This window comes from Nocardia sp. NPDC004604 (assembly GCF_040609795.1).
Taxonomy (GTDB): Bacteria; Actinomycetota; Actinomycetes; order Mycobacteriales; family Mycobacteriaceae; genus Nocardia.
Genome location: NZ_JBEXLC010000006.1, coordinates 57315 through 114985, shown reverse-complemented (window position 1 = coordinate 114985; position 57671 = coordinate 57315). Strand labels below are relative to the sequence as shown.

Annotated in this window: 49 protein-coding genes and 1 pseudogene (2 of these 50 cut by a window edge); 25 read left to right on the top strand and 25 right to left on the bottom strand. The window is 66.3% G+C overall.

Translation table 11 applies throughout. The features are described from left to right. Window positions 1–148 carry the beginning of an MFS transporter gene (locus ABZW16_RS04930; RefSeq protein ID WP_354952280.1) on the bottom strand. 1136 nt of this gene lie to the left of the window's left edge, so the window shows 148 of its 1284 coding nt (coding positions 1–148); the start codon lies at window positions 146–148; its stop codon lies beyond the left edge, outside the window. A gap of 280 nt (window positions 149–428) precedes the next feature. Here ABZW16_RS04930 and ABZW16_RS04925 point away from each other — a divergent pair, with 280 nt between their 5' ends. The 4 genes from ABZW16_RS04925 to ABZW16_RS04910 all read left to right on the top strand — a co-directional run bounded on the left by ABZW16_RS04925 (window position 429) and on the right by ABZW16_RS04910 (window position 5480). Further along, window positions 429–1169, top strand: coding sequence for a VOC family protein (locus ABZW16_RS04925; protein WP_354952278.1), 741 nt, complete (start codon window positions 429–431; stop codon window positions 1167–1169). Window positions 1170–1529: 360 nt separating this feature from the next. Next, a complete protein-coding gene (locus ABZW16_RS04920; protein ID WP_354952276.1) occupies window positions 1530–3047 on the top strand; it encodes a methyltransferase in 1518 nt (505 codons plus the stop codon). A gap of 194 nt (window positions 3048–3241) precedes the next feature. Further along, entirely contained in the window at window positions 3242–4210 is a 969-nt protein-coding gene (locus ABZW16_RS04915) for a sigma-70 family RNA polymerase sigma factor (protein ID WP_354952274.1), read from the top strand. A gap of 253 nt (window positions 4211–4463) precedes the next feature. Continuing rightward, the gene (locus tag ABZW16_RS04910) at window positions 4464–5480 is read left to right on the top strand and encodes a LacI family DNA-binding transcriptional regulator (protein WP_354952272.1); all 1017 of its coding nucleotides are present in this window, start codon (window positions 4464–4466) and stop codon (window positions 5478–5480) included. 629 nt (window positions 5481–6109) lie between these two features. Here the strand turns inward: ABZW16_RS04910 and ABZW16_RS04905 are convergent. Then, window positions 6110–8878 (bottom strand): GNAT family N-acetyltransferase, encoded by a 2769-nt coding sequence (locus ABZW16_RS04905; protein ID WP_354952270.1) that lies wholly within the window; start codon window positions 8876–8878, stop codon window positions 6110–6112. Next, the gene (locus ABZW16_RS04900) at window positions 8871–10025 is read right to left on the bottom strand and encodes an acetoin utilization protein AcuC (RefSeq protein ID WP_354952286.1); all 1155 of its coding nucleotides are present in this window, start codon (window positions 10023–10025) and stop codon (window positions 8871–8873) included. Before ABZW16_RS04900 ends, ABZW16_RS04905 begins: the two co-directional genes overlap by 8 nt. 321 nt (window positions 10026–10346) lie before the next feature. Here ABZW16_RS04900 and ABZW16_RS04895 point away from each other — a divergent pair, with 321 nt between their 5' ends. Both ABZW16_RS04895 and galE read left to right on the top strand, forming a co-directional pair. After that, window positions 10347–11033 carry an iron dependent repressor, metal binding and dimerization domain protein gene (locus ABZW16_RS04895; protein ID WP_354952268.1) on the top strand — a complete coding sequence of 229 codons (687 nt, stop codon included), beginning with the start codon at window positions 10347–10349 and terminating at the stop codon, window positions 11031–11033. Between the two features lie 3 nt (window positions 11034–11036). Next, the gene (gene galE, locus ABZW16_RS04890) at window positions 11037–12017 is read left to right on the top strand and encodes a UDP-glucose 4-epimerase GalE (RefSeq protein WP_354952266.1); all 981 of its coding nucleotides are present in this window, start codon (window positions 11037–11039) and stop codon (window positions 12015–12017) included. A 66-nt stretch (window positions 12018–12083) separates the two neighbouring features. Here galE and ABZW16_RS04885 read toward each other — a convergent pair whose 3' ends face one another. Next, window positions 12084–13442 carry a DUF4192 domain-containing protein gene (locus ABZW16_RS04885; protein WP_354952265.1) on the bottom strand — a complete coding sequence of 453 codons (1359 nt, stop codon included), beginning with the start codon at window positions 13440–13442 and terminating at the stop codon, window positions 12084–12086. Between the two features lie 193 nt (window positions 13443–13635). Then, a complete protein-coding gene (locus ABZW16_RS04880; RefSeq protein ID WP_354952263.1) occupies window positions 13636–14358 on the bottom strand; it encodes a DUF5642 family protein in 723 nt (240 codons plus the stop codon). Window positions 14359–14642: 284 nt separating this feature from the next. On the opposite strand from ABZW16_RS04880, the gene ABZW16_RS04875 reads away from it, so the two are divergent. The 5 genes from ABZW16_RS04875 (at window position 14643) to ABZW16_RS04855 (ending at window position 21841) form a co-directional block, all read left to right on the top strand. Next, the gene (locus ABZW16_RS04875; protein ID WP_354952261.1) at window positions 14643–15587 is read left to right on the top strand and encodes a PAC2 family protein; all 945 of its coding nucleotides are present in this window, start codon (window positions 14643–14645) and stop codon (window positions 15585–15587) included. Window positions 15588–15636: 49 nt separating this feature from the next. Beyond that, window positions 15637–18135, top strand: a complete 2499-nt coding sequence (locus ABZW16_RS04870; protein WP_354952260.1) for a DUF3516 domain-containing protein — start codon at window positions 15637–15639, stop codon at window positions 18133–18135. Between the two features lie 126 nt (window positions 18136–18261). Next, a complete protein-coding gene (locus ABZW16_RS04865; protein WP_354952284.1) occupies window positions 18262–19362 on the top strand; it encodes a type III PLP-dependent enzyme in 1101 nt (366 codons plus the stop codon). An 8-nt stretch (window positions 19363–19370) separates the two neighbouring features. Continuing rightward, the gene (gene speD, locus ABZW16_RS04860) at window positions 19371–20573 is read left to right on the top strand and encodes an adenosylmethionine decarboxylase (RefSeq protein WP_354952258.1); all 1203 of its coding nucleotides are present in this window, start codon (window positions 19371–19373) and stop codon (window positions 20571–20573) included. A gap of 197 nt (window positions 20574–20770) precedes the next feature. Beyond that, window positions 20771–21841, top strand: coding sequence for an ADP-ribosylglycohydrolase family protein (locus ABZW16_RS04855; RefSeq protein WP_354952256.1), 1071 nt, complete (start codon window positions 20771–20773; stop codon window positions 21839–21841). Between the two features lie 87 nt (window positions 21842–21928). Here the strand turns inward: ABZW16_RS04855 and ABZW16_RS04850 are convergent, their stop codons facing one another. The 4 genes from ABZW16_RS04850 to ABZW16_RS04835 form a co-directional block, all read right to left on the bottom strand. Beyond that, window positions 21929–22129 carry a 4-oxalocrotonate tautomerase family protein gene (locus ABZW16_RS04850; RefSeq protein WP_354952254.1) on the bottom strand — a complete coding sequence of 67 codons (201 nt, stop codon included), beginning with the start codon at window positions 22127–22129 and terminating at the stop codon, window positions 21929–21931. Continuing rightward, window positions 22129–22869, bottom strand: a complete 741-nt coding sequence (locus ABZW16_RS04845) for an SDR family NAD(P)-dependent oxidoreductase (protein WP_354952252.1) — start codon at window positions 22867–22869, stop codon at window positions 22129–22131. Before ABZW16_RS04845 ends, ABZW16_RS04850 begins: the two co-directional genes overlap by 1 nt. A gap of 85 nt (window positions 22870–22954) precedes the next feature. Continuing rightward, the gene (locus tag ABZW16_RS04840) at window positions 22955–23545 is read right to left on the bottom strand and encodes a TetR family transcriptional regulator C-terminal domain-containing protein (protein WP_354952250.1); all 591 of its coding nucleotides are present in this window, start codon (window positions 23543–23545) and stop codon (window positions 22955–22957) included. Window positions 23546–23590: 45 nt separating this feature from the next. Further along, on the bottom strand, window positions 23591–24070 hold the full coding sequence (locus tag ABZW16_RS04835) for a gamma-glutamylcyclotransferase family protein (protein ID WP_354952248.1): 480 nt from the start codon (window positions 24068–24070) through the stop codon (window positions 23591–23593). Between the two features lie 103 nt (window positions 24071–24173). Between ABZW16_RS04835 and ABZW16_RS04830 the strand changes: the two genes are divergently transcribed. Further along, window positions 24174–25091, top strand: a complete 918-nt coding sequence (locus tag ABZW16_RS04830) for a hypothetical protein (RefSeq protein ID WP_354952246.1) — start codon at window positions 24174–24176, stop codon at window positions 25089–25091. Between the two features lie 6 nt (window positions 25092–25097). Here the strand turns inward: ABZW16_RS04830 and ABZW16_RS04825 are convergent, their stop codons facing one another. The 3 genes from ABZW16_RS04825 to ABZW16_RS04815 all read right to left on the bottom strand — a co-directional run bounded on the left by ABZW16_RS04825 (window position 25098) and on the right by ABZW16_RS04815 (window position 28372). Beyond that, window positions 25098–26657 (bottom strand): acyl-CoA synthetase, encoded by a 1560-nt coding sequence (locus ABZW16_RS04825; RefSeq protein WP_354952244.1) that lies wholly within the window; start codon window positions 26655–26657, stop codon window positions 25098–25100. A gap of 355 nt (window positions 26658–27012) precedes the next feature. Then, window positions 27013–27564, bottom strand: a complete 552-nt coding sequence (locus ABZW16_RS04820) for a dihydrofolate reductase family protein (protein WP_354952242.1) — start codon at window positions 27562–27564, stop codon at window positions 27013–27015. Between the two features lie 373 nt (window positions 27565–27937). Then, the gene (locus tag ABZW16_RS04815) at window positions 27938–28372 is read right to left on the bottom strand and encodes a hypothetical protein (protein ID WP_354952240.1); all 435 of its coding nucleotides are present in this window, start codon (window positions 28370–28372) and stop codon (window positions 27938–27940) included. Between the two features lie 630 nt (window positions 28373–29002). On the opposite strand from ABZW16_RS04815, the gene ABZW16_RS04810 reads away from it, so the two are divergent. The 3 genes from ABZW16_RS04810 to ABZW16_RS04800 all read left to right on the top strand — a co-directional run bounded on the left by ABZW16_RS04810 (window position 29003) and on the right by ABZW16_RS04800 (window position 31901). Next, complete coding sequence (locus ABZW16_RS04810; RefSeq protein WP_354952238.1) at window positions 29003–29872, top strand: DUF6585 family protein; 870 nt, start codon at window positions 29003–29005, stop codon at window positions 29870–29872. Window positions 29873–30182: 310 nt separating this feature from the next. Beyond that, window positions 30183–30797 (top strand): hypothetical protein, encoded by a 615-nt coding sequence (locus tag ABZW16_RS04805; RefSeq protein WP_354952236.1) that lies wholly within the window; start codon window positions 30183–30185, stop codon window positions 30795–30797. A 666-nt stretch (window positions 30798–31463) separates the two neighbouring features. Then, window positions 31464–31901, top strand: coding sequence for a hypothetical protein (locus ABZW16_RS04800; RefSeq protein ID WP_354952234.1), 438 nt, complete (start codon window positions 31464–31466; stop codon window positions 31899–31901). Window positions 31902–32131: 230 nt separating this feature from the next. Here the strand turns inward: ABZW16_RS04800 and ABZW16_RS04795 are convergent, their stop codons facing one another. Continuing rightward, window positions 32132–33913 carry an ABC transporter ATP-binding protein gene (locus tag ABZW16_RS04795; protein ID WP_354952232.1) on the bottom strand — a complete coding sequence of 594 codons (1782 nt, stop codon included), beginning with the start codon at window positions 33911–33913 and terminating at the stop codon, window positions 32132–32134. 374 nt (window positions 33914–34287) lie between these two features. On the opposite strand from ABZW16_RS04795, the gene ABZW16_RS04790 reads away from it, so the two are divergent. Further along, a complete protein-coding gene (locus ABZW16_RS04790; RefSeq protein ID WP_354952230.1) occupies window positions 34288–34935 on the top strand; it encodes a class I SAM-dependent methyltransferase in 648 nt (215 codons plus the stop codon). 113 nt (window positions 34936–35048) lie between these two features. On the opposite strand, the gene ABZW16_RS04785 is transcribed toward ABZW16_RS04790, so the two are convergent. From ABZW16_RS04785 to ABZW16_RS04775, 3 genes are all read right to left on the bottom strand, one after another. Continuing rightward, window positions 35049–35585 (bottom strand): hypothetical protein, encoded by a 537-nt coding sequence (locus ABZW16_RS04785; protein ID WP_354952228.1) that lies wholly within the window; start codon window positions 35583–35585, stop codon window positions 35049–35051. Window positions 35586–35826: 241 nt separating this feature from the next. Next, on the bottom strand, window positions 35827–37062 hold the full coding sequence (locus tag ABZW16_RS04780) for an erythromycin esterase family protein (RefSeq protein ID WP_354952226.1): 1236 nt from the start codon (window positions 37060–37062) through the stop codon (window positions 35827–35829). Between the two features lie 252 nt (window positions 37063–37314). Then, window positions 37315–38166 (bottom strand): NAD(P)H-binding protein, encoded by an 852-nt coding sequence (locus ABZW16_RS04775; RefSeq protein WP_354952224.1) that lies wholly within the window; start codon window positions 38164–38166, stop codon window positions 37315–37317. Between the two features lie 94 nt (window positions 38167–38260). Here ABZW16_RS04775 and ABZW16_RS04770 point away from each other — a divergent pair, with 94 nt between their 5' ends. Next, window positions 38261–38695 (top strand): MarR family winged helix-turn-helix transcriptional regulator, encoded by a 435-nt coding sequence (locus tag ABZW16_RS04770; RefSeq protein WP_354952222.1) that lies wholly within the window; start codon window positions 38261–38263, stop codon window positions 38693–38695. Between the two features lie 145 nt (window positions 38696–38840). Here the strand turns inward: ABZW16_RS04770 and ABZW16_RS04765 are convergent, their stop codons facing one another. Beyond that, window positions 38841–39755 carry a hydrogen peroxide-inducible genes activator gene (locus ABZW16_RS04765; RefSeq protein ID WP_354952220.1) on the bottom strand — a complete coding sequence of 305 codons (915 nt, stop codon included), beginning with the start codon at window positions 39753–39755 and terminating at the stop codon, window positions 38841–38843. A gap of 114 nt (window positions 39756–39869) precedes the next feature. Between ABZW16_RS04765 and ABZW16_RS04760 the strand changes: the two genes are divergently transcribed. The 4 genes from ABZW16_RS04760 (at window position 39870) to ABZW16_RS04745 (ending at window position 45155) form a co-directional block, all read left to right on the top strand. Beyond that, the gene (locus ABZW16_RS04760) at window positions 39870–40457 is read left to right on the top strand and encodes a peroxiredoxin (RefSeq protein ID WP_354952218.1); all 588 of its coding nucleotides are present in this window, start codon (window positions 39870–39872) and stop codon (window positions 40455–40457) included. A 50-nt stretch (window positions 40458–40507) separates the two neighbouring features. After that, window positions 40508–41047, top strand: coding sequence for a carboxymuconolactone decarboxylase family protein (locus tag ABZW16_RS04755; RefSeq protein WP_354952216.1), 540 nt, complete (start codon window positions 40508–40510; stop codon window positions 41045–41047). A gap of 133 nt (window positions 41048–41180) precedes the next feature. After that, a complete protein-coding gene (locus ABZW16_RS04750; RefSeq protein ID WP_354952214.1) occupies window positions 41181–44126 on the top strand; it encodes a DUF4132 domain-containing protein in 2946 nt (981 codons plus the stop codon). Window positions 44127–44453: 327 nt separating this feature from the next. Then, window positions 44454–45155 (top strand): PhzF family phenazine biosynthesis protein, encoded by a 702-nt coding sequence (locus ABZW16_RS04745; RefSeq protein WP_354952212.1) that lies wholly within the window; start codon window positions 44454–44456, stop codon window positions 45153–45155. A gap of 102 nt (window positions 45156–45257) precedes the next feature. Here the strand turns inward: ABZW16_RS04745 and ABZW16_RS04740 are convergent, their stop codons facing one another. Beyond that, window positions 45258–45986, bottom strand: a complete 729-nt coding sequence (locus ABZW16_RS04740; RefSeq protein WP_354952210.1) for a DUF5134 domain-containing protein — start codon at window positions 45984–45986, stop codon at window positions 45258–45260. A gap of 208 nt (window positions 45987–46194) precedes the next feature. Continuing rightward, a complete protein-coding gene (locus ABZW16_RS04735; protein WP_354952208.1) occupies window positions 46195–47232 on the bottom strand; it encodes an AraC family transcriptional regulator ligand-binding domain-containing protein in 1038 nt (345 codons plus the stop codon). A gap of 188 nt (window positions 47233–47420) precedes the next feature. Between ABZW16_RS04735 and ABZW16_RS04730 the strand changes: the two genes are divergently transcribed. Beyond that, window positions 47421–48149 carry an SDR family NAD(P)-dependent oxidoreductase gene (locus ABZW16_RS04730; RefSeq protein ID WP_354952206.1) on the top strand — a complete coding sequence of 243 codons (729 nt, stop codon included), beginning with the start codon at window positions 47421–47423 and terminating at the stop codon, window positions 48147–48149. A gap of 10 nt (window positions 48150–48159) precedes the next feature. On the opposite strand, the gene ABZW16_RS04725 is transcribed toward ABZW16_RS04730, so the two are convergent. Further along, complete coding sequence (locus ABZW16_RS04725; protein WP_354952204.1) at window positions 48160–49803, bottom strand: acyl-CoA synthetase; 1644 nt, start codon at window positions 49801–49803, stop codon at window positions 48160–48162. Window positions 49804–49958: 155 nt separating this feature from the next. Beyond that, window positions 49959–50323: pseudogene (locus tag ABZW16_RS04720) on the bottom strand (SDR family NAD(P)-dependent oxidoreductase); the annotation flags it as partial. 117 nt (window positions 50324–50440) lie between these two features. Between ABZW16_RS04720 and ABZW16_RS04715 the strand changes: the two are divergent. Continuing rightward, entirely contained in the window at window positions 50441–50941 is a 501-nt protein-coding gene (locus tag ABZW16_RS04715) for a GNAT family N-acetyltransferase (RefSeq protein ID WP_354952202.1), read from the top strand. Between the two features lie 339 nt (window positions 50942–51280). Here ABZW16_RS04715 and ABZW16_RS04710 read toward each other — a convergent pair whose 3' ends face one another. The 3 genes from ABZW16_RS04710 to ABZW16_RS04700 form a co-directional block, all read right to left on the bottom strand. Continuing rightward, on the bottom strand, window positions 51281–52264 hold the full coding sequence (locus ABZW16_RS04710; protein ID WP_354952200.1) for a hypothetical protein: 984 nt from the start codon (window positions 52262–52264) through the stop codon (window positions 51281–51283). Further along, the gene (locus tag ABZW16_RS04705) at window positions 52251–53537 is read right to left on the bottom strand and encodes a hypothetical protein (protein WP_354952199.1); all 1287 of its coding nucleotides are present in this window, start codon (window positions 53535–53537) and stop codon (window positions 52251–52253) included. The genes ABZW16_RS04710 and ABZW16_RS04705 overlap by 14 nt, the downstream gene beginning before the upstream one ends. A gap of 73 nt (window positions 53538–53610) precedes the next feature. Continuing rightward, the gene (locus ABZW16_RS04700) at window positions 53611–53934 is read right to left on the bottom strand and encodes a hypothetical protein (protein WP_354952197.1); all 324 of its coding nucleotides are present in this window, start codon (window positions 53932–53934) and stop codon (window positions 53611–53613) included. Window positions 53935–54423: 489 nt separating this feature from the next. Here ABZW16_RS04700 and ABZW16_RS04695 point away from each other — a divergent pair, with 489 nt between their 5' ends. Further along, window positions 54424–54738 carry a L,D-transpeptidase gene (locus ABZW16_RS04695; RefSeq protein WP_354952195.1) on the top strand — a complete coding sequence of 105 codons (315 nt, stop codon included), beginning with the start codon at window positions 54424–54426 and terminating at the stop codon, window positions 54736–54738. Between the two features lie 117 nt (window positions 54739–54855). On the opposite strand, the gene ABZW16_RS04690 is transcribed toward ABZW16_RS04695, so the two are convergent. Next, window positions 54856–56217, bottom strand: coding sequence for a helix-turn-helix domain-containing protein (locus tag ABZW16_RS04690; protein ID WP_354952193.1), 1362 nt, complete (start codon window positions 56215–56217; stop codon window positions 54856–54858). 169 nt (window positions 56218–56386) lie between these two features. Between ABZW16_RS04690 and ABZW16_RS04685 the strand changes: the two genes are divergently transcribed. Next, a protein-coding gene (locus ABZW16_RS04685) for an AMP-binding protein (RefSeq protein WP_354952191.1) crosses the window boundary here: on the top strand, window positions 56387–57671 show its 5' portion. It continues 176 nt past the right edge of the window; 1285 of the gene's 1461 nt are visible here — the first part of the coding sequence; it begins with the start codon at window positions 56387–56389; its stop codon lies off the right edge, out of view.

Genomic DNA, 57671 nt, shown 5'->3' with positions numbered 1-57671 from the left:
GATCAAGCAGCACACTCGGCACCGAACGGAACGCGGCCGCGCCGAGCAGTGCGATGAATCCAACACCGGCGACGACCCAGGCGGGATGCAGCCGCCGCGTCACGGTATCGACAGGTCCCAGCGTCGGTGGTGTTCGCAGTTCGGTCACCCGCTGAGACTGCCGGAATTTCGCGCGCCCAACGAGTGGCCGGAATGCCATAAACCGCCAAGATCGTGCCAGACACGCCGGATCGGAAACTACCTCGACAGCATCAGGCGCGGCCCCTACTGTGTGGCGGGGGGTACGCGACGGGACTCCCCCGGCGCAAGTGATGTGCGACACACCTGTACCGAATCGCGTGCAGGACGCCGTCGAAGCGCGGAAGGTGCGACACCATCGCACGGCGCTCTCGGCACGGGAGCTTTCCGCAGGAAACAGGAGACACAGCATGATTCGGTGGGTCTGGGCCTTCCTCGACCGCCCGACACAACGTTTCGACGAATGCGCGACGTTCTGGTCGACGATCACCGGCACCCAACTCTCGCCCCGGCGCGGTGCGAACGACGAATTCCTCACGCTCCTACCGGATCCCGCACTCTTCGCGGTCGCGGGCGTCAAAATGCAGGCGGTGACCGGACTCGGCGGTGTGCACCTCGATATCGATGTCGACGATGTCACGGCCGCGGTCCGCATCGCACTCGATCTCGATGCCGAACTGGTCGCCAACCACAAGAGCTATGCCGTGCTGCGCTCGCCCGGCGGTCAGATCTTCTGCTTCACACCGAGTGGCCGTGCCAAAAGCACACCCGCACCGGCCTTCCGCGCCCCGGACGGCACCCTGACCCGCCTCGACCAGGTCTGCCTCGATATCGGCCCCACCGGCCACGCCGCCGAAACCCGGTTCTGGACCACCCTCACCAATTGGGACCTGACTCGAGGCCGCCTGCCCGAATTCGCCCGCCTGCGCGCGAAAGAGCCGATGCCCGTACAACTTCTGCTGCAACGCCTCGGCGAGGACCGCCCGACCAGCGCACACATCGACCTGGCCTCCGCCGATATCGATGCCACCGCCGCCTGGCACCAGTCCCTCGGCGCGACCCTCGTCGAGCGCCACGGGCACTGGATCGTCATGTCGGACCCCGCCGACGCCCTGTACTGCATCACCGGGCGCGACCCGAACGGCGTGTGATCCGCGCCGAGGAGATTGCGTCCACACTGACGAACCGCACGCCGGGCACAGGTCCGTGCGGGGATAGCCCGAACCTGCACAAGATGCCGTCTCGTCTGCGCTAGCGGTTCCTCCAGCGTCGGCCGTCTCGTCTGGCGTCAGCCGTTCGTCCAATGTCGGCCATCCCGACTGGCATCAACCGTTCCGCCAGCGTCGCCATCCCCAGTGACGTCAGCGGTTCGTCGGCGGCGGCCATCCCGACTGGCATCAACCATCCCTCCGGCATCGACCGTCTGTCCGGCATTGGTCGCCGAGACCCAGACCATGTGACACGACGGACACGTTTCGGTAGCTGGTGTGTCGCGGTGGCAGAGTACCTATGTGCCCACCAACCAGACGACGACCGGATCGCTGCTCACCGCGCTGTGCCCCGATCTGCGGGCCGCGCTGACCCGCGTCGGCTACGACGCCGACACCCTGCTGGAAGTGCTCGGTCCGGATGCGCACGCGGCGCTCGGCCGCTCCGAACCGGTCCCGGTGCGCCGAGCCGCGCGCACGGTCGGAGCTCTCGGCACCCTGATCCGTCTGTTGCTGCTCGGTGACACGCTGTCCGAACGCGAGGTCGCGGGGGCACTGGCACCGCTGGATATCGATCGCGCGGTGGCGGCGGGCCTGCTGACCCGCGATGGCGACGACGTGCGCGCGGCCCTGGATCTGCGCCCGCTCGACACCGGCGAAGGCACCCGCTGGATCCTGTCCGATCTCGACGATTCAATGCGCAGGCGCACGCTGAGCGAGGACCATGTGCTCGGCGTCGGCCATGCCTCGCTCTCGCTGCTGCGCGCCACCCCGACCCGCCGCGTCGGTTCGGTCCTGGATCTCGGCACCGGCTGTGGCGTCCAAGCCGTACACGCCGCCGCCTATGCCGACCGCGTAACCGCCACCGACGTGAATGCCCGCGCCCTATGGCTGGCCGAGGCCACGGCCGCGCTCAATGAACTCGACATCGAACTCCTCGAAGGATCCTGGTTCGAACCGGTCGCCGGTCGCCGCTTCGACCAGGTGGTCGCCAATCCGCCGTTCGTGGTCGGTCCCGCCCGCATCGAACACACCTACCGCGACTCCGGCCTCGCCCTCGACGGCGCAAGCGAATTGGTGATATCGCAGGCCCCCGACCTGCTCGCACCCGGCGGCACCGCCGCAATGCTGGCGGCCTGGGTGCATGTGGACGGCGAGGATTGGCGCCATCGGGTTTCGTCCTGGTTGCCCGCGCACGGTGTCGACGCCTGGGTGGTCCAGCGCGATATCGCCGATCCGGCCCTTTATGTCGGAACCTGGTTGCGCGATGCGGGTTTGGATCCGCGCGACCCGGCCGCACAAGCCCGCGCCGAGCAGTGGCTCGATGCCTTCACCGCCGCCGATGTGGAAGGCGTCGGCTTCGGCTTCGTCTATCTGCACGCCATCGACGGCCCGACCGAATTGCTCGCCGAGGACCTGACCCATGGCTTCGACGATCCGCTCGGTGCCGAGGCCACCGCGTACTTCGCGCGCTCGGCCTGGCTGCGCCGCGCCGCCGCCTCCGAAAACCTCGCCTGGACTTCGCGTTTCGTTGTCGATCCGGCCACCGCGCTGGAACGGGTCTATCTGCACGGCGAATTCGGCTGGGACCAGCAGGTCGCGCGGCTGCATCGCGGCGACGGTCCGCGCTGGCAGCACGAGGTGGATGAGTCCACCATCGCACTCGTGGCGGGAATGCGCGCCGACGGCTTGCCGTTACAAGAGCTGATCGAACTGCTCGCACTCGCCGATGGCATCGGCGAGGTGACCGAAGAGTTCGCGGCCGATGCATTATCCGTGGTGGCCGGTTTGGTTCGGCACGGTTTGGTACGGCCCGTGTAACGAAGCGGCAAACGCACGACTCGCATCCGAGACATCGCGCACGAGCTGTTCCGACAGGGTGGGGTTCTCAGGAACTTCTCAGACGCGAGTGATGGAAACCGCAGTTCAGAGCGGTTTATCGGAGCAGTAGCGGGGAACTTTCTTCCTGTCGGGTCCGTTGATCGGAGTGAGACACCACCGACAGGAGGCAAGTCATGACAAGCCCCGCCACCACTCGTGTGCGCACCAGCGATTCGGACCTCGACGCCCAGAGCCCTGCTGCCGACCTGGTACGTGTGTACCTGAACGGGATCGGCCGTACCGCACTGCTCACGGCAGCCGACGAGGTCGAGCTGGCCAAGTGCATCGAGGCGGGCCTCTATGCGCAGCATCTGCTGGAGACCGGCAAGCGGCTGTCGGCCACCCGCAAGCGCGATCTGGCCATTATCGTCCGCGAGGGTCAGTCCGCGCGCTCGCACCTGCTCGAAGCCAACCTCCGGCTCGTCGTCTCGCTCGCCAAGCGCTACACCGGCCGCGGCATGCCGTTGCTCGACCTGATCCAGGAGGGCAATCTCGGCCTGATCAGGGCGATGGAGAAGTTCGACTACAGCAAGGGCTTCAAGTTCTCCACCTATGCCACCTGGTGGATCCGTCAGGCCATCACCCGCGGTATGGCCGATCAGAGCCGCACCATCCGCCTTCCCGTGCACCTGGTCGAGCAGGTCAACAAGCTGGCCAGGATCAAGCGCGAACTGCATCAGCAGCTCGGCCGTGAGGCCACGGACGCGGAGCTGGCCAACGAATCGGGTATCCCGGTCGACAAGATCTCCGATCTGCTCGACCACAGCCGCGATCCGGTAAGCCTGGATATGCCCGTCGGCAACGACGAAGAGGCGCCGCTCGGCGATTTCATCGAGGACTCCGAGGCCACCTCGGCCGAGTCCGCTGTGATCGCCGGACTGTTGCACCACGACGTGCGCAGCGTGCTCGCCACCTTGGACGAGCGGGAGCAGCAGGTCATCCGCCTGCGCTTCGGCTTGGACGACGGCCAGCCGCGCACCCTCGATCAGATCGGCAAGCTCTTCGGGCTCTCCCGCGAGCGGGTGCGCCAGATCGAGCGTGAGGTCATGTCGAAGCTGCGCAAGGGTGAGCGGGCCGATCGCCTGCGCGCCTACGCCAGCTGAGCACAATCCTGCGGTAAATCGTGCCGGTGATCCCGGCACGTCCTCCAGGCGCCGGACTACATCCGAGGCGGGTCCGGCGTCCGGCTTGGTGACCTCGGATGGGTCACCTCGAAACGCCGACCGGTGTCCGCGCGTCCCGCCCCCTCCGGGTTTCGCGCGAGCCGGTCGGCGATCCTCTTGTCGAAAGGCCTTCGGGGCCAGCGTTTCCCATTATCGGCGATGACCCATACGGCACGGTGCCTAGTATTTCCGCATGCAGGGACCGACACTGCGCGATGTGGCCTCGGCGGCCGGTGTGCATACCGCCACAGCGTCGCGCGCACTCAATCCGAACGCTCGTGCCCTGGTGCATCCTGATACCGCACGACGGGTGCTACGTGCGGCGGAATCACTGGGTTACCGTCCGAATCCGATTGTCAGGAACCTGAAGACCATCAAGTCCGGCGCCGTCGGACTGGTCATCCCCGACCTCACCAACCCGCTGTTTCCACCGATAGTGCGTGGCATCGAGGACGTTCTGGCCGCCGCCGGGTACAGCACACTCATCGTCGATACCGGCGATCGGCCCGACCGCGAGCAGGCCCAGATCACATCGCTGCGCTCGCGCCAGGCCGAAGGTTTGATCATCGCCACCGCTCTGCTGGAGCATCCCCTGCTGCGGCAGTTGCAGGAGCAGCGCGTGCCCATGGTGCTCGTCAACCGCCGCACCGAAGGGCTCGATATCGGATCGGTCGCCGCCAATGACGCGGCGGGCATCGCGCTCGCGGTGCGTCATCTAGTCGATCTGGGCCACCGCCGAATCCTGCACCTCGCGGGCCCGCAGACCGCCTCCACCGGTGTCGAGCGCCTGCGTGCCTTCCGAACCGCCGTTCGCGAACACGGTCTCGACGACTGCGCTCGAATCATGGTGTGCGACAGCTGGACCGAAGACGCGGGAGCTCGCGCCCTGCACGCCGCATTGGACTCCGGCGCAGAGGTCACCGCCGTGGTCGCCGGAAACGATCTCATCGCCCTGGGCTGCTACGACGCCCTCGCCGAACGCGATATCACCTGCCCCACCGATATCAGCGTGATCGGCTTCAACGGCCTGCCATTCCTGGACAAGCTCGATCCCCCGCTGACCACCATCGCCATCCCCCACCACGACATCGGCCGAGAAGCCGCCCGCATGCTCCTGGAATCCATCGCCGAGCCCGACCGCACCCCCCGCTCGGTCCTCCTCCCACCATCCCTGGTCATCCGCGGCTCCACCGCCCCACCCCACCGCTAACCGACCCGATCACCCGGTCCCTGACTCGCGCCCTGGGACGCTGCCACCCAGCACGGCCATAGATCCGGCGTTTGCGACTTCCGCCTCGTCAAATGCGCTAGCCGCTTATAGCCGCTCTGGCCGATTCAGTCGACCAACTCCGAGTCGAGCACACCGCTGACACTCCGAGCGTGGCGGCGATCCGGCGTTCGTGACTCCGGCCAGTCCGCCCATCCGACGCACTACGAGCCAACATCGCAAGACGCTGGCCGATCCGATCGCCCGGCCGGCCCCGAGCCGCCCGCCACGTCGCCGACATCCTCGGTGTGGGCAGCGGTGTCAGCGACTCCGGCCGGTCAATCACCCGACGCGCTACCAGCCAACATCGCAACACGCTGGCCGATCCGATCGCCCGGCCCCGAGCCACGCCCGCCACGTTGCCGACATCCTCGGCGTAGGGACCGGCCCGGTGTCAGCGACTCCGGCCGGTCAACTTTTCGGCCGCCGCCTGGGCCATCCGACGTGTCGCCGAGCCAACGTCGAAACGACTGACTCGGAGGCGAAATTGGGCAGGACGGATCGCCGAAGCGATATTGCTGAAACCCACAGCTCGGGGTGCCTCCGGAACATTGTCGCCAAGTGCGGGGCAGTTAGCCCAGGCGGCGGGGGCCGGTGTCGAAGCGGCTGGGTTCGGGGCCGATGCGGGCTCGGGCATAGAGGATGGCGGCGGCGTTCGGGGAGGCGAGGACGGGGTCGAAGGATAGTTCGCGGATTTCTGGGAGGTCGTCGAAGAGGGCCGAGACGCGTTGGGCGAGTTCGGCAAGGGCGGGTTTGTCGACGCGCGGGCTGGCAGGGGTGCCGGATAGCAAGGGGGCCGCGCGGGGAGCGTCGATGAGAGCGGTGGCCTCGTCGGCAGTGAGCGGGAGGGCGCGGTAGGCGCGATCGCCGAGAAGTTCGATGATCATGCCGGAGAGGCCGAATTCGATGACCGAGCCGAAGGACGGGTCGTCCTGCACCCGCAGCACACAGCCGACGCCCGGGTTGGCCATCTTCTGGATGTGCACCGCCGGATCACCACACAGCTCGACCAGGTGCGAATAGGCTTGGCGCACGGCCTCCGGACGCCACAGGTCCAGTCGGACACCGCTGAGATCCGGTCGCCGCCGCCACATTTCGCCGGTCGCCTTGGCCGCCACCGGATAGCCGAGTTCCTCGGCGGCCGCCACCGCCTCATCGGGGTTGCGGACCTCACGGAACTCGACGACGCGAATGCCGTAGCAGTCCAACAGGTCCACCGCTTCCAGATCGGTCAGCCACCGGCCATCGGAATCGCGCATCCATCCGGCGACCAACCGCTCGGCCCGCTCCGCATCAATGCCCGTCGGGCGCACCACCGTCGAAACCGGTTTCGTGCGCCACTGTGCGTACCGGCGCGCCTTGGCCAGCGCACGAGCGGCCCGCTCCGGATCCGGATACGACGGAATCGACCCACGCGCCGCCGTACCGCCCGGACCGCGCACCGCGAGCAGATTCGGAATCCCTTGCTCAGCAACGAAAGTGGTGAGAATTGGTTTGCCGGAATCGGGCACGGCCACCGCGGCCTCGCGGATGGCATCGGCGAATCCGGCCATCGGCAGCGGCACCGGCGGCGCGAAAACCACAATCACCGCATCGATCTCATCCGAGCGCAGCGCTGCGACCACTGCGTCCAGATACGCGCCCGGCGTCGCATCCGGACCGAGATTCACCGGATCGCCGACCGACTCCTCGTCCACCACCCGTTCGGTGGGGCGCGGACGACGAACGTCCTCCGACGCCACCGCGTCGGGCCGCCGCACCTGCAGCCCCTCTCCGCGCGCCGCGTCGACGGCCAGCCAGTTCAATGCCGCGCTATTGCCGATCACGGCGACCCGTGGACCGGCGGGCAGCGGCTGATAACCCAGCAGCGCGGCGCAGTCGAACAGCTCCGAAATCGAGTCGACCTGAACGATTCCCGACTGTGCGAACAGGTCACGCACGATCGAGCGGTCCATATCGCCGGTCGGCTGAGCCCGTGCGGCCAGCCGGCCGCTACTCACCGCGACGATCGGCTTGCTGCGTGCGACGCGACGCGCGATCCGGGAGAACTTGCGCGGATTACCGAAGCTCTCCAGATAGAGCAGGATCACATCGGTGGCGGAATCGGTGTCCCAGTACTGCAGCAGATCGTTGCCGGACACGTCGGCGCGATTGCCCGCCGAGACGAAGGTCGACAATCCCAGGTTGCGTGCGGCGGCCTCACCGAGGATCGCCGCACCCAACGGCCCGGACTGACAGAAGAATCCGATGCGCCCGCGCCCGGGCAACACCGAGGCGAGGGTCGCGTTCAACGAAACTGCGGCGTCGGTGTTCGCGATGCCGAGTGCGCTCGGCCCCACCACCCGCATCCCGTGTCCGCGCGCCGCCTCGACCAGTTCGTGTTCGGCGACCACACCACCGGCGCCGGTCTCCCCGAAGCCCGCGGTCAGTACGACCAACCCCTTGACGCCCTTGGCCATACAGTCGTCGAGGACCGAACCGATCGCCTCGGGGGGGACCGCGACCACGGCCAGATCCACCTCGTCGGGAATATCGCGCACGGTGGGATAGGCCCGTACCCCGCGCACCGATCTACGGTTCGGATTGACCGGGAACACCGGCCCCTGGAACACCCCGGACAGCATATTGGCCAGGATCACCCCACCGACCCGGGCCGGGCCGATGGTGGCACCGATCACCGCGACCGAACGCGGCGCGAGCAGATTGCCCACACTGCGCGCCTCGGAGGCGCGTTCGCGCGAATCCCGCACCCAGAGCAGGGCTTCGGTGGGATCGATGGCGAATTCCAGATGCAGCACCGAACCGTCCCTGCTGCGCTCCACCTGATAGCCCGCGTCGCGGAAGACGGTGACCATCACCGTGTTCTCGGCGAGTACCTCGGCGACAAAGGTTTCGATCTTGTTCTCGGCGGCCGCCCCGGCCAGATGTTCGAGCAGGATCGAGCCGAGTCCGCGCCCCTGGTGTTCGTCGGCCACCACGAACGCGACCTCGGCGGCGCGTGGTCCGGGGCGGTCGGTCAGGAGTTCATAGCGGCCGACCGCGATGATCGCCTCCCCGAGCACCAGCAGCAGCCCGACCCGGTCGTGATGGTCGACGTGGGTGGAGCGGTACAGATCCTTCGGCGAAATGCGTGGGTACGGACCGAAGTAGCGCAGATACCGGGTGCGATCCGACAGTGCCGCGTGGAACTCCTGCAGCCGATCGGCGTCATCGGGTGTGATCGGACGCAACCGCACCACGCCACCGTCAGAGGCCAATACATCGGCGAACCAGTGCTGCGGCGGCGGTGGCGGCACTACCGGAGTGCTCGCCGAATCCGGAATGGGCGGGTTCTCAGTCACGGGGGTCCTCCGGATCCAGTCCGAGCAACCCGAAGGTGGCTCGGCGCGTAGCCAATACGGCCGTATCGATAGCGCGTTGCGCGCGGTCGATGCGCGCGTCCCCAGTTTCCCCGGTGCCGCCGGGTCCATCCCATCGGCGGAACGAGATGTCACCACCGTCACCCATGGTGCGCGGCGGATCGACGGTCGGGGCCGCCGCCCGGATCAGTTCGATCCAGTCCTGCGGCACCGCGGTGTCCGGTGCGATGGTGCGATCCAGTGCGGTCGCCAGCAGATGCGTCCAGGCCCGCGGCACGACGCGCACCAGGCCATAGCCGCCGCCACCGACGGCGAGCCACCGGCCTTCGGCATACTCGTCGGCCAGATCACGCATGGCGATGAAGGCGGCGCGCTGACCGTCCACGGTCAGCTCCATATCGGCGAGAGGGTCCTCGCGATGGGTGTCCACACCGCATTGGCTGACCACGATCTGTGGCCGGAACGCTGCGAGTGCGCTGGGCACGATCGCATGGAAACCGCGCAGCCACTGGGCATCCCGAGTGCCGGGCAGCACCGCCAGATTGATCGCGGTGCCCTCGGCGGCGCCGTGTCCGGTCTCCTCGGGCCACCCCGTATTCGGCCACAGGGTCGCCGGATGCTGGTGGAGCGAGATCGTCAGCACCCGTGGGTCGGCGTAGAAGGCGCGCTGCACGCCATCGCCGTGATGCACATCGACATCGATATAGGCGATGCGGTCGTAGCCGTGGTCCAGGAGCCAGGAAATGGCCACGGCCGCATCGTTGTAGATGCAGAATCCGGCGGCCGAATCCGGCATCGCGTGGTGCATACCGCCGCCGATGCTCACCGCGCGCCGGGTGCGGCCCTCGGCGATTTCGCGCGCGGCGGCCAACGTGCCGCCGACGATCACCGAGGCCGCCTGATGCATCCGCGGGAACACTGGATTGTCCGGTGAGCCGAGGCCATACGGTGGTGCCAGCGGCGCACCCGCTGGCTGCGTGGCATGTTCGACGGCAGCGATGTAGTCGGCGGTGTGGATGCGCAGCAGATCCGACAGCTGTGCCTGCGCCGGCACCAATGGCTCGACACCGGCGAGCAATCCGAGACTTTCCGCGAGCGCCATGGTGAACTTCAGACGCGCCGGTTTCATGGGGTGTTCCGGCGTCCATGCGTAGTCGAGGAATCGGTCGGTCCAGACGACGGTCCCCGGTCGCGACTCGAGATCACCTTCGTCGAGCGGCGCGGAGTGTTCGCCGCGCGGTGCAGTGGCCATGCTCGCAACGCTACGCGGGAAGCTAACCGCCCCGTTGGACGTTCGTATGCAGTAGAAATACAAGCATGTGCGAACACGGCGACCAGCCGTGCGCCGACAGAATTCCCACAGCGCAGTCACCGGTGTAGCGCGAGACGACGCGGCACGCGGGGGTGCCGACGTGCGTGGGTAGAATTCGTGCCGACGAAGGGTTAACAGGTGAAGGATCTGGTCGACACCACGGAGATGTACCTCCGTACCATCTACGACCTCGAGGAAGAGGGTGTCGTGCCCCTGCGCGCGCGGATCGCCGAGCGCCTCGAGCAGAGTGGTCCGACAGTGAGCCAGACCGTCGCGCGGATGGAACGCGACGGTCTGCTGCTGGTCGCCGGTGACCGCCATCTCGAGCTGACCGAGAAGGGCCGCAGCATGGCCGTCGCGGTCATGCGCAAGCATCGCCTCGCCGAGCGGCTGCTCGTGGACATCATCGGGCTCGACTGGCAGAACGTGCACGCCGAGGCCTGCCGCTGGGAGCACGTCATGAGCGAGGACGTCGAGCGGCGGCTGGTCGAGGTGCTCAACCATCCGACCACCTCCCCCTATGGCAACCCGATTCCGGGCCTGGACGAGCTGGGCATCGCCCCGCCGAACGCCGCCGAGGAGACCCTGGTGCGGCTCTCGGATCTGCCGCACGGTCAGGTGCACGCGGTCGTGGTGCGCCGCCTCGCCGAGCACATCCAGACCGATCCGGAGGTCATCGGCCAACTGCGGGAGGCGGGTGTGGTGCCCGATGCCCGTGTGACGGTCGAGACCAAGCCCGGCTCGGTGGTCATCACCGTGCCCGGCCACGAGGGTTTCGAACTCTCGGATGAAATGGCCCATGCCGTCCAGGTGAAGCTGGTCTGAGGCGTGAAACTTCTGGTTACGGGTGGCGCGGGCTACGTCGGTGGTGTCTGCGCGCAGGTTCTGCTCGAATCGGGGCACGAGGTCGTGGTGGTCGACGATCTGTCGACCGGCAATGCCGAGGGAGTGCCGACCGAGGCGCGCTTCGTGGAGGGTGATGTCGCGGTCGCCGGGCCCGCACTGCTCGAGGCCGAATCCTTCGACGGTGTCCTGCATTTCGCCGCGCAGTCGCTGGTCGGCGAGTCGGTGCAGCAGCCGGAGAAGTACTGGCAGGGCAATGTGGTGAAGACCCTCGAGCTGCTGGAGGCGATGCGCCGCACCGACACTCCGAAGCTGGTGTTCTCCTCGACCGCGGCGGTCTACGGCGAACCGGAACAGGTGCCGATCACCGAGGACGCGCCGACCCGGCCGACCAACCCCTACGGCGCCTCGAAACTCGCCATCGACCACGCCATCACCTCCTATTCGATCGCGCACGGTCTGGCCGCGACCAGCCTGCGCTACTTCAATGTCGCGGGCGCCTACGGCGGCCTCGGCGAAAACCGTGTGGTGGAAACCCATCTCATTCCCCTCGTGCTGCAGGTCGCCCTCGGTCATCGCAAGGCGATTTCGGTCTTCGGCACCGATTGGCCGACACCGGACGGCACCGCGGTCCGCGATTACATCCACATTCGCGACCTCGCCGAGGCCCACCTGCTCGCCCTGGCCACCGCGGAATCCGGCACACATCGCATCTTCAATCTCGGCAGCGGCACCGGATTCTCGGTGCGCGAAGTGATCTCGGCATGCGAACGCGTCACCGGACTGCCGATCACTGCCCAGGACGCCCCCCGCCGCCCCGGCGATCCGGCCGTCCTCATCGCCTCCAGCGACCGTGCCGTCACCGATCTCGGCTGGCGCCCACGGCACAACGACCTCGACGAAATCGTCGCCGACGCCTGGGAATTCCTCCGGGACCTGGGTCCGCTCGCACACAGCGCGAAGTAGGACGCTGGGCCCTACTCACCCGGTGGTCGCGCACCGACGCAACCACCGGGTGGCTCGCCTCGAGCGTCATCCGATAACCGGGCCCAGGTCGATGCCGAAGTCGGCGGCGATACCGAGGCCGCAGTATGCCAAGCGGCGCAGCGTGTCCGGGCGCATACCGGTACGCAGGGAGATCTCGAGCAGGTTCGCCATGGAGTGGTCCGGATCGGCGTCCAGGGCGGCTTGCAGGGCGATACCCGCGAGGGGACCGTCGCCGCGGATGTAGGCGCTGTAGCCGAGCAGGGTCGCGGCATCGGCGCGATCGCTGCCCGAAAGTACCTGCACCATCGCCACCCACAGACTTTCCGCGGCGGCGGCGTGGTCGCCGATGGCCAGACCGAACAGGGCGTCGCGGACGATCCGATCACGCAGCGCGGCAGCCAATTCCGCGTATTCCCGGGCGGTGAGGGCCGCCCCGGAGTCGGTGTTGGCGATCTGCCACAGCATTTGTTCCAGTGCCCGCCGGTGATAGCCGTCGGGATCGCCGCGCCGGACGGCCGCCGCATACCGCTCGTACGCGATGGCGCGGGCGCTGTCGAGATGTGCCGCCACGTGCGGCGCCAGCCCTTCATCGACAGCAACCAGATCGGTCAGCTCCGAACGAGTCCCGCGGATCGGCCGTCCCTCCAGCACATGTGCCACCGTGACCATCGAGGTGGCCGGATCCGGCAGCGTCCCATGGTGATTCGCGTCGGGCAGACTCCACCACCGCTGGTCCGCCTCGATCGCGCGTACCGCCCACGCGCCCTCCAGATACACCTCCTGTGCCGCGAGCCGCCGGGCGAACGCGGCGATGAGTGTGCCCAACGGCCCGGCACTCGCGCCGTGTCGGCGTGTGCGCTGCGGTTCGTGCGCCCGGTCGTCGACGATCACCGCGAGCACCTCCGTCGCCCCCTCCGCGGCACAGATCTGCGCGACGCATTCCGCATACGCCGCCGCGAGACCCCGGCGACCGCCGTCGGGATCCAGATCGAATCGCACCACCGCATCAATGATCGGACTGTGGCCCGGATCCGGCGCAGCCCGCAACACGGCCACCACCAGCGACCGCTCCGGGACGAACCCGACCATCGCGGGCACTGCGACGATCAATTCGCCGGGATCATCGACATGCAGTGCCCCGGCTGGGCCACGATCGCCGAACATCGGCGGCGGCTCCGCACAGGTACCCGTCGCTCGCCCGAAACCCCTTGTGCACTCCGTGGATTCCTCATCGTCGACACCGGAGTCGAAGTCCGGCACCGAGTCGATCCCGGAGCGTGCGACGGCACGCGCGTGCCCGGATCTGCGGAGGTGAACGGCTGGGCTCGAGCACAAACCAGCACGGGCGGATGGACCGTCGTCGGGGTCGCCGAGGGCGGGAACGGGATTCGTGAAAGTTGTCATGCACCGAGAGTGCGCTGCCGCGAATCCCGGCCCGAGACACTGACCTGGGCATATCCGGACATTATTTTGCCCTGTGGAAATCGGTTGATCTGTGGACGATTCGGCCTGCGGAGGCGAAACAGCGATAACCGTGTCGGTGCTACCTGCTATCGTCGCGCCGCGAGCTCCCGACGCCGATCGGCGAAACCCGCATTCACCCCTTCTTCACCTTCCCCACCGCCGTCGTGAACAGCTCATCCAACGCCGCCGTATCCGGTTGCGCATCGCTGAACGACATGTAGGTCACCGCGATTCGCACATCGCCGATCTGGCCGGTAAGCGTCTGCATGGACTGTGTCAGGCCCGGCATGCTCACCTGCGGTACCACCGTCCGGTGCAGCGCGAGGGTGTCGTCGGCGTCGATCGGCGGCGGCGCCTGCAGTTCGGTGGTCACCGTCGTCGTCGCACCCGCCCGGCTGACCCGCATTTGCTGACACCGCCGCAACTGGTCGCGCAATGCCGACAGCGGCTGTCCGGTCCTGGTCAACTCGACGGTGATCGTGGCACGCGTCTCGTTGTCGGTGCCCACCGCGACGGCCGTCTGATTCGGGCCGAATTGCTGCGCGGGCGGGGCACATCCATCAGGTTGCACCGTCGAGCCGCGCCCGACCCCGGTCAGATCCCCCGATGCCTGCGCGGCCGCCTCGGGTGGCAGCACCACCGCCTCGTACCGGGCCGGGAACTGTGTGGTGTCGGGCAATAGTGTCGAAAGCTGCGCCGCCACATGCTGGATCACCGCACTCGGCCCCGCGGCGACCGGATGCCCGGTCACCGTCGATGCGCACCCCGTGAGCAGCGCCGCACTCGCGGCGAGGGACGTCCACCCCGATACCGCGAATCCGCGTGGCCCCCTGCGCGTCGAATTCGGCACAGTCACCGTTTTACTGTGCCAAACTCCCCGTGCCCACCCACGATGCCACGCCGATCGTTGCGAGTGCCCTGCGAGCAGTCTCCAGCGGCGGCGGTCCGGCCGGGAATGCGCGGGACACCACCGATGTTGCCCTCTCTTATGGGTCGGTGTCGCCCGTGGTAACCGGTGTCGGTGTCATGGGGGACAATGGACAGTGGTTGACCGCCGCGAAATGCCCAACAGGCCTAGGACCTGTAAGTTCTCGGCACCAGGCGGCTCGCATAGGTGAACCGCGCAGGAAGGAGTACGCGATGGACCACGAGTCGCGAATGTACGAGTTGGAGTTCCCAGCTCCACAGCTGTCGTCCGACGATGGCTTGGGTCCGGTTCTGGTACACGGACTGGAGGGCTTCACCGATGCCGGGCATGCGGTCCGGCTGGCCACCACGCACCTGCGCGAGAGTCTGGAGAGCGAGCTGGTCGCCTCGTTCGATGTCGACGAGTTGCTGGACTACCGGTCGCGTCGCCCGTTGATGACGTTCAAGACCGACCACTTCTCCGACTACGCCGAGCCCGAACTGAATCTCTGGGCGCTGCGCGATACGTCGGGCACCCCGTTCCTGCTGCTTTCCGGGCTCGAACCGGATCTGCGGTGGGAGAAGTTCACCACCGCGGTTCGTCTGCTCGCCGAACAGCTCGGCGTGCGCCGCAGCATCGGCCTGAGCGCGATTCCGATGGCGATCCCGCACACCCGCCCGCTCGGCATCACCGCGCATTCCTCGGACCGCGATCTGATCGCCGACCACCAGCGCTGGCCGGGCGAGCTACAGGTGCCGGGCAGCGCGTCGTCGCTGTTGGAGTACCGGATGGCCCAGCACGGCCACGAGTCCGTCGGATTCTCGGTGCATGTGCCGCATTACCTCGCGCAGACCGCCTATCCGGAGGCCGCGCAGACCCTGCTGGAACACGTCGCCGACAATGCTGGCCTGGAAATCCCGCTGGCAGCGCTCGGCGAGGCCGCGGCCCGGGTCCGCGAGCAGGTCAACGAGCACATCGCGGGAAACTCCGAGGTAGAGACGGTCGTGCACGCGCTGGAGCGCCAATACGACAGCTTCCTCAGCGCACAGGAACGCCAGTCCAGCCTGCTCGTCGGCGATGGTGAACTCCCGAGCGGCGACGAATTGGGCGCGGAGTTCGAGCGCTTCCTGGCCGAGCAGGGCGGCTACGACGGGGACGAGGGCGAACAGTCCAACTGACCCGATCACCCCGACCGGGCCGTAGACACCAGCCCGTAGGGTGGTCGGAGTGGATCTGACCGAACTGCTCGAGATACCGGGAACCGACGCCGACGCGCTCTACGAATCCTTCGGGGGCTGGGCGGCCGAGCAGGGCACCCCGCTCTATCCCGCGCAGGACGAGGCGCTGCTGGAGTTGGCGTCCGGATCCAATGTCATCCTGGCTACTCCCACCGGGTCCGGCAAATCCCTGGTCGCCGTCGGCGCGCACCTGTTCGCGCTGACCCGCGGTCTGCGCACCTACTACACCGCCCCGATCAAGGCCCTGGTCAGCGAGAAGTTCTTCGCCCTCTGCGATGTCTTCGGCGCGGACCGGGTCGGCATGGTGACCGGTGACGCGGCGGTGAATCCGGAGGCGCCGATCATCTGCGCCACCGCCGAGATCCTGGCGAATATGGCACTGCGTGAGGGCGCCGCCGCCGATGTCGGCCAGGTTGTGATGGACGAATTCCACTTCTACGCCGATCCGGACCGCGGCTGGGCCTGGCAGGTGCCGCTGCTGGAACTCCCGCGCGCCCAATTCCTGCTCATGTCGGCCACTCTCGGCGAGGTCGACTTCTTCGCGGCCGATCTGCGCCGCCGCACCGGCAATCCGACCGCCATCGTCGCGGGCACCGAACGCCCTGTCCCGCTGAGCTTTTCCTACGCGCGCACGCCCATCACCGAAACGTTGGAAGATCTCGTCACCACCAACCAGTCACCGGTGTACGTCGTGCATTTCACCCAGGCCGCGGCACTGGAACGCGCGCAGGCGCTGACCAGCGTCAACTTCGCCACCCGCGCCGAAAAGGACGCCATCGCAACGGCGCTCGGCGATTTCCGGTTCTCCTCCGGTTTCGGCAAGACGCTGTCGCGGCTGATCCGCCACGGTATCGGCGTACACCACGCGGGCATGCTGCCCAAGTACCGCCGTCTGGTGGAGCGTCTGGCCCAGGACGGTCTGCTCAAGGTGGTGTGCGGCACCGACACCCTCGGCGTCGGCATCAATGTGCCGATTCGCACGGTGCTGCTCACCGGCCTGACCAAATACGACGGTGTGCGCACCCGCAGGCTCAAGGCGCGCGAATTCCATCAGATCGCGGGCCGCGCGGGCCGGGCGGGCTACGACACCATGGGCACCGTCGTCGTGCAGGCCCCCGACCACGAGGTGGAGAACACCCGGCTGCTGGCAAAAGCGGGCGACGACCCGAAGAAGCAGCGCAAGGTGGTGCGCAGGAAACCGCCGGAGGGCTTCGTGTCCTGGAGTGAGGAGACCTTCGACCGGCTGGTCGCCGCCGCCCCCGAGCCGATGGTGTCGCGCTTCGCGGTGACCAACTCCATGCTGCTCAATGTGATCGCCCGTCCCGGCAATTGCTTCGACGCCATGCGCCACCTGCTCGAGGACAACCACGAACCACGTCCCGCCCAACGCCGCCATATCCTGCGCGCCATCCGCCTGTATCGCGCCCTGCGCGACGCCGGTGTTGTGCAGCAACTTCCGGAACCCGACGCACAGGGCCGCCGCGCCAGGCTCACCGTGGACCTGCAGCGCGATTTCGCCCTCGACCAACCCCTGTCACCGTTCGCCCTGGCCGCGCTGGAACTGCTCGACAAGGACGCTTCCGGCTACACCCTCGACGTCATCTCCCTCATCGAATCGACACTCGAGGATCCGCGCCAGCTGCTCATGGCCCAGCAGCACAAGGCCCGTGGCCAGGCGATCAACGAGATGAAGGCCGATGGCATCGAGTACGACGAACGCATGGAGCTGCTGGAGGAGGTCACCTGGCCCAAACCCCTCGCCGAGCTGATCGAGCCCGCCTTCGAGACCTACCGGGCCGGGCACCCCTGGATGTCGGAGTTCGCCCCGTCCCCCAAATCGGTCGTCCGGGACATGATCGAGCGCTCGATGACCTTCGCCGAGCTCATCTCGCACTACGAACTGGCCCGGTCCGAGGGCGTGGTACTGCGCTACCTCGCCGACGCCTACCGCGCGCTGCGCCGCACCGTCCCGGAAGCCGCGCGCACCGAGGACCTCGACGATATGACCGAATGGCTCGGCGAACTTGTCCGCCAAGTGGATTCGAGTCTGCTCGACGAATGGGAGCAGCTCACCAATCCGGGCGCGGAGACCGACGCGGATCAGCTCGCGTTCGGCGCGGAGTCGGTGCGTCCGATCTCGGCCAATGAGCGTGCCTTCAAGGTGATGGTCCGCAACGCCATGTTCCGCCGCGTCGAACTGGCCGCCCTGCGTCGCTGGGAGACCCTCGGCGAGCTGGGCCAGGGCCCGGACTGGGAAGCGGAGCTGAGGCCCTACTTCGACGAGTACGACGGCATCGGCACCGGCCCGAACGCCCGCGGTCCGCAACTGTTCCAGGTGGAACAACGCCCCGGTTTCTGGCACGTGCGCCAGGTCCTCGACGACCCGTCGGGCGACCACGGCTGGGCACTGGCGGCGGTGGTCGATCTTGCCGAGTCCGACGCCGCGGGCGAGGTCGTATTCGACGAGGTCACGGTAGTCGCGGGGTGATCATGGTCAAGGTGTCATCAACGAGTTAGTTAACCGGGGCTTCGCGCTGATACTCTCTCGCGCGGTGCCTGAACGACGGCCGCCCCCCAAACGACGGAGAGTTCCCTTAGATTGACCGGCTCAAACCTGCCCGAATCGCCCTATCTGGTCATCGACCCGGAGCGAGTGCGCGAGAACTATCGCGCACTCGCAGCAGCGGTACCCGGAGCGCGAATTCGCTTCGCGGTCAAGGCGAGCCCGATCCCGGAACTGATCCGCCTGCTCGACGAGGCGGGCGCGGAGTTCGACGTCGCCAGCGTCGGCGAGATCGAACTCTGCCTGCGCGCAGGCGTCGACCCGGCCCGCATGTGCTACGGGAACCCGATCAAGAAGGCCGCCCATATCGCCACCGCCTACGCCGCGGGCGTGCGCCGGTATGCCTTCGACACCGAGGACGATCTGTTGCGGATCGTCGAGCACGCGCCCGGCTCGGAGGTCGAATGCCGGTTCCTGTCCGCGGCGCCGCAGTCGACGACGCCCTTCGGCACCAAGTTCGGCTGCTCGCCCGCCGAGGCGCTGCGGCTGCTGGTGCGCGCCCGTGATCTCGGACTCATCGTCGGGGGGCCGTACTTCCATGTCGGCTCCCAGCAGACCGACCCGCGGGCCTGGCGCATCGGAATCGAGCAGGCCGGGCACATCGCTGCAGCATTGGCGGACAAAGACATTTCCGTACGCTCGGTGAATATCGGTGGCGGCCTGCCCATTTCGTACGTCGAGGCGGCGCCCGCACTCGACGAGATAGGGGCCGTGATCGCCGCGGCCACCGCCGAATACCTGCCTGAGACCGCCGGACTCGTCGTCGAGCCCGGCCGCGCGCTCGTGGGATCGGCCGGCACCATTCACGCCGAGGTCATCGGCGTGCGCATCGCGCCGGACGGACGGCGCTGGGTGTATCTCGACATCGGCCGCTACAACGGTATGGCCGAGACCGAGAACGAGTACATCGCATACCGCTTCGTCACCGAACGTGACGGAGACCCCGTGGACGAGGCGGTGGTGGCCGGACCGACCTGTGATGGCGACGATGTACTGTATCAACGCACGAAGGTCCTTCTTCCGACCTCGTTGCGAGCCGGTGATCGCATCCAGATCCTCGATACCGGCGCCTATACCGCGAGCTATTCGTCGGTGTCCTTCAATGGTTTTCCGCCCTTGACCGTTCATGTCTCGGGCGCTGAGCGAGAGTGAGTTTGCCCATGACGGCGGAATTCACCGGCTGGCATGTGCTGGCCGAGTTCGGTGGTGTCGACGTAGATCTCTGCGACGATCTCGAACGACTCGAATCGGCGTTGCGCGAGTCTCTGATCGCGGCGGGCGTCACCATCTGCGATGTCGTACACAAGAAGTTCGATCCGCAGGGGGTGACCGTCCTCGCGCTGTTGTCGGAGTCCCACGCCTCGATTCACACTTATCCGGAGTCCGGCGACATCTTCGTCGACGTCTTCACCTGCGGAAGTATCGGCGCAGGCGCGTCGAAGGCGGTGGAGCTACTGCGAGATAAGTTGTCTCCCAAGGATGTTCGGATGCAGGTCATCCAGCGCGGGCACGGCTCCACGCGGATCGAGGAGCCGGTCGGCAACGGCCTGACCCGCATCTGGGATCTGCACGAGGTCCTCGTCGACACCTATACTCCGTTCCAGCACATGGTGATCGCACGCACCGAACAGGGCATCAGCCTGTTCTCCGACGACGATCGCCAGTCCACGGAGTTCTCCCAGCTGACCTACCACGAGGCGATGATGGTCCCCGCCTTCGCGCTGGCCGCGAAGCTGGACAAGGTCCTCATCGTCGGTTCGGGTGAGGGTGTGGCCAGCCAGATGTCGGTTGCCGCGGGCGCGACACTGGTGGATCACGTCGATATCGATCAGCGCGAGGTCGAGCTGTGCGCCGAGCACCTGCCCTACGGCTACACCAACGACGAGCTGGCCGCCGCGGTGCGCGGCGACGGCCCGATCAAGGTGCACTACGCCGACGGGTGGGACTTCCTGGCCGAAGCGGCTGCGGCGGGTACCCGCTACGACGTCATCGTGATCGATCTGCCCGATGAGCGGGTCGAGGATGCGCAGCACAACCGCCTCTACGAATCGGAGTTCCTGTCGCGATGTCGGGCACTGCTCGCGCCCGGCGGCGTGCTGAGCGCGCAGGCCGGTTGCGCGACGATGTGGCGCAACGAGACGCTGAAGCGGTCCTGGAAGCGCTTCCACGAGCAGTTCGCCACCGTGGTGCAGTACGGCAGCGATGAGCACGAGTGGACGTTCCTGTTCGGGTTGAACGAACGGATCGACGACCCGGTACCCGCGATGACCGAGCGACTGGCCACGCTGCCCTACCGCGCCGAGACGGTCGACGCGCGGGCGCTGGTGCGCGGCGCGATCGAACCGCACGCGCTGCGCGTGTAGCAGTACCCTCGAATCGCACCGGCTCCCAAGGAATTTCAGCTTTGGAGGCCGGTGCGATTCGGCGTTGCCGCGCGAAACCCATCGCGCACACCGGGGCACACATTTTCCCACGTGGCACGCCTGTTGGGGTGGATGCTGCTGCGTTACGGCGGTGGTGGTGGGCCGCTGCACCGTTGGATGGGCAATGATGTTGTCTCGTGGTGGATTACACGGTGGTCTTCGATCGGGTGCGAGGCTCGCTATTAGGTGGGGCGATCGGTGACGCGCTCGGATGGCCCATCGAATTCCTCGAACTGAATCAGATTCGCGAACGGTATGGCATCGAGGGGGTGCAAGGCTATCTGCCCCAGCATGACGCGGGTGCGCCGCAGCAAATTACCGATGACACCCAGATGACGCTGTTCACCGCGGAGGGGCTGTTGCGGTGCGCGCCGGGCGCCGATCCGGTGCCAGCATTGCGACGGGCATATCTGCGCTGGTTACAGACCCAGGGACAAAGCGGGCCCGCAGTCGAGGTCGACGGTTGGCTAGCGAGTCTGCCGTTCTTGTATGCCGCTCGTGCGCCGGGCAATGCCTGCATGTCCGGACTGAGCCAGCAGACACGGGGATACCTCGCGCCGTACCCGCTCGGCGAAGCTGGTCCGGTGAATCCGGGGTCGAAGGGATGCGGGACGGTCATGCGGTCGGCACCGTTCGGACTCGCCGGTATGGGGCCCGATCTCGCATTCACCGCGGCCGCGCGGAGTGCCCAACTGACTCACGGACATCCCACCGGATATCTCGCCGCGGGTGCGCTCGCGGCACTGATCGATCGCGTGGTGAGCGGTGTAGAGCTACCGATTGCATTGCGACAGACCATTACTCAGCTCACAACCTACCCAGCAGGTGCGGAGACGGCCGCGGCGCTGAACCTGGCTGCCGAGCTGGCCGAGCAGCCAGCCAGCGCCGAACAGGTCGAGCGGGTCGGCGAGGGATGGATCGCCGAGGAATGCCTCGCCATCGCCGTGTACTGTGCCCTGTACGCGGCTCGAACCGGCGATGTGCGCAGGGCATTGCTGCTATCGGTGAACCATTCCGGTGACTCCGATTCCACCGGTGCCGTCACCGGCAACCTGATCGGCGCCGCTCACGGTTTCTCTGCGATGCCGCGGGACTGGATGTCCGGGGTCGAGGGTTGCGATGTGCTGATCCAAGTCGCCGATGACCTCGTCCTGAACTATTTCATCGGCGACCGGTCGATACTGGGTGGCCGATACCCATTCGATTAGGGACTCGTGCGCAGCCGCAGCGCCCATTCCCGCCTCGATCCCGCGGGATCCTCGGGCAAGAATGGGCGCACAGGCCAACCCTCGAACCTATGACTGCTTGCGCCAGTCCTCGACATTCATTCCGCCGATGCCCCAATCCGTCAGCGCGACTTCATCGATCACCACGAACGTGGTCGCCGGATCCTTGCCGAGCACATCACGCAGCAGCTCGGTAACCCCTTTGATCAGCTGGGACTTCTGGTCCCGCGTGACGCCCTCATCGGTGACTTTGATATTGACGTAAGGCATTACGCAGCCCTTCCTGAGATGAACCCGCCGTCGACGGGGAAGATGTGACCGGTGGTGAATGCGGCGTCCGCGAGATACAGCACCGCCGCGGTGGTTTCGCTCACCTCGCCGATGCGGTTGAGCAAAGCCAGCCTGCCCGAAGAGGTTTCGTCGCCGTCGCCGAAAATCGGTGTGCGAATGATCCCCGGGGCAACGGCATTTACACGAATCCCGTCCGCGGCGAGCTCCGCCGCCAGGCTCGTTGTCAGCGCGTGTACGCCGCCCTTGCTGACCAGCGCCGCGGATGCGGGCAGACCCGCCAACGCGTGGTTGATCAGCACCGTCCCGATATTCACGATGCTGCCACCGGTTTTCTGTGCTCGGAGCTGGCGTACGACGGCCTGGGTGGTGAAGTAGGTGCCCTTCAGGTTGCCGTTGAGGTAGCTGTCGAGGTCCGCCTCGGTGACATCGACGAAGGGTTTGGCTCCGAAGATCCCCGCATTGTTCACCAGCACATCCACCCGGCCGAAGCGCTCGACCGCGACGCGGACCAGCTCGGTTCCCGTTGCGGGAGAACCGATATCGCCGACGAAGACGGCGATCCGTTCCGGCGCGCCCAGTGCGTCCGCCACTGCCGCGAGCTTGTCCGCATCGCGCCCATTGAGCACGACGTTTTCGCCGCGCTCGACGAAGGCCCTGGCGATATCGCGTCCGATCCCGCTGGAGGATCCGGTCACGATGACCGTCTTTGCGCTCACCATAATTCTCTCTCTTCCTAGTGATACTTCTTGATACGACCGGTCGTCTTGCAACAGGCGAGCGGACAGCGGAAAGGGCCAACCCCACTCAGGCCAGGAAGTAGTCGTCCAGCAGTCGACGCAGACACTTGTGCAGCGGCTCGAGCGAACGCTCGATCTTCATTCTGATCACCGCGCCCTCCCATGACTCCAGCAGCAGATCGGCCAGATCGGTGGCGTCGATATCGTCGCGAACGGTGCCGAGTTCCTGGGCCCGGCGCAGCGCCACCGCCACCCCGTCGCGCCAGGAATGCCATGCTCCGGCCAGAGATTCGCGCAGCACCTCACTGCCCTCGAGCTCGCCACCGAGGTTCGCGATCAGGCACCCACCCGTGAACTCCGCTCGCACGAAGTCATCCATGAGCCGCGCGAAGAATGCCCGCAACCCGACGATCGGATCCGCTGACGACCCGAGCGCCTCGGCCAGATTCCGCTGCACGCACAGCGAATGATGGTCGATGATCGCGCGGCCGAAACTTTCCTTGCTGTCGAAGTAGTTGTAGAACGACCCCTTCGGCACCCCGACCGCATCCAGCACCTGTTTGATGCCGGTCCCGTGATAGCCGTGCGTCAGGAATCCGGCAGCCCCCTCCTCCACCAGAAGCTGCCGGGTGTCCTCACTGCGTCGCGGTCGCGCCATGGAGTCAATATATGACCGGTCGTCTTGGAATAGCAAATCGGAGCCTCAGAGCGTCCGCCGCCATTCAGCGCAGTGCAGCACGAACGAGGCCAACTGCTCGGTCGCGAAGCGGTCGGCATACCAATCCTCCTGCGCGACAATCGAGGTCCATACATATGCCCACACGGCATCCGCGCCGAGCGCGACCCGCCGCAACTCGTATTCATCGTCCTCGAAGGCGTCGAGCACCGCCCACTCCCCCGCATCGAGCCCGGATAGCACCACACCCCGCGCCACCCCACCCGCGGCGGGCACCAATCCCGGATAGACCCGCCCCGGCAACGTCGCCACCCGCCACCCGGCCAATTCCGCACCGACCAACTCCGGGCACCGCCCGATCAACTCGACCAATACCTCGGGAAACCGCAGCGTTCCGTAGACGAACAACCGATCGGCGTCCGTCATCACGATCGATCGCCCGGTTGCCGACCGTTCGCCCAGCACGAACGTGCCCGATTCGTCCACCGGATCCCTGGAACTGTCCACCAGCGGAGGTTACGCCGCAGGGCACGCGGACGGCGGCTACCGCGAAATCGCCGCCCGCACGCGTACCGTGCCACCAGGACGCACTGCGAGAGGAAAGGCCCGCATGATCCGGCGCAGGCTCGCGGCGGGGATCGCCGTCGCCACCATGATCGTCCTGGCAGGGTGCACGAATGCGGCCGACCGCCGCCCACAGGCGGATCGGCTACACGCCGAGATCAGCGCCATGCCGGGCGTCGACAGCGTCACGGTCGACTACGCCAACGACTCCACCCAGGGCACCTACCTGGACCTGACCATATCGATGCGCAAGGCTTCCGAGGCGCAGATCGCGGATGTGGTCGACTGCATCAACGCGATCAAGCGGCACGATTTCGACAACTTCCAGCAATCTGCCGACTTCACCGTCGGTGATCAACTGGAGCTGAAACTCGATGCCGCGTTGGATCCGGCGCGAATCAGTACTCGCGCCAACATGTTACGCGAACTGGGCGCGAGCCTGCCCGGTTCCGCCATCACCTGGTCGACCTCCACGATCGAGATCGAAAAGTCACCGCCCACAACGGATTCCCTCGCAGCGGTGCGCACCGTCCTGGGCGGCGATCGCGCACAGGTCACCATCAGACCCGCGAACCGCGCCCCGGGGTGGACCGTCGACCTTCCGTTCAGCACCCAGCAGGAACACGACATCCAGGCCCTGCTCACCGATCTCCCGGCCCAGGTTGCCTTCGTTCACGTCACCGATGGACATATCGCGAATCTTTCCGTCGGAGTGCACAGTCCGGACACTGCCTACCAGGACCTGACCGCCATCATCGCCAGCACCCGAACCTCCGAACACCCGATGGACCTGCGTTGGAACTGGGGCAGCTACACGCCGGACAAACTATTCACCGGCAGCGTCAAGATCGCTGGATGCACTGAGCGCGACAGCGCCGCCGACGCGCACCCGGAGCGTTACCTCACCCCCGATGCCATCGCCCTCCAGGGCCGACTCCGCAGCGAATTCGAGATCTGCAACTAGCGCGCCCTATTCCACGAGATGCGCATATTTCGTGCGCAATTCGCGCTTGAGGATCTTGCCGCTCGGATTCTTGGGCAACTCCTCGGTGAAAGCGATGTACTTGGGCACCTTGTAGCCAGCCAACCGGGTGGCGCAATGGCTGACCAACTCCTCGGAGCTCATGGTTGTTCCGTTGCGCGGCACGACGATCGCGGTCACGGCCTCGATCCAGTACGGGTGGGCCAGGCCGATGACGGCGGCTTCGGAGACACCCGGATGCGCGTAGAGCACCTCCTCGACCTCACGGCTGGCGACGTTCTCGCCACCGGTCTTGATCATGTCCTTCTTGCGGTCCACCACCGAGAGGTATCCGTCGGTATCCATGACGCCGAGGTCCCCGCTGTGGAACCAGCCATCGCGGAAGGCTTCCGCGGTCTTGTCCGGGTCGTTCCAATAGCCGAGCATGGCTTGCGGTGAGCGGTGCACGATCTCGCCCACCACGCCCGGCGCGACCGGAACGCCTTCGTCATCGACGATTCTGGTCTCGACATTGAGCGCCGCGCGACCGGCCGAGCCAGGCCTGCTCAGCTGGTCCTGCGGCCCGAGAACCGTGGCCAGCGGAGCCATTTCGGTCTGGCCATAGAAGTTGGTCAACCCGACCCCGGGCAGCCGTTGCGCAAGTTCGGTGAGCACCTCCACCGGCATGATGCTTGCCCCGTAGTAACCCTTGCGCAGCGAGGACAGGTCGTAGGTTTCGAATTCGGGACTGCGCAGCAGTGAAACCCACACGGTCGGTGGACAGAACAGCTTGGTGACCCGCTCCTGCTCGATGGTGCGCAGGATGGTCACCGGATCCGGTGCGCCGAGGATGATGCTGGTCGCGCCGAGATAGATGTCCGGGGTCAGGAAGCAGTGCAGCTGCGCGCAGTGATACAGCGGCAGCGCGTGGATCTCGATGTCATCGGCGCTCATCCCGCCGTCCACGATCGCGCTCACGTATTGCGCGATCAGGCTCCGGCTCGATAGCATCGCCCCCTTCGGCCGCGATTCGGTGCCCGAGGTGTACATCAGCTGCACGGGATCGTCATCACCGATGGCGATATCGGGTTCGGACGAGTCGGGATGATCCTCCCACCGCGCGATGTCCTCCCAGCCATCGGGAGGCGGCGCACCGATCCACCCGCGCACCCGAATCATGCTCTCGCCCACCTGCTGCACCGCGACCAGCGCCTCAGCGGCCAGCCCATCCTCCACGATCAGCCCGCTGGCTCCGGAGTGCCGCAGGATATAGGCGACCTCATCGCCCTTGAGCATGAAATTGATCGGCACCGACACCGCGCCCAATCGGGCCAGCGCAAAGTACACCAGTACGAACTCCCGCGAGTTACGCGCGTAGATCGCGATCCGATCCCCTTGCTCCACACCACGTTCGGCCAACGCATGCGCCACCCGATTCACCGCCGCATCGAGCTCGGCATATGACTCGCGCCGATCCCGCCACACCAGCGCCGTCTTCTCCGGCACCCGGGCAGCACTGCGCCGCAACAACTCCCTCAGCCCCTGACCGCGAGCACCCGCCGTGTCCATACGCCCAACCTCCTACGCAATCGCCACCACCCGACCGTCCAGTCCCACTCACCAGGAACCTCACCGCACGGACAATCGGTAGTTGTCTTCCGACACTGAACACATGTAGCAGCCGAGAATGCGCTGATACAGGTATTTCGGCACAACTGCGTAGCTGATCGACGCGGCCGACCTCTGGCGTTGCGAGGGCTGGAGCCTCGCCGCGGTCGCCGCCACCGAAGGCACCGTCGCCGACGCTCGCCAAACCGATCTCGCCGAACAACAAAGACCCGAGCCGCCATCAAGACGCACCTGGTGCACGCGTTCACCACGCTCGACGTCGCGCTTGAACGGGGCTGCTGCGGTTGAACGGACCTCAGTCGGCGAGATAGCGCAGCATCACCACGGTGTTGAAGTGCCTCGTCTCGACCAATCGGAGCTGGACGCGCTTGTCCAGTGATGGGAACAGCGGTGTGCCACCGCCGAGCACTACCGGCGAGAGGAACAACTGGTACTCGTCGATGAGCCCGTGTGGCATCAGCGAGGCCGCGAGGCTCGCGCCACCGACCTCCATCACGCCATCGCCTCCGGCCTTGAGCCTGCGGACCTCCTCGACCGCGTTCTCACGGACCAGGGTGCTGTTCCAATGGACCTCGGTGAGCGTCCGGGAGAAGACAACCTTGGGCTTCTCCGTCCAGAGCTCGCCGAACTCGCGCTCGATGCGCGACGCGTTCTCGGGCACGTGCGGCCAGTACTCGGCCATCAGCTCGTACAGCCGACGGCCGTGCAGCGAGACCTCGATCTCGCGGTACCTGTCGTTGTGGAACTGGTGCAGTTCCTCGTCGGGGGTAGTCCAGTCGATGCTGCCGTCGCGGTCGTTGACGTAGCCGTCCAGGGACACGCCGATCCCGTAGATCAGTTTCCTCATAGCCGGGTAGACCTCCTACGCGCTCGAAACTCATCGGTGCTCATCGGAGCTCACCTCATAGGATGCCGCGGCTCGCCCCCGCGCACCGGACTCAGACTCCGCACGGGCACGCAGTCCGCCTTACCAGCACACGTCCTCAGAACCCGCAAACTACATCCGAACAGGACACTCTTCTCCCTAATTGTCCATTCCGGCTCAATTCTTCGATTGAAATATCCTCGAGCTGCGATCCGAAATGTTTGTTGTGTTCGGTTGTGTCGTCTTGTTCGGATCAAATATTCGGATTTTCTGACAGGTCGTGGAACCCAGTGATCCCGGCCAGCCCTTCCGACAGCCGCCGCGAGGCCAACCGGCTTTCGGCGAATGGCGGAGGCTAGCGAAGGGTGAAGCTGTGGACGCCATGGGCGCCGATGACCGTTGCGCGGGCAAAGTAGTCGCCGAGGGCGTCGGCGAACGGGCGGGGGTCATCCAGCACAAGCATCGCCGGGCTGTCGATGAACCTCCCCGCGGCGCAGTCCGGATTGCAGTCATTCCGATGCTGGGTGCCGTGACCGACGGCCTGGGCGCCACTCCACATATCCCAGGTGATGTCGTTGATCATGTTATTCCCGTCGGCGCAGGTCAGGGTCAGTGAGGGCGGTTCGATGACATAGGGTCCCCCACAGTCGCTGACCATCGCGCCCGGCATCCCCGGGGTGTCGGACCACGAGGCCGAGGCGGATGGGACCGTGAGAACCCCCGCGCCTGCGGCTGCGGTAGTGGCGGCGATGATTGCCGCCCGGAAGATCGTGCGCTCGTGAGTGCTCATCGACATCGGTCCTCTCGGCCGGAGTGTCGGCCTTGTGGCGGTCATGGCTCTGCTCATCGTGCCCGCCCATCATCCCACCGGACATGTCGTTGAGGAATGATTCAGGACAGTCGCACAACGAATCAGAAATAACACCCGAATCGCGGCACGGATTCGAACCTCCCGGCTGTCGGCAAATGCCTTGCAGAATCCGCCGGCAAACTCGACGCACCAGTGTCGGCAAGCCCAGGGACAGCAGCTAGCGACCACGATCGCGACCAGTTCCAAGTGCACGGTGCCAGCATCTTACGCACCGAGCCTCCATTATCAGCTCTTGCCAGTGAGTGAGCGCTTCGGCGGAGTCGGCCCACGGCGTCCCATGTAGCCGCTGATCGGTTGTCCGGCACGGTGACTCGACAAACTTCGGCGGACCGCGCCTTTCTGCCGATGTGCGGGCATTTCCCCAGCCGTCACGGCGGCTTTCCGGGTCCCGACTGCGGTTTGTGCGGGAGGATTCGCCCGCAGCACTCCGAGGCTCGTGCCGAAAAGCACTGAGCCTCTGCCCTGCCCGCAGAGACGCATCGGGATCGATGCCCCGCATCGCGCGGCGAGCAAGGGTAGCGTCAAGTGGCACGACACGAAGGAGGAGTCGTGCCCGAATCGAATGATCACGATGGCCCGCAGCTACCATCTGAGATCGAAACGTCTTCTGCCGGAGCACATCTCGGGAATCCCGTCGCGACGTACCCGTGGCGGATGCCACCGATTCCCTGGCGCGGCTACGCGATGTGGGGCACCCTTACGGTCATCCTTTGCGGAACGTGGGGATATCTGGCGGGAGCCGCCGTAGGCGCGGTGTGGGCGGCATTGTTGTTCCTCATGCTGGGTATTCCGCTCGTGCTTCGCCGCCGGTCGCGGTTTATCGACATCAATGCGCAGTTGGCGCTCTATGAGCACGGCCTCGTGGTGGTGGGTGCGAACGGAACCATCCGAGTCGCACGCTACGACAGCACGCTCGCCTACCTGTACGGGTATTCGGACGACACTTTCCAGCGCGAGGCCGATCGCCCGAAGTATTACACCGGCACCCTCACCGACATTGCGGGACAAAGCATTCCGCTCAACGGGTTCTTCGAGACCGACTTCTGGCTACGCGGCGGGTACACAGACCCGCAGTATTGGGCTTCAACAATCCACGATGGCATCGTAAAAGCCTGCTTCGCCTCCGCCGCAGCAGAACTCGACGCAGGCGGAGCCCTCGACTTCGGCCCGATCCGCATCTCCGCGACCGACATTTCCGCCAACGGCCAGGCCGTCCCCTGGCCCAGCGTCCAGGAGATAAGTGTCGATGCCGGGCGAGTCGGCATAACTGTCGACGGAAAATGGAAGCCACTGAAAGGCGCAGCACTTGAATTGATTCCGAACTTCCGGCTGTTCACCGCACTCACGGACCACCGACGCCACCAAGCGAAGCCGGATGAACAAGAGCCCCACAACAACGGTGAGCCGCAAACCGACTGATCAGCCGAACGTCGCTCGTCTGCACCGCACTTGAACACAGGATTCTGCGGGCGAGCCAGATTCCGTCGTACCCGACCACAGGTCGCTGAGCAGCACCAGCGCTCCGGAAACCAGACGAGTATGGTGGTCGAGGCCGTCGTCGGCGTGAATTGTCCTGGGCCGTTGCGCCAATGCCCCATACGGAGAGCGATGGCCGACACCGTTATCGCTCGCGGCAGTAACGAGACGGTCCCGTGGTGCGAAATCAGGACAGTAATCCATGCAGATCGCGCGGTAGCGGAACCGACCCGGGGGACCCATGCACCACACCATGCCTGAACGCACTTCTCGCACCCCCGGCAGGCTCTCGCGGCGGGTGGGGGTGATGCTGCTCGGTGCGCTTGCCGGTGCGGCGGTGATCTGCGGATGCTCGAACTCGTCGACGACGCCGACCCTGGGCTCGTCGGCGATCTCCGGCACGACGCCGGTCGCCGTCGCCCCGTCGGATACCTCTGGCGCGCCCGCCACCTCCGGCGATCAAGTGGCGCCGTCGCAGCCGCAAGCCCAGAGCCCGATCAATCCCTCGGAGACCGCGGCCCCGCAGCCGATCACCTCCGTCCCGGCGGACACTGTGCAGCAACCGGCAGCAAACCATCCGGCATCCGGCACCACCTTTGCCGGTGAGGGACTCACCAGTCAGCAGGCCACCGACTTGCAAAAGTCCGTGGACGGCGGCCACCAGCCCTGGCGCCTGGACCGCGTCCAGGTCGCAAAGTCCTTCGTGCAAGGGCGATTCGGCTGGACCAGCGTGCAAACGAGCACCGACGCACCGACGGTCGTCTTTGTCACCAACCAGGACGGCAGCAAGGTCGCCCTGAACCTCGCCCAGCCCGCGACCCAGGGCGACCACGGCATCTGGGTCGTCGAGACCGGCGTGTGGAGCTGACCCCACACAAGACCTCGAACCCGTGAAATGCGGTCGGGAGTTCGGCGACCGCATCCTGTGCATAGATAACGTGCAGAACTGACCACCGGCCTGCGCAACTGAGCAGAAATGAACCGCTCGCCGAGGCCCGACTCGATGCCGAAAGATCAACGTGCCATGACTATTTCAGCATTCGCGATGCACACCGCCCGGCCGAATACATAATGTTCCGGCGGTTTTCGACGAAGAGGGTGGCTCTACCGGCCATGCGTTCGGGACTGCGATAGTCCCAACACTCGATCGAGGTCACAACAAACCGCAATCTTCGGAAGGTCTGATAAGAGTTGTTGGACACCAATAGTTTTCGACACCGGAGAGCACGCTGCAGCACCTGCACTGACGCGGTCGGCTGAGCTCGGTCAGTGGGCTGACCGCCGTAGAGTTCGGTTGCGGGGATCGCTGAGCGCGGGTCAGGTGTTGGTTCGCAGTCGTCGAGATAAGGAGGCCCCGATCGAAACATCACGTGTGCACGACGGACAGACCGAGGGTGGACGGTACACTGCCACTGCGCCGGGTTCCGCGGTCCTGACAGGGACGGTCCTTGGTGTTGTGGTTCTGTTGTGCGTCCACCTCGACTGGGCTCCGTTCGTCAGGAACTCGACCGGTCCCGATCAGCTCGTTGGCTTGGTGGCCGGCGGGATTCTGCTTGGTGTTTCCCTGCTCGTGTGGGCGATCAAGACGCTGTACCTGCTCGGCAGAGAGCAGGGGTGGTCCTGGAAGGTCGCCGCAGTGCCGGTGGTTGTGCTCGCGGGGCTGGTCGCTGGTTTGGTCTCTCAGCCCGCGAACTTCGACTCCGCACGTCCGGAAATGGAAAAGGTCGCGGTCGAGATGCTGCACGAGGATAGACCGATTACCCGCCAAGACCTGAGTCTCGGCGGCCTCGATATCAGCTTGGCTCACCGCCGGTCCGATGGGCGCGTCTACTTCTATGACGCCGACGGGTACGTGGGCTCCACTGTCCAGGGCTGGGTCTACTCGCCTAGCGCAGAACCAGTAGGGAGTGGCGCCCAACGGTTCGAAAGGCTATCCGCAGACTGGTATTCGTTCGTCTTCACTCTCGACTGAGACCCGCCGACGGCGACTCAGTACCAGGACGGTCGGACCAGATGGTCATTCGAGTTTGCGCAGAAAGCGCCACGTCCTGACTCGATGCCGTCACCGACCGCTCCGCCACCTACCGTTGCTGATTTTCCCGCCGCGCCGTAGATATCGCCGAATTTGTTATATCGAGCTCCGGCAAAGCGTCTCGAAGTTCCCACGTGCCTACGTCGGGATCGAGCTCCAACGAACTCTGATCAACGCGCGACCATGTCCTCGCCGAGGAATCCACCCGACTGGTGCCGCCACAGCTGAGCGTATGTTCCTTGCGCGCATAGCAGCTCCTCGTGTGTCCCCTCCTCGACGACTCGCCCGTGGTCGAGCACCACCAGCCGGTCCATCCCGGCCACAGTGCTCAGCCGGTGCGCGACAACCAGCGCCGTACGCCCTTGCATCAACTCCCAGAGCGCTTGCTGCACAAGCAATTCGCTTTCCGAGTCGAGGGCGCTGGTCGCCTCGTCCAGGAGCAGGATGGGCGCGTCCCGCAGGATGGCCCGAGCCAGCGCGACCCGCTGACGCTGGCCGCCGGACAGTTTCACGCCACGCTCGCCGATGAGCGTTCCCATACCCTGCGGCAGCGCGTCCGCGAACTCGGTGACGTGCGCGGCCTTGGCGGCCCGCAGGATCTCCTCATCGGTGGCGTCCGGGCGCGCGAACCGAATGTTCTCGCTCAGGGTCCGGTGAAACATGGCCGGATCCTGTGGCACGTAGGCGATCAGACTGCGCAGATCCGCCTGCCGCAGCCGGGCGATGTCCTGCCCGCCGATGCGTATCGTCCCGGATTGGATATCCATCAACCGCAACAGCAGTTGGGTGATGGTGGTCTTGCCACCACCGGATCGTCCGACCAGGCCTACCTTGGCGCCGCTGGGCACGTGCAGATCCAATCCGTGGAACAGCTGCCGCGCACCCCCATGCGTGAAGTTCACTGTCTCGAACCGCACGTCGAAGCCCTTGGGCCGCAGTGGTTCCGGATCTTCGATATCGAGCACCTTCGGCTCGTCGAGCAGCAGTTCGGTGAACTGTGCCGCCTCGGTGAGCACCGTCTCCAACCGCCGGTAGATCTGGTTGAACCGGAACATGATCCCGGTGGCGTTGAAGTAATAGGTGAATGCCACCACGATGGCCTCCACCCCCGCATTCCCGCCGCTGAGGCCCAGCGCGATCAGCAGGCCCAGCACGTTGGTGAGCACCAACAGCGGCGTCACCAGCGTATCTATCCGCAGGTTCGCGTAATCCCAGGAGCGCAACGACTTTCGCCGCGACGTGGCGACCCGCCGCCGATGCTCGGCCGCCTCCTGCGGTTCGGCAGCGAAGGCGCGCACCACCTGCATATTGGCCAGGCTGTCGGCCACATGCCCGGAAACCTGCGCAATGGCGGCCTCCCGGTCGTCGACGAGCTTCTGACGGCGCTGGATCAAGGGCATGATGACCAGCGCGGTCACCACGATCATCCCCATCAGCACGAGGACCAGCACGGGGTTGTAGCGCCACAACACAACCGAGGCGAACACCAGCGGCACCAGAGCCGCCAGAATCTCGAAAGCGAGGGTGTCCACGAACTGTTCGAACCGAGCCGCGAAGCTGAGCGAACGCTTCGTCAGCGAACCGGCGAAGTTGTTGTGGAAGAACGCCGCGTCCTTGGCGAGCAGCTCGTCCATGGCGAGCACGTACAGGTGCTCGATACCATAGGCGTCGACTCGGTTCAGACAGTGAATCCCGATGCGCCACAACAGTTCCGCGAGCAGCAGGGTGCCACCGAAGGCGAGGATATACGAAGCCAGGGCCCGGAAGCTCGTGTCCCCGGTCACCGCGACCCGGCCGACCACTATCGCGACGATCAGCGGCGCGATGTACAGGTTGCAGATGTTGCCGAGTGCCGGCGCCAGCAGCGCCGGAATCGTCGTGGCCTTGCGAGAGGCCATTTCCCGGCCATAGAAACGCAGCACCAGCTTGACCGCCGTTGCGCGTGAACTCATGCTCCCCCCTCGTCTCGAATTAACGAGCGACGCAGGTGAGCAATGATCCCGCGTCCAGGCGGGTTACCGCCAGCGAATATCCGCCGACCGCGAGCTGGGTCCGCTCGCCGGGCTTCGGGTGCTCGTAGTTCGGTCAGGGCGGGTGCCGGCCGCCGATCCGGCCGCGGGCGGATTGCAGGCCGATGCGCGAAAGTGGTGGTTGAGAATCCGGGTGGTCGATCTACTTGTGCGAATACCGGCGTCGCTATCCGTCTGCAGTCCGGTGTCGACGGGCGGGCTGCATCGGCGGCGGGCACCATCAGGCCGCGCGCTCACTATCGGCACGGCAGTGGCACAGTGAACCAGAGGCGAGCCCGAGCGAAGAGGAACAGACCATGAGCGGACGTACCCCCAGCCAGTGGGAAGAGCTCACTGCTGCCGACCCTGCGCATTCGACGTGGTACGTGGAGCGGTTCCGGGCAATGGCGGCCGAAGGCACGGACATTGTCGGGGAGGCGCGGCTGGTCGACGCGATGCTCGACCGCAGTGGCCGAGTCCTGGACGCGGGGTGCGGCCCGGGGCGTGTGGGCGGCTACCTGCACCGAGCTGGCCACGTCGTGGTCGGCGTCGACGTCGACCCGGTGTTGATCGCTGCGGCGGAGCAGGACTATCCCGGTCCGACCTGGATAGTCGGTGATCTCGCCGAACTGGACTTGCCAGGCCGTGGGATCGCCGGCGACTTCGACGTCATCGTGTGCGCGGGGAACGTGATGACATTTCTGGCACCGTCCACCCGGGAGGCGGCGCTGACCGGGTTCGCCCGCCATCTCGCCCCAGCCGGTCGGGTGGTTGTAGGGTTCGGCGCCGATCGTGGTTACGAGTTCCCGCAGTTCCTGGCAGACGCCGAGGATGCCGGACTCACGGTGGATTTGCGGCTATCGACGTGGGATCTACGTCCATTTACCGACGAGTCCGACTTTCTAGTGGCGGTGTTCTCGCGCGCAGATCGAAGCCTGCCCAGCCCCGAGAGATCCCGCTTCTGAGTGCAGGGTCGCACAGTGTTCGTAGCAGCGAGTGGGGTGGACGAATTTCCTTATGCTCCAACCGGTTCGGTGCTCGATCCAGTGGTTTACGGCAGGGGAGGCGAACACGATGCTCAGGTGCGCCTCGATCCGCTGGGCGCGCGTTTCCCAACGGCCACGGGGCCGCACCTCGAGGTTCGACGGTCGGTAGCCGAGGCGCGGGGTCCGGACAGGACCCCGCCACCAGCTGCGCCGACCCCGCACCCGTCAGGCAGCGTCGAGGGCCGCGGTGATCTTGCGGGCCATCGCCGCCACGGCCGGGCGGGGCTCGCCCCTGCGGGACTGCCGGCGGCTTCGACGGCGACCAGGACGGTGTCGCGGAAGTTGTCGGCCTCACCCGGATACTGCTCGCCGAGCAGGCTCATCGCCGCGGTCAGGCTCGGCAACACCTGATCGGCGAGTTCGGCGACCGACTTACCCGGCAAGTGGATGTCCTTGGACTTGGCGGCGAGCACATGCCCGACCAGTCCGGTCGCCGAGGTCAAGACAATGGAACCGTGCGTGATGCCCTTGTGCGACGCACCAGCGGCGGCCAGCAACGACACCGCACCGTAGGCGGCGGTGCGCAGGGTGCTCTTGTCCTGGTCGGTCAGGGTGATGGTGACAGACATCTCGTGTACTCCTCGAAATCGGTTGTGGCACCGACCGGAACCGTGTCGGTGCCGGTCGTTTTGTTCGATGGACACACTGTCGCCGGGCCGACTGACGGCGACCTGACACACACCTGACACCTGCACTGACACCACGATCGGCCATCAACGCGCCAGCTGACCCGCCGACGATCACCCGGCCCCAGACCGCTGCGGCACCGAACATCCGCACAATGCCGATGTGCGGATGCCGCGCAGACAGTCATGGCGAACCGAGCAGTGAGTGCGTCGGGGTGATGGAGCGGATCCGGAGCAGGATGTCGAACCATTCACCCAGGCCGGCACCACCGATGTAGTGGTCGGCATCGCGATCCGGGTCGTAGGTTCCGATGACGAGACGGAGTTTCGCGGGCTCGTGCAGCCATCGTTGTACCGCGTCGGCGGGCGGATTCCGCACATCGAGCAAATAATTCTCGCGTTCGGGCAGATCGAGCATGGTGTCGGCGAAATCTTTCGCCGGCGCGGGGATGACCATGTCGGCGCGGACCTGGCCGTGATGGAAGGTGACCGCCACCGACAGGTAGCCGGTGCCGAACCGTTTCCGGAGCAGAGATCCTGTGGTCGGGAACTCCTGCGACATCGCAGCCAGGGTGAGCCGATCTGCGACCGCTGTATTCGACACCCCTTCCCAGTACACGATGCGATGCCCAGTGCGGTCGTGCCAGTCGGCGATGCGATCGGCCGCGTCCGCAGTTTCAGCGGCAAAGTCACGGCGCCCAGAAGCGGTGCTGAACTCGTGGTATCGCACGATGAGACGGGCTGCGTCCAGCACGGCGGGCATATCGGCGGCACCGGGCAACGACTCGACCAGTGTCAGCGCATCTCGGGCGTAGTCGACGAACGGGCGCCCGGGGTGGGTGCCGTTGGCGCGCTGTATGTGTTCACCCAACCGGTGAGCGGTGACAATCGGGTCGTAATGCGAGTTCAGCTCGCCGAGCCGTTCCGGCGCAACAGTTCTGACGAACGCCGTCACTTGCCCATAGTGTGCAGGCTTCGCGGCCTCCGGCGTCAGGCCGAACAGCCGCAGTGGATCGTCCGGGTGCGCACGATTGAAGGCGCGCGCCCATTCCAGCACCGCGAGTGTCTCGGAGTTGCGCCACGGGACCCAGACGTCGTCGAGCAATTTGCGCGGGTCGCCGACACCCGTGCGCGCGTATTCGTCGATGGCCGCGATGACGGCAACATCGTCGAGCAGCGCCAGCGCCCGAAACCCCTTTTGCTCCACCAGTATCCGCAGTATTCGATGCGCGGTTGCAGACAGTTCGTGCCCGGCGCGGGTGGTCATGCCGATACCGGCGACGGTGACGTCACCGGCGGCCCGATCAGCCAGCACCTCGAGATCGGCAAGTGGCCCGTCGGCCTCGACCACGTCGAACGGATGGGCCGTGTCGCGAATCCATTGCATGACCTCGGCGACGTCGGGTGCCGGGTACGACATGATGTCCTCCTACAGTGAGCGAACGTCCCCTGCCGTGCCGGGAAGGGGCGGCTGAGTAGCGACGAAAATGCCTTTAATTGCAAAGCCAATTAACTTTGGCGACAAAGGTAATTGGCAGTGAAGCAGATGTCAACGACGGAGTCGCCATCGAGGCACAGGGGCGGCCGGGACGTAAACCCTCGACTTTTGCCTGCGCAAGCGCATGGCGATCGCTCGTCGAAGGGGCTTGTATCGGCAACACTCAGACCAGGTTCATGCGGTACGGAAGGCGTCGATGTTGCGGGTGCACCAATGTTCGAATGTGCGCGGGTCCCGTCCGAGCAGCTGGCGGACGGTGTCGGTCCGGAACCCCACTGTGTCGGCGCGCATCAATTCGAATCCCTCGATAATTGCGGCGGCCAGTGCGGGTGGTGCGCCGTTGGGGTAGCGGGAGTGCAGGGCTTCCTGCGGTGTGGCCGCCTCGTGGACCTCGATGGCGCGGCCGATCGTTCTGGCGATGGTCGCGACTTGCTCTGCGACAGTGTAGGTTTGCGCGCCGGTGAGGGTGTAGGTCATGCCTTGGTGGCCGTCGTTGGTGAGTAGTTCGGCCGCCACGGCGGCGATATCGGCGGGATCGATCGGGGCGTAGCGGCCCGGTCCGGTGGGATCGAGCACCGCACCGCCGGAGCGAATCGTCGGTGCCCATGCCAGCGCGTTCGTCATAAAGCCACCGGGACGCAGGACGGTCACCGGAATGCCGGATTCGGCAACGATCCGCTCGCGGTCGCGATGCCAACGCCCCATGGCCGGTGCGGGATCGCCCATCGCATTGAAAGACGACAGTTGCACGATATGCCGGATCCCGGCGGCTCGCGCCGCGCTCACCGCACTCACCGTATGCTCCGAGCCGATCCCCGGCACCAGGAGGAACAGCTTGTCGGCACCGTCGAAGGCCGCCGCCGGAGTGGCTGGTTCGTCCAGGTCGCCGACGATCAGCTCGCTCCGGCCGGGATCCGCGACACGAGCCGGATCGCGAACGAGCACACGGAATTCCGCACCCCTGGCATCGAGTTCGCCGATGAGCTCACGGCCGATATTTCCGGTGCCGCCGGTAACAACTATCATCAGATCTCCACATCGTTAGCCGTCTAATGAACAGAACGTTAGACGGCTAACGATCAAGCGTCAATGCCCGGCGACCACGACAAGGAGGCCGACCATGCCCGAATTCCTCGACCTGCACGGCCGCAGTTCGAAGGTGCTGCGCGCCCTCGCCGATCGCGAGATGCGTACGCACGGACTACATCTGGGCCAGAATCACGTCTTGGCCCTACTGTGGGAGCGCGACGGCCGCACGCCGGGCGAGGTCGCCGCGGCGCTGAACGTCACCACCCCGACCGTGGTCAAGATGGCCAACCGGATGAGCGCGGCGGACCTGCTCGAGCGCCGCCGCGACGAACACGACAACCGCCTCGTCCGCCTCTGGCTCACCGATAAGGGCCGCGCCCTCCAGCAGCCGATCGAGGCGCAGCGACAATCCCTGGAGGACAAGGTGACCGCAGATCTCACCCCCGCCGAACGCCGCCACCTGATGAGCGCCCTGCGCAAAATCCACCGGACGGCGAGCGAGCTACTCGGCGACTCCACACCCTGATCCCAGTGTGCAGCGCGGCTCGAATCGCGCCGGGCGACGCCGCCCCTTCGAGCCGCGGCGGTCATCGGCCGACCCGTGGGAGTACCCGACCTTTCGGACGGCCGAGACTCACGGTGCGCGATTACCCTCGGAGACAGGGACCAATTCAGTTCGCCCCGGGCCGCTGCGATCGGATGATCTCCGCGAGCCGCGCGTAATCATCGGCGCGCGCCGTCGACGCACGAAACGCCAGCCCCAGCGTGCGCCCCGGTGCGGGAGCAGCGAAGTGCGCGGTTTCCAATGTGCCGCGCGCGGTTTCGGCCTCGACCGCCATCTCCGGGATCAGCGTTACGCCGAGGCCGCCCGCGACGCATTGGACTACCGTCGCCAGCGAGGCGGCCCGGGTATCGCCGACCGCGGCCGGATGCGCGTCGGCGGAGCGACAGAATTCCAGGGTCTGATCGCGCAGGCAGTGCCCCTCGTCGAGGAGTAGCAGCGGCAGCGCATCGAGGGTGGCCGCGGCGATATCGGTGCGCCCGGCCAGCTCGTGGCCGCGCGGCGTGACCAGCACGAACTCTTCTGTGTACAACGGGATCTCGACCAGGCCGGGCGCCTCGGTCGGCAGCGCGAGCAGCGCCACGTCCAGCACCCCGGTGCGTAGACCCTCCAGCAGCCGGGCGGTTTGGTCCTCGATCACCTGAGGAAGGAGGGCGGGCAATACCTTGCGCAACTCGGGCAGCAGACTCGGCAGCACATAGGGAGCAACCGTGGGGATGATGCCGATCCGCAGGGTGCCGCCCAGACTGTCACCGGTCGCCGAGGCGACGAATCGATCGGCCGCCTCGAGGGTGGCCGTCGCCTGTGGCAGCAGCCGCATACCCGCGGCGGTGACCAACACCCGACGGGTGCTGCGCTCGATCAGCTGCAGCCCGAGCCCGTGTTCCAATGCGGCCAGTGCCTGCGATAACGTGGGCTGGCTCACATTGAGCCTGGCTGCCGCGGTGCCGAAATGGCGATACTCCGCAATCGCTACGAACGCACGCAGCTGCGACAGGGTCGGCTGATAAGTCTGATCAGTCACTCCTATCAGTGTAGTGCGACTGATCACGTTTACCTTTCACTGGCCTTTGGGCAAGATCACCCGTGAGCTTTTCGATCCACTCGCTCTAGCAACCCGACTGACGAGGAGACAAGCATGGCTTTGCTGACCATCGGCGACCAGTTCCCGGCATACAACCTCACCGCGGTGATCGGCGGTGACCTGTCGAAGGTCGACGCTCAGCAGCCTGACGACTACTTCACCCAGATCACCTCCGACGACCACGCCGGTAAGTGGCGCATCGTCTTCTTCTGGCCCAAGGACTTCACCTTCGTGTGCCCGACCGAGATCGCTGCCTTCGGCAAGCTCAACGAGGAGTTCGAGGACCGCGACGCGCAGGTGCTCGGCGCCTCGGTCGACAACGAGTTCGTGCACTTCCAGTGGCGCGCCCAGCACGAGGATCTCAAGACCCTGCCCTTCCCGATGCTGAGCGACCTCAAGCGTGAATTGGCCTCCGCCACCGGCGTTCTCAATGCCGACGGCGTCGCCGACCGCGCCACCTTCATCATCGACCCGAACAACGAGATCCAGTTCGTCTCGGTGACCGCGGGTTCGGTCGGCCGCAACGTCGACGAGGTGCTGCGGGTGCTCGACGCATTGCAGTCCGACGAGCTGTGCGCCTGCAACTGGAAGAAGGGCGATCCGACCATCAACGCGGGCGAACTGCTCGCCGCGAGCGTCTGAGCATTATCCGATACACCTGAAAACCCCCGAATGAGAAGAGGATTCGCCGAATGAGCATTGAGACCCTGAAGAACTCCCTCCCCGAGTACGCAAAGGACCTCAAGCTCAATCTGTCGTCCATCGCACGCACCACCGTGCTGAACGAACAGCAGCTGTGGGGCACCCTGCTGGCGTCGGCGGCCGCGACCCGGTCGGCGACGACGCTGCGTGAGATCGCCGAGGAGGCCGCGGACAACCTGTCGGCGGAGGCGTACAACGCCGCACTCGGCGCCGCCTCGATCATGGGCATGAACAATGTGTTCTACCGGGGCAAGGCGTTTCTCGAGGGCCGCTACGACGATCTGCGTGCCGGTCTGCGGATGAACATCATCGGCAACCCGGGTGTGGACAAGGCCGATTTCGAGCTGTGGTCGTTCGCGGTCTCCTCGATCAACGGCTGCGCCCACTGCCTGGAAGCCCACGAGAAGACGTTGCGCGAGGCGGGCGTCTCGCGCGAGGTGATCTTCGAATCGCTGCGCGCGGCCGCGATCGTCGCCGGTGTCGGCCAGGCCGTGCAGTCCACCGAAGCGCTGGCCGCCGTCGCGGTCTGATATCTCGATACGCCGAGCAACGGCTCCGCCCGAAAGGGCGGAGCCGTTGCCGTTTCCGTGTCGACCGGTACATGTCGGAGCGGCTCGTTAACCTGTCCGCGATACGCACCTCGTGAACAAGGGAGACGGGCCGATGGCTGTCCGCACGCCACCGACCGATGAGGACATCTGGGTGGTACCCGGCGCCTGGTGGTCGAAAACCGATCCATTTCGCGGGCGCTGCCCCGTGGCCAGGGTCACCGTGAATGTGGCTGCGGCACAGTCGGTCTCCGACAAACTGGCGCAATCCGCGGAGCGGATCCGTGCGATTCTCGGCCATTCCGGCTCGCACCGGGTGCTCGCCCAGCGGGGCGCGCAGTACCTGTCCCGTCCCGGTTCCGATCCGCTCGGCGCGGCCGTGTGCGCCGCAATCGGCATGGACGCGAAGCTATTCGATGGCGATGCCCTCGGCCGCTACTACGACAACCACGCGGATCTGGCCGACTATCTCGTCGCCACCCACGGCCTCCGGTTCGCCGTCTCGACCGTGGCCGCGCTCACCGGCGTCTGCGCGGAGTCACAGTCGTCCGATATGTGGAACGGACACGCCTACCGGATCACCGCGCAGCCCTGTGATCCGCCCGCCACGCTGGTTCGCCGCCTGCGCACCCTGTTGGCCGCGGCCGCGGACATGGACTATGCCGACGCCCTCGACGAGGCACGGCGGTTGCGGCGCGGGACGCTATCGATCCGGCTGCTGACCTCCTACCTATTTCCCACCGAACAGCATTGGGTGACAGCCGATCTCGCCGATCCACAACTCAGCGAGGGCTTCGGTGCCACCTTCCTGCTCGCCTCGGTGACCGATCCGGCACTGGCCCACCGCATCCTCGGCATGATCACCTGGCATTGGCATCTGCTGCGCGATAACAAGTCGCTGATCTACAGTCTCGCGGCACATCTTGGCCCCGCCGCTACCAGCGTCCTCATCCGGCTCTGGGAGACCGGCCGTGGCAACGGCTCCGCCCCGGGACCGGAAACCCTGGCGCGCATCCTCGCCCGACTTCCCGACGATGCGGCGATGGACTTCCTGGCCGAGCACGCCTGGCGCAATGCCACCGCCGCGGCGCTGCTCGGTTCCACCGAACGGTTCCCCGCACGGGCCATGCGCGTGCTCGCTGCGCGGACCGCCCGCAGGGAAAGTACCGACACCTTCCGCGACCACGTCCGGCGTCATCGCGAACTCGCCACCGCCATGTGCGACGAACTACCCGAATCCGCTCGGCGGCTGATCATCGAAAGTCTGCCGACGCCGTCGGTTCCCACCACTCCCGCCGAGCTCGTTCCGGCGATTCTGCGCGATCCGCCATGGCAGCGACCGCGCCCGGAGCCGACCACCATCGCCACCCTCGAAGCGCCTGCCGACGTGCGTGTTTCGTGGCAAGCGGGCGAGCGGGAGAAGTGGCTCGGCCGTGTCGAGACACTGACCACCAACGAAGTGCGGCAGCGGCTGGAGCACGTCCCGCCCGGCAGCTCCACGATCAGCGAATGGCAGCTGACCGCACTCGCCCAGGTCGAGCTCGCGCGCGCGGACCCGTACCTGCGCACCAGCCGCATCAGCTCGTTGCTCTGGCACGCCGAGCCACTGCTCGAACTCACGGCTGCCCACGGTGCCGCGGCTCACGATCTGGTCATCGACGCGGCAACGACGCAGCCGCGCTACCACGCCCCGGCGATCGCTCCGTTCGAAAGTCCGACCGTCGCCGCACTGATCGCCGACTGGCTGCCGTTGCGCTCACGCCGCCGCATCGCCCTGGACTGGCTGCGCCGTCATCCGGACTATGCCGCTACCGCCTTGATCCCGGGTGCGATCGGCAAGGCGCGCAAGGCAAGACGCACACACGCCGCCGCCTTGCGCACCCTCGCCACGCTCGGGCACACCGATGCCGTGCTCGCCGCCGCGAGCGCCTACGGCGCGACCGCTGCCGTGCGCGAGTTGCTCGATATCGATCCGGCCGAGATCGTGCCCGCGCGGATTCCCCCGCTGCCGCAATGGTTGTCGATTCCTGAGCTGCCGCCGATCATGCTGACCAGCGGATACCCACTGCCGCACGACGCGGTCGCCAACCTCGTCGTACTCATGATGCTGTCGGACCCCGGAGTTCCGCACGCCGCGCTGGCGCGTATCGGCGAGTACTGCGACACAGCGACATTGGCCGTCGCGGCCGGTGCGATCTTCGACCAGTGGACCAAGACCGGCTCACCGTCGAAGGACACCTGGGTCTGGGAGGCGTTGGCCGCCTTCGGAAATGACCAGACGGTCGCGGATCTGCTGTCTCATCTCCTCTGGAGTGCAGCCAAGGACAGTGCGCTCGATACGCTCGCCGCAATCGGCTCGGACTGTGCGTTGTCCGCGCTGATCACGGTGGCCCAGCAGGGCCGCAACGCCGCGGTCCGTGCGGCGGCGCGGATCCGAGTCGACGATCTGGCCGACGAGTTGGGGTTGAGTGCGGATCAACTCGCGGACCGAATGGTTCTCGACCCGGGGCTGCGTCCCGACGGCACGGCCTTGCTCGATTTCGGACCACGCCAATTCGTCCTCGGCTTCGATGAGCAACTGCGCCCCACCATTACCGGCGCCGACGGCATCCGCCGTAAATCCCTGCCCAAGGCGAACGCACACGACGACCAGACGCTCGCCGCCGAGTCGGGCGCGACGTACCGCACGATTCCCAAGTACGTCCAGAATTGCGCCGCCGAGCAGATCCGGCGACTCGAACGCGCCATGGTCACCGATCGCCGCTTCACCCTCGATGAACTGCGCAACCAGTACATCGCGCATCCGGTGCGCATCAACCTCACTCGCCGACTGATCTGGGCGACCTACCGTGACGATCGACTGGTCGAGTCCTTCCGCATCACTGCGGACAACACCTTGGCCGACGTCAGCGGCGGCACACTCGAACTCGCCGAAGACGCCGACATCGGAATTGCCCATCCGAGTCATCTCGGCGCCGACCTGACCGCCGCCTGGGCGGGTGTACTGGCCGAATACGAACTCCCGCAACCATTTCCACAGATCGGCCGGAGCGCAACCTGATGAGACAGCAACGGCCCCGTCCCCGCAGGACGGCGTCGCCTGTACCGGCCAGCCCAACCGGTCGCCGATCTTGTTGAGCTCCAACTGATGGCACAGGACGGTGAGTCCGAAAAACAGGTTCAGCAGAAAGCCGAACAGCTGGCTGCGCGCCGCCTCCTGGGACATGACGATGCGGCTGCCGGTGCGCCAGAAACCAAAGGGACTGCCCAGAAACAAGGGGTTCAGGGCATAGCGGACAATTCGGCACATTAATGGCTTGTTTGTCCCAGACACATACCCGCCGACGAGTCATAAGGTCACTGGTGAATTGCCGGTAGGCTCGCGCTCATGGGTACACAAGGTGAACCGGAGGCTACCGGTACGCGGGTCGAGGTCGTGCGGGTGTTCACGGATCCGGCGGGGCACGGCGGCAACGAACTCGGCATCGTCCGTGCGGCCGACGTCGCCGATGTGGACCACCAGGCGCTGGCGGCGAAGGCGGGCTTCAGCGAGACCGTTGTCGTCGAGGATCCTGTCGACGAGATCGCCAAGGTGCGGATCTACACCCCTTCGGTAGAACTGCCGTTTGCTGGACACCCATCCGTGGGTACCGCGTGGTGGTTCGCCGAGCAGGGCCGCCCGGTGCGGATCCTGCAGGTAGCAGCGGGTCCGGTCGCCGTCGAGCTGACCGACGGCCTCACCTGGATCAGGGCGCGCGGCGAATGGACGCCGGAATTCACCTTCCACCAGCTCGACGACGTCGAGACGCTGACGAACCTGCGGCCCGACGACTTCGACGAGGGCCACCATTACCTGTGGACCTGGACCGACGAACACCGTGGCGCACTGCGCTCCCGAATGTTCGCCCCATCAATGGGAATAGCCGAGGACGAAGCCACCGGCGCCGCCGCCGTCGCCATCACCGCCCTACTGCGCCGCAGTCTGATCATCACCCAGGGCAAGGGGTCCCAGCTCTTCACCGAATGGGACTCCGACGGCTGGGTCCGTCTCGGCGGTCGAGTCGTCGCCGACCCACCCATCCACCTCTAGCCCACCCACCCACCGCCCGGGTGACCGAGAATGCGTTGGTGCAGGTGCGCTCTCGACGTTTACCTGCATGAGTGCATGGTGATCGCCTGTTCAATGCTGGAGTCAGGTGGCGGTGGTGGCTATCAGCATGTAGGTGGTGCCCAGGTCCATTACGAGGTGGGGGATCATCGCGGATGAGAGGGCGCAGGTGCGGAGTGGACCGGTTGACGGGCCGATCGGGTGGCCGAGCCAGCGTTGTGGACGTCCGGTGCTCGCCGCGATGATCAGCGCGATCGCGTCCGCAGCGAATAGCGTGGCGAGTGCGAGGGCGGGGATCGGCTTCGGACCATCGGCATGGCTGCCCGGAGCGTGTCCGGACATCGTGTACAGCATCGTGAGCGCGACGACGATGTGGTAGCCCAGCGCGACCATCCGATCGGCGGGCACCAATCGAGTCGCACTGCGCCACTGCACAATTCGGTCCAGCAGCAGTGCCGCGAAGACGACGATCATTGCGATGAGCACCCCGCGCAACGCGACCGGATTCGCTCCTGTGGGAAAGACCAGCATCGCGAGCATGACCAGACACATGATCAGATGCGCGGCATCGGATTCGTGACATGCCGCGACGCCCTCGCCCATCGAATTTGCCTGCGGCCGAAGAGAATCAGTCGCTCTTCCGACGCCAACGAGCGGAACGGCGACCGTCCCGGCGTCACCACACTCCCCCGCCATCCGACGCATCTCACGGGTCGGTGCCGCCAACCGGCCGAGCACCACCGCCGCCGCGAACAGAAACGCCACAACCACCGACCACCGCAGGGCGGCATACTCCTGCGCGAATACGACCACACCCACCACCTCCCGACACCGCGCTACCTATCCATGGTCGCATCCGCCACGCCCCTCGGCCGCCCTTTCCACAGCAACCCCTCGCAGCCGCATCGTTTGTCGGGATCCGCACTCGCGCCGCGAGCACGTCATCGACCAGTTTGCGTGCCACACCGAGTGCGGATCCCGATAAAAGGCGCGAATCATCACCGCTGTCGGCGCGAGGCGGCTATGGAGCGACGCTCGGGCGGAGGCGGGCGGAGGCGGCTCGGGCGAAGCGGCCGGGTGAGATACCGCGCCATTGTTTGAATGCGTTGGAGAAGCTGGGGGCGCCGGAATAGCCCATGCGGTAGGCGACATCCTCGACGGTGAGGCCGGTGGTCAGCAGTTCTTCGGCGAGCGTTCCGTAGGTCTCCACGCATAGTCGACGGTAGGAGGTGCCCTCGTCGGCCAGGCGCCGCCGCATTGTGCGCAGGCTCATGTGCAGCTGCTCCGCCACGTCTTCCTGGGTGATGCGGCCGTTCATCTGATGCAGCAGCACCTCGCGCACCGATCCGGCAAGGCCCTCTTTCAATCCTCGGCGTTGCAGCAGGTCGATGCACTGTTCCTCGAAGAGCAGTGCGGTGAGCGGGCTGGCGTTGGGCATCGGCCGATCGATATCGGTGGCGTCGAAGACCGCGAGCTGGAACTCCGAGGATTCGGTGCTGGGAATCTCGAATTGTTCCAATATCGGCCGCAGTCGAGGTAGGAGCCCGCCGGCGACCTCGGCCCGCACTACCGGCGGCGGCACCCCGAACACCAGATACCAGTTGTACAGCAGCGCAGCCACATCCCGCTCGGCGAGGAATGCACGAATGTCGCCCGGCAGATCACGATCGTCGCCATAGAGCCAGATCTCGTCATCGTGATAGACGTGCCAGGCGCGTGCCAACGAGGTCAGCATGCTGAAGTAGCGCATCGCGACCTCGATGGCCGAACGCATGGTCGGACTGCTCAGGACCGCCATTCCGAGCACGCCGTAGGTGGTGACGCGCGTGCGCATGCCCGCCTCGAAGCCCACGCCCGGTTGGTCGTCGAGCAAGGTGACGATATTGCGCACGAGTTGGAGTTCTTGTGCCGCAGTGATCTCCGCGCCCGGCGTCTTCAACACCACCGGATCGATGGCGGTACCGCGCAAGATGTCCTCGCGCGTCAGATCGTGGTCATCGCCGACCTCGGCAAGGATCGCCGCATGTGCCACCGACCGCCGCCACTCCCATGAGGCCACCGATTCATCGTGATCGCATCTGGCCGATACTCGCAAGGTTTTGGCCGAACATCGTATATACCAATCGAGTTCGACTCGAGCTGACCGGTTTGCGCAATGTCATGACCCGATATCGCATGGCTACTACGCCGCCGCGAATCTACCGTCATGGCTATCGTCGAGCGAAGACCAAGGTAGGCGAGAACAACATGCCGAGAAAGACCCTCGTCGGCACGCGCGTCGCGATTACGGGCGGCACCTACGGTATCGGCAAGGAGGCCGCATTGGCCTTCCTCGCCGCGGGCGCCGATGTGGCGATCGGTGACGCGGATGCGGGCAAAGTGCGTGCAATCACCGCCCAGTTCAACCGGATTCATGGCGCCGACGCGGTCGGTCTACCGCTGGAGGTCACCGACGACGTGCGGTTCGCCGAATTCCTGGTCACCGCCGAACGCATGCTGGGTGGTCTCGATGTGGTGGTGAATGCCGCCGATGTCGAACCGACCGGTTCATTTCTCGCGGAGTCCGGGCCGGAATCCGACCGCCAGATCGACACCAACCTGCGCGCGGTGATCATCGGATCCCGGCTCGCCGGACTGCGTTTCGCCGAACAGGGGCACGGCCACATCGTCAATATCGGTTCGGCCATCGGCGTGACGGCCGCACTGGGCGCCGCGGTGTACTGCGCGACCAAGCACGCGGTGATCGGGCTCGGCACCGCATTGCACCGCGGACTTGCCGGACAGGGCGTACTGGTCAGCACCATCGCACCCGGTTACGCGCCCGATGCGGAGGTGGTCGCGGACGCCATCGTCGACTGTGTCGAATATCGGCGCGGCGGACTGGTGGTGGTGCCGCCGACCGGGTGGTTCCGCACGGCGATGCCGGATCCGGCGCAGTTGCGGCATACGATGCGGCGGATGCTGGGCACCATGTGATGCCGCTGGCTCAGGCCGACAGCTCCCGTAGTACACGCTTGAGCACCTTGCCAGTGGGATTGCGTGGGAGTTCATCGATGAAGAACACATCACGCGGCACCTTGAACCGAGCCAGATGCGACTTGACGTGTTCGCGGACCTCATCCTCGGTGAGCGAATATCCCTCGCGCACAACGACTACCGCACGCAGTCGCTGACCGTACCGGTCATCGGGCACACCGAACGCGCTGACCTCCGCCACCGCGGGATGGGCCGCGAGGAGTTCCTCGACCTCGCTCGGAAAGACGTTCTCACCGCCGGAGACGATCATGTCGTCATCGCGACCGTCGATGAAAAGCCTTCCGGCACTGTCGAAGTGGCCGACATCGCCGGTGGACATCAACCGCCCGATGCGGGGCTTGTCACCGCCGCCGGTGTAGCCCTCGAATTGGTAGTTGTTGCCGACGAAGATCCGCCCGGTAATACCGGGACCCACCTCGCGGTCATTGTCATCGAAGATCTTCACGGTGGTACTCGGCACCGGGGAGCCGACACAGCCGGGCTCCACCGCCAGATCGGCGGGCGTGGCAATGGTCGCGTAGGCCACCTCGGTGGATCCGTACACGTTGTAGACCACCGGCCCGAAGGCTTCGGTCAGTCGGCCGCACAGCTCGGCACCGAGCTGGGATCCGGCGACGAAGATGATCCGCAACCGCGAGAGATCATGTCCGGCGAAGGCTTTCGGTCCGGCATCGACGAGCCGCTGCAGCATCACCGGCACCGCGATCATGGCGGTTGCGCCATGCCGGTCCAGGCTGTCCAGCACCGCCTGCGGATCGAAGCGGCGCCGGATGACCAGCGTCGAGCCGAAGCCGACCGCGAGGATGGCGTGCGCGAAACCGAGCGTATGGAACAGCGGCGCCGGGCATTCGGTGACTTCGCGCGCCCGGAACGGCACCTTGCCGAGGATGGCGCCCAGCGGCGACAGCGAGGTCGGCTCACTGCTTCGCGGCGCCCCCTTCGGGGTTCCGGTCGTTCCGCTGGTCAGCAGGACGATGCGGGCGGCGGTGCGCGGCTTGCGCGGTGGTGTGCGCGCGGCGCCCGCGATCAGATTGTCCAGGGTGTCCACGCCGGGCCGATCGGCCCAGGCGCGGTAGCGGCCACGCCGGGGCGTGAAATCGCCCAGCATGCTGGCATATTCATCGTCGAAGACCAGCAGATCGGCGCCCTCGCGGGTCACCACCTCACGCAGCTGCGGGCCCGCGAAGTCGGTGTTGAGCAAGATGATTCGGGCGCCGCACTTGGCCGCGGCGAAAACCGAATAGTGGAAGCCACGATGGTTGCGCGCCAGGATCGCCACACCTTCACCGTCGCGCAGACCTCGCGCCCGCCAGGCATTCGCGAGTGCGGTACTGCGCTCATCGAGTTCGCGGAAGCTGATGCGGCCGAGTTCGTCGATAATGGCGCTGCGATCGCGATAGCGCAGGGCGGCAACGGTTGTCAGCCCACCGAGCAGTCCGGAGCGCAGTACCGCCGCGCCCATTCTGGCAAGCCGATCCGGACGTTCGGGCGTCGCGAGTCCGGCACGCACAGTGAGTGCGGCGTAATAGGTCTCATCGGCGGCCCGTCGCGCCGCGGTCGTGGCCAGCGTCCCGAACTTGCTCGCAAACTTCATTATTCGATCCTCGCGTTGTCCCTGTCCGCCCGCACGTCGGCTGGCATCGATGTACCGCGCCGATCGGCTCGAGCCACGCCTGTGCCGTTGAGATTTCCGCCACACTCCGACGTACGCGATGGATCATCGGGTCGAATGCCCTTGGCCGCAGCCGAGATCGAGCGGTCCGCGTTATTGACCAGGATCTCCGGTGCGCCGAATTCGGCGAGCACCCGGTCGCCGACGGTGTCAATGCCCTTGTCGGTGGACAGGTCCCCACGATCGCGTGCGCCACCCCACCGCGCGCACCGATCTCGCGCACCAGCACCTCGAGTTCGTCGGCGCGCCGTGCCACCACCAGGGTCATCGCACCCGCGACCGCGACCGCCTCGGCCAGCGCCCGGCCGATCCCACTGGACGCGCCGGTAATGAGCGCAGTGCGTCCCGCGACCCGACCGGCCAGCGACGGCACCCAGGGCGCGGACAGGCGGCGCGGTTTGATCGGCACATTGTTCGCCTGCCGGGCGAACTTCTCGAACATCGACATGGTTGGCCACCTACTGTGAGGGCGAGTGCCCTCACAGTAGAGCGCGCCGAAGGTCTTCGTCGAGTACCGACCCAGACAGCAGGGTCCAGACGCGCCGTCCATGATGGACGAATGTCCAGCGATATTGACGAGCAGCTTCGGAGCCGAACCGCCGACCTGCGGATCGTCGTCGACGATCTGTCCGGTCCGGAGGTCGCGGCCCTGCTCACCCAGCATCTGGCCGAGATGTACGACAACTCGCCTGCCGACAGCGTGCACGCCCTCGACCTGGATGCCCTGCGCGGCCCGGCCATCACCTTCTGGAGTGCCTGGGAGGACAGCGAACTCGCAGGCTGCGGCGCACTCAAACAGCTCGACGCCACTCATGGCGAAATCAAGTCGATGCGCACCGCCACCGATCGCACCGGCCGCGGCATCGCCGCCACCCTGCTGGGCCACCTCATCGCCGACGCCCGTGCCCGCGGCTACCACCGGCTCAGCCTGGAAACCGGAGCCTCCGACTACTTCGCCCCGGCGCAACGGCTCTACGCCCGGCACGGCTTCGAGGTCTGCCCACCATTCGCCGACTATCTCGAGGACCCGCACAGCGTCTTCATGACGCGCACCCTCTGAGCACCGCCGCCCGCTCGCCGCGTCGACTGTTCGCAACAGCACGACTCGATTCGGCCGCACACAACTCGAAGCGGCGCTATCCGCTCGAGTCGACCCCGCACGGCTTGATCCAGCCCCACACGACTCGAATACCACCGCACCCTCGATACGACCCCCACACGACTCGATCCAGCCCCACACGACTCGAATACCACCGCACCCTCGATACGACCCCCACACGACTCGATCCAGCCCCACACGACCCGAATGCCACCGCACGCTCAATGCGACCCACACGACTCGATTCGGTCCCGCACAGCCCGATTCCGCGCCGCCCGAAGCAGCGATCGCCGGTCCGCGTCAGGCGACGTTGATCGCGGTGATCAGCGTTCGATTGCCTGCCGTTCGGGTCGTGATGATCTGGGTGAAGGTCTGCGGTTGCTCACCCGGTCGCTGTTGGGTGAGCCGGACCTCCCAGTGCGCCTCCCCCGCATCGGTGCCCGCGCGGGTGATCTGCACGCAGTACAGGGTGCCGGTGGGGACCTGGTTGATGCCGCGCTGGATCTGGTCGGCGGCGGGCACATTCGCGTCATTGGCGACGACGCCGCGCGCCGCGAACCCGGAACGCTGCACGTAATACGCACGCTCGAAGGCGAGGATCGCCGAGGGGCCATCGCTGGTGCCGCCCGGATCCGTGCCGGAGATGACATCGCCGGTGCGCCGCTGTTCACAGCCCGGCGTCGCGACCTGCGACGGTTGATCGCCGGGGGCGGTGGTCCCCGGAACGCGTCCGGCGGTCCCTGGCACGACGGCCGCCGAGGTCGCTGCGGCGGGGCGCTTCTGCTCACCCGAACCGCCGAAGACGAACATCAGCACCGAAACCACCGCGAGCACCACACCGAGCACGATCAGCACCGCGACCACCCGATTGCCGCCACCTGCCGGTTGCTGATCGCGACGTCGCGGCGGATGCCGCAGTGCCGGGCCGGGATTGCCGCCGGACCGATCGATGATCGTGGGCACAACGGCTTTGGTTTCCGCAGGTAGCGGCGATTCGGTCGCGACGGTGCGGGTCCGGTCCCGGCTCTGCTCCGCCTCCGGTGGCGCCGCGGCGGGATGACGCGGTTCCAGCCATTCCTGCCAATCCCCGGACGGCCGGGCACGCAGTGGCCGCTCGGGTGGGTCGAGCGGATCGACCCGAGGGCCCCGTCGTTGGCCCGAACCGCGGCGCGCGCCCGGACGCCGCCGCTTCGAGGCTGGGGCGGCGGGCCGGATCATGGGCAGTCCGGTATCGAACGGATTGCCCTGGTTCCGGCTCGGGGAGCCGGAATCAGAGCTCGTCATCGTCGAATTCGCCGATCACCGCAGGCGGGACGGTCGCCAGCACGGTCGGCACGGTGACGCCGAGTTGGCCGTCGCGCGGGCGGCGATCCTCATCCGATTGCGGTGACGGCGGCATCGCCAGACCGCCGGTGCTGCCCGGCTGGTTCGCCGGTTCCGGCGCGGAGGGGCGCGACGGTGGCGTATCCGTGGCGGCCGGTGCCTGCGGCGCCGGTGCTGGCATCGGCGCGGGGGCCGGTTTCGTGGCGGTGGATCCATTGGGCGGGATCACCGAGCTGGTCCCGGCATTCGGCGCGGGCTTGGCCGACAGACCCGATCCGCCGCCGAAGTCGATCACATTCGTGGGTTTGTTCGCGGACTCGCCAGTGGTCGAGTTCGTGGTGCTGCCCGGATGGATGAGTTCCGGAATCGCCTTGTCGATCGCCTTATCCGCGGAGGTGGCCACGGTGTCCATGGCATGCGTACCGACTTCGGCGATCTTATCGATGAGGTGGGTGCCGATATTGACCCCGGCCTCGATGGCGGCGGTGCCGACCGAGACACCCGCGTTGATCAGGTACTGCTGCAACTGGAGTTGGGCTGCCTGCACCGGGTCCAGCGGCGTTGTCGTGGTCACGCCCGCGGTCGTCGTGCCGTCCGTCGTACCGGGCACGACCGTCTGCTGGGTGGTGCCGACGCCCTGCGGTGTGGTGACGGTGAGCGGTCCCATCGCATCGAGCCGGGCGGTGTGGCCGTCCATTTCCGATTGCGCGGTGCTGACCGCGGTGACGGCGTCCCGCAGCGCCTGGGTCGCCCGCGCGATCACGGCATCGGTATCCGAGGACGCGCTCGCGGTGCTCATGATCTGCCGGGCGTCCCTGCGGAAGTCCGCGATGATCTGCTCCACCTTCTGCGCGGCACGGGCGCTGGTGGCATGGGCGTCACCGAGCACCGACAGGTACTCCGGTCCGCGGTCGGAGATATCGCCGATCTGAGTTTGTGTGGTGCGCAACGCCGGAACGGCATCGTCGGCGGCGCGCGAGGTCCAGGTCGACTCGAGTGCGTGCAGGCCGTCGCGGTGCGGGCCCTCGGCATCGGCGACCTGTGTGGACGCCGCGGACAGCGCGTCGACCACGGACCGGTCCGGTGTCGCGACGCCGCTGCCGAGCGAGGCGCGCAGCTGTAGCAGCGGCTGCACCAGCGTGGCCACGATCGGCGGATCCACATTCGGGTCGACGGTGCTGACGGGGGTATCGGCGGCGGTGTTGGCGGGCCGCCGACGGAGCAGTCGTCTCATGCCTGCGCCTCGCTGACGCTCGGCTCCGGCATGTGCCGTGCACGCTGGCTCATGATTCGCTCACTTCGTTCGCTCATGCCAGCGCTTCTCCTTGCCGGGCAAGAGCGCCCGCGGAATCTACGTCGATGCCCTGCATATCCGCGCTGTAGTCGCGCAGTACCTGCCCATAGGCGGCCACCAATTGTCCTGCGGTAGAAAGCGCTTGGACATGTTCGTGCACCTTCTCGGTGAATCGGGCCACAAATGTGGCGCCGATCGGTCCGAGATCGGCGACGAGTCGCTCCGGACTCACCGCGCCACCCGCGACAGCCGAGGCCGAGGCCAGCTGTTGCGACACCGTATTCGCGATCGCGGTGTAGGCGGCCATCGCCGCCGGGTCGAGCTTCAGCGCGTCCACTGTTCCCCCTTAATTACGGAAACCAATCTGTCGCCTCATATTTCGACACTCCGAGCGTACTTGGGACCCGGACAATGCGCGCCCGATCCCGTGTTCGGATCGAGTCTATGCGGCCGCGGCTGGCGCTTATGCGACACCAGTCCGTTATGACAGAGGCCGAGGTAGCGATTCCGGAAACGATCACTTTCACCTCGCGGCGGTCATATGCTTAACGCTACGAGGTTGGTCCCATCATCACTCTGGCGATCCACGCCCAGGGTGTCCAAGGTGAGAGGGGTCAGTAGCGTGAAGAACAGCAAGCGTTTTCGAAACTGGTCGGTCAGATCCGCAGTGCTCGTCGGTGCCGTATCGGCCGGACTCCTGATGGCGGGCACGGCGCAAGCAGAACCACTGTGGCCGGGTGGCCCAGATATCGGCACACCGGCGATCATTCCGCCCATTCCGCCAGCTCCCGTTTATGCACCGTGTGCCGAGAACGCACGGATGTGTATGCGGCTGTCCACGAACGAAGCCTGGCTGATGGAAGACGGCAAGGTGACCTACGGTCCGACCCCGATCTCCCACGGTCGACCCGGGTACGAGACGCCGCCCGGGGTCTTCCGGGTCTCCTTCAAAAGGGAGGACTTCTGGAGCACCATGCACAACGCTCCGATGAAGTGGGCCGTCTTCTTCAACGGTGATATCGCCACCCATATCGGCCCCATCGAGGAACAGTCGCACGGCTGCATCCGGATGACCCCCGAGGGCGCCGAGGCGACCTACCACCACCTCAACCCCGGTGACATCGTCGAGGTCGTCCGCTGACACCGTCACCGAGCAAGGCCTGAGCGGAATCGACCGCCATGGCTTTCTCGTATCCGTCGGGTCGGCGGCAAAGTCGTTGCGCACCAACGCCGACCACCGCATCGCATTGATGACACCTCACATCGCCGAGCTCGGGCCCCGTTCCGGACCGACGGCTGACCGGTTCGCGCGGCGAATGCGATCGGTCGTGACAAGGCCGTCATCGACGGGCCCGAGAACCGCTGGACCGAACCAGTGGCACAGCAGCAGGGCGAGCTCGACATCGAGGCGATCCTCGCCGATCGGGCGGCCGCGGCGGTCGACGGCGCGCTGGACCCGATATTTCACCGAGTTGAAGTGCAGGTTCAGCTCGTCGGCGGCGGCCTTGTAGCTCGCGCCGTGATGTAGGAAGACGCGCAGGGTGTCGCGCAGTCGCGCATCGTTGTCGGAGTTGGTCGCCAGCGGCCCGAGCACATCGCGCACCCAGGCCCGAGCCTCGGGCAGATCGCCGCTCAGCAGTGCGGCCGCGGCCAGCCCGGGGTCGCCGGACGCCGTGACGCGCTCGCTGCGTGGACCCGCGGCGATGGCGACGTTGCGGACGCTCTCGGCCTGCCGATGGGAGCGGCGGAAGCCCTCGACACCGGGCAGTGGCATGCCGAGGGCGATACACGGAGCATCGTGGCGCCCGGCGATGAACCGACGCACCAGCCCCGCGACGGTCGGCGCGGTCTCGGCGCTCAACGGAATCCAGCCCCAACCGCTGACTCGATCGGCGGCGACGAACAACGCACTCCCCTGTGTCGGTAGCGATTCGGTGAGCTCGCGCAGGAAGCGTTCCAGCCGCACCAACTCGTTGCCCTTCACTTCGTCGGGGTACCAGAGAATCAGTGCGAGGTGAATTCGCCTGAGCGGGTAGCGGATTGCCGCGGTGACCGCGTCCAGATCCACCTCGCCGTCCTCGAGCAGCTCGCGCACACGGACGGCGCGCACGCTGTTGCGGTGCTCCGACCACCGATCGCGCTCGACGTCGTACACCCCGACGACCTGCTGGGAAATCCAATCGATATAGCGGAAGGAGACCGTTGTCATCCGCTCGTAGACATCGAGGCTCAGTGTCGGATCGAGGTCCGCGGTGCGGATCTCGTCCAGGATCACATCGAGCAGCGCCTGCTGACCGAGCCGGTACGCCCGCACGAGCGCATTGGAGGAGACATCGTGTTGGGCCAGGCGCCGCGCATACTCCAGCGCGGCGGTCGGCGGTTCGACGCGCTCGATCGGGATGTCGTAGTGCAACGCGTGGAAGACCGCATCGATATTTCCCTCGACGCTGGCGCCCAGTAATTCGATGAGCTGCGAATTACCCCGCAGTTCGGAAATCTCGGCGGCCAGGGTCTGCTGAATCGACCGGGATACCTCGCCCAGCCTGGCACGGAGCAGCCCTTCGATCCTCGCGGCGTTCTCTATGACGACTGCATCGTCGAACCGGCGCCGGTCAGCCATAACCAACAGTAGATCGCTGCGCCGACCAGGGTGATCGATTTCCTGATGCGGTTGTCTTCCCACGACAACACCGGCCGCGGACTTCGTATTTTCGCGACGGTGTTTACCAGATGTCCGATTCCTATCGTTTGGTGTATCCCTTCGAAACCCCCCAGACCAGGAATTGTCCATGAACCTTTCGGAACTCCCCGATCTACGCGCCACCCGCGACCCGTACGGACCGAGCATCGCCGACGATGACGTCGAGTTGAACAATATTCAGTTCCTCCGGACCGTCCAGCGGGCCGCGGCGACCTTACGCAGCCAGGGCATCGGCGCCCAGGACGTGGTCGCCGTGATGCTGCCCAACACCGTGAGCCTGGTGGTGACCCTGTTCGCCGCGTGGCGTATCGGTGCGGCCGTCACCCCGCTCAGCCCCACACTCGTCCCGTCCGAGGTCGCATACCAGGTGGCGGACGCGGGGGCGAAGGTGCTGGTCACCGATCGGCAGATCGAACTGGCCACACCCGCGCTGTTGCCGGTGCGTGAGCTGACCGCCGAACCCCCGGCCTTCGCCGATCCGGTCCAGCAGTCCGACGACGCGCTGGCTGTGCTCATCTACACCAGCGGCACCACCGGCCGCCCGAAGGGCGTCATGCTCGACCACGCCAACCTGAAGGCGATGTGCCGCATGGTGATCGACGCATTCGAGCTGACCGGCGCCGACCACAGCCTGCTCATCCTGCCGCTGTTCCATGTCAACGGCATTGTCGTCGGCACGCTGTCGCCATTGCTGGCCGGTGGCCGGACCACCATCGCGGGCCGGTTCAGCCCGAAGACCTTCTTCGAGCGGATCGAACGCAGCGGCGCGACCTACTTCTCCGCCGTACCGACCATGTATACGATGCTGGCGGATCTGCCCGCGGATGTGCGACCGGACACCTCGGCCGTGCGATTCGCGGTATGCGGCGCGGCACCGGCCAGCGTCGAACTGCTGGACAAGTTCGAAAGCCGTTACGGCATACCGATTGTCGAGGGATACGGACTGTCCGAGGGCTCCTGCGCGAGCACCGTCAACCCGATCGGCGGCCAGCGCAAGCCGGGCACCGTCGGGCTGCCGCTGCCCGGCCAGACCATCCGGATCGTCGACTCCAACGACCTCCCGGTGGCCGACGGTGAACCGGGCGAGGTGCAGGTGCACGGACCGAATGTCATGCGCGGCTACCTGAATCGCCCCGACGAAACCGCCAAGGCGCTCGCGGGCGGCTGGTTGCACACCGGCGATATCGGACGCATCGACGAGGACGGCTATCTCGTGCTGGTCGACCGGGCCAAGGACATGATCATTCGCGGCGGCGAGAACATCTATCCGAAAGAGATCGAGACCGTCATCTATCAACTGCCCGAAATCGCTGAGGCCGCGGTCGTCGGCCGGGCCGATGGGGTGTACGGCGAACAGCCGGTGCTGTTCGTCT

Bases quoted from the DNA above. Each gene is read 5' to 3' on its own strand.
- ABZW16_RS04925 (WP_354952278.1), top strand. From the start codon at position 429: ATGATTCGGTGGGTCTGGGCCTTCCTCGACCGCCCGACACAACGTTTC.
- ABZW16_RS04915 (WP_354952274.1), top strand. From the start codon at position 3,242: ATGACAAGCCCCGCCACCACTCGTGTGCGCACCAGCGATTCGGACCTC.
- ABZW16_RS04910 (WP_354952272.1), top strand. From the start codon at position 4,464: ATGCAGGGACCGACACTGCGCGATGTGGCCTCGGCGGCCGGTGTGCAT.
- ABZW16_RS04900 (WP_354952286.1), bottom strand. From the start codon at position 10,025: ATGAAACCGGCGCGTCTGAAGTTCACCATGGCGCTCGCGGAAAGTCTC.
- ABZW16_RS04885 (WP_354952265.1), bottom strand. From the start codon at position 13,442: ATGACAACTTTCACGAATCCCGTTCCCGCCCTCGGCGACCCCGACGAC.
- ABZW16_RS04875 (WP_354952261.1), top strand. From the start codon at position 14,643: ATGGACCACGAGTCGCGAATGTACGAGTTGGAGTTCCCAGCTCCACAG.
- speD (WP_354952258.1), top strand. From the start codon at position 19,371: ATGACGGCGGAATTCACCGGCTGGCATGTGCTGGCCGAGTTCGGTGGT.
- ABZW16_RS04850 (WP_354952254.1), bottom strand. From the start codon at position 22,129: ATGCCTTACGTCAATATCAAAGTCACCGATGAGGGCGTCACGCGGGAC.
- ABZW16_RS04845 (WP_354952252.1), bottom strand. From the start codon at position 22,869: ATGGTGAGCGCAAAGACGGTCATCGTGACCGGATCCTCCAGCGGGATC.
- ABZW16_RS04840 (WP_354952250.1), bottom strand. From the start codon at position 23,545: ATGGCGCGACCGCGACGCAGTGAGGACACCCGGCAGCTTCTGGTGGAG.
- ABZW16_RS04830 (WP_354952246.1), top strand. From the start codon at position 24,174: ATGATCCGGCGCAGGCTCGCGGCGGGGATCGCCGTCGCCACCATGATC.
- ABZW16_RS04825 (WP_354952244.1), bottom strand. From the start codon at position 26,657: ATGGACACGGCGGGTGCTCGCGGTCAGGGGCTGAGGGAGTTGTTGCGG.
- ABZW16_RS04820 (WP_354952242.1), bottom strand. From the start codon at position 27,564: ATGAGGAAACTGATCTACGGGATCGGCGTGTCCCTGGACGGCTACGTC.
- ABZW16_RS04815 (WP_354952240.1), bottom strand. From the start codon at position 28,372: ATGAGCACTCACGAGCGCACGATCTTCCGGGCGGCAATCATCGCCGCC.
- ABZW16_RS04805 (WP_354952236.1), top strand. From the start codon at position 30,183: ATGCCTGAACGCACTTCTCGCACCCCCGGCAGGCTCTCGCGGCGGGTG.
- ABZW16_RS04795 (WP_354952232.1), bottom strand. From the start codon at position 33,913: ATGAGTTCACGCGCAACGGCGGTCAAGCTGGTGCTGCGTTTCTATGGC.
- ABZW16_RS04790 (WP_354952230.1), top strand. From the start codon at position 34,288: ATGAGCGGACGTACCCCCAGCCAGTGGGAAGAGCTCACTGCTGCCGAC.
- ABZW16_RS04785 (WP_354952228.1), bottom strand. From the start codon at position 35,585: ATGTCTGTCACCATCACCCTGACCGACCAGGACAAGAGCACCCTGCGC.
- ABZW16_RS04780 (WP_354952226.1), bottom strand. From the start codon at position 37,062: ATGTCGTACCCGGCACCCGACGTCGCCGAGGTCATGCAATGGATTCGC.
- ABZW16_RS04775 (WP_354952224.1), bottom strand. From the start codon at position 38,166: ATGATAGTTGTTACCGGCGGCACCGGAAATATCGGCCGTGAGCTCATC.
- ABZW16_RS04770 (WP_354952222.1), top strand. From the start codon at position 38,261: ATGCCCGAATTCCTCGACCTGCACGGCCGCAGTTCGAAGGTGCTGCGC.
- ABZW16_RS04760 (WP_354952218.1), top strand. From the start codon at position 39,870: ATGGCTTTGCTGACCATCGGCGACCAGTTCCCGGCATACAACCTCACC.
- ABZW16_RS04755 (WP_354952216.1), top strand. From the start codon at position 40,508: ATGAGCATTGAGACCCTGAAGAACTCCCTCCCCGAGTACGCAAAGGAC.
- ABZW16_RS04750 (WP_354952214.1), top strand. From the start codon at position 41,181: ATGGCTGTCCGCACGCCACCGACCGATGAGGACATCTGGGTGGTACCC.
- ABZW16_RS04745 (WP_354952212.1), top strand. From the start codon at position 44,454: ATGGGTACACAAGGTGAACCGGAGGCTACCGGTACGCGGGTCGAGGTC.
- ABZW16_RS04730 (WP_354952206.1), top strand. From the start codon at position 47,421: ATGCCGAGAAAGACCCTCGTCGGCACGCGCGTCGCGATTACGGGCGGC.
- ABZW16_RS04725 (WP_354952204.1), bottom strand. From the start codon at position 49,803: ATGAAGTTTGCGAGCAAGTTCGGGACGCTGGCCACGACCGCGGCGCGA.
- ABZW16_RS04715 (WP_354952202.1), top strand. From the start codon at position 50,441: ATGTCCAGCGATATTGACGAGCAGCTTCGGAGCCGAACCGCCGACCTG.
- ABZW16_RS04710 (WP_354952200.1), bottom strand. From the start codon at position 52,264: ATGACGAGCTCTGATTCCGGCTCCCCGAGCCGGAACCAGGGCAATCCG.
- ABZW16_RS04705 (WP_354952199.1), bottom strand. From the start codon at position 53,537: ATGAGACGACTGCTCCGTCGGCGGCCCGCCAACACCGCCGCCGATACC.
- ABZW16_RS04695 (WP_354952195.1), top strand. From the start codon at position 54,424: ATGCGGCTGTCCACGAACGAAGCCTGGCTGATGGAAGACGGCAAGGTG.
- ABZW16_RS04690 (WP_354952193.1), bottom strand. From the start codon at position 56,217: ATGGCTGACCGGCGCCGGTTCGACGATGCAGTCGTCATAGAGAACGCC.